The sequence below is a fragment of the Variovorax gracilis genome (assembly GCF_030317115.1).
Taxonomy (GTDB): Bacteria; Pseudomonadota; Gammaproteobacteria; order Burkholderiales; family Burkholderiaceae_C; genus Variovorax; species Variovorax gracilis.
Map to the genome: position 1 here is coordinate 1 of NZ_JASZYF010000037.1, position 50,234 is coordinate 50,234.

Below are 50,234 nucleotides of genomic sequence, written 5' to 3' on the forward strand. Positions count from 1 at the left end.
CAACGTATTGCTCGCCACCGACGGCCCGGTGATCATTGACTTGCCGCAGGCGGTCGATGCCGCGGGCAACAACCACGCGCGGCGGATGCTGCTGCGGGATGTGGCGAACCTCGCGGACTTCTTCGGGCGGGTCGCGCCCGAGTTGCTTTCCACCAGGTACGGCGAGGAAATATGGAACCTCTACGAGCGTGGCGAGCTGCACGCTGGCTCGACGCTGACCGGCAGCTTCGCGCGTCCGAGTGGGCCGGTGGACGTGCGCGGCGTGCTGCGCGAGGTTGACGACGCGCGCGCCGAAGAGGCGGCCCGGCTTGTGCGTATGGCGACGCGTTGATGCAGCTCAGCGGTGGCAGGATCGCGGCGATGCGGCCATGAAGTCCAGTCTGCGAATCGAAATCTCGCTTTGCCGCGCTCAAGCAGGGGTTTCAACGGCCGCTTCTAAAACTCGCGGAATGACGCTCAGGCCCCGAACGCCGAGCAGGCGGCCCGCTTGTCGGTGCGAACGAAAGAAGTGTCCGCGCTTTGATCACTTCTGCCTGCAATGTCTTGAAGCGCGTCGACGCAGAAGCGGCGTCCTGTTCCTGCGTGAACCTACGTGCAGGGCGCAAGCACGTCAGAAAGTTCGCAACCGCCCGAACCCGTGCGTTGACGGGATTGCTCACAGCGCCGATGAGACGCCCAGTGCCTGGTCCAATGCCTCGTCAGACACGAACGGCCCCGCCAAGGCTTGCCGCAGGCCGGTGATGGCGTCTTCAGTCAGCACGAGATTGGCGTGCTCCGACTCGAGGGCACGGCAGTAGTCCAGCCGGCGTGCACCGAACAAGGCCACGTAGCTCGCGCCGTTCCTGGTCAGCACTTTCTCTGAGCGCTGCCGACCACGTCTTCGGCCAACTCGGTGAGCCAGGCGCGCGCTTCGCTGGGCGGAACAATGTCTGAGCCCTCAACGACATGCTGCAGTATCCGTTGAGGTTTGGGTTGACATTGATCTAGCGGCCAGACCTGCACGCGGCAATCGCCGCCAAAGATGATTGGCCCTGCGAAAGCCTGGGTTGGCGGGCAGCCGCCTCACGGTGCGGCAGATTCGCTTTCCCCGCCGGGGCCGCCATCGTTTCGCCAGCACGGCGTGCCCGAACATCACAGCACCCACTGTGACCCGGAGCAGCTTCAGCACCCCTTGCCGGCTGCCTTTGCTATCAGCAGCAAAGCAAGCAACCCCCGACAAGACAGAACGTGAATAGCGGCGGCGCGCCGCGGTGCGCTGGTCTTGGACGCGGCTATACGCGGAACCAAATCTTGGACGTCACATACATTGCGTAGCCAAGGCCGAGCACCATCCATGCCAAGTAAAACACGTTGGCCCAGTACTCGCCAGCATGCGCAGCCAGGGTGTAAATCTGCATTGTGCAACCCCTGCCCAAGCAGGACACCTCACCCCGGAACAGCGCGCGCAACAAGGCAAACAGGAGGCCACACGCGACGACAGCGGTCACGAGCAATCCCACCGGACCCACAATTCCTTGGGTGAGTCGGCCGTTCTCTTCGCGATACCCCTTCCGTAGCGGGTTCTGCCCGAACTGGTACCAGGCGAATCCGAGCAAGAGCATCAGAGAGTAGTAGACGGCGGAACGCATTGGTCGAATCGATGTGCTGTGAGGAAAAAAGTGCGTCGAAAGGATGGTATTCGGCAAAGAAACGCCAGTTGGCGGGGGGAACAAAGACTTCATCGCAGGCGCAGAGGTCCGCCAAGCTGTGCCACCCGACCGGGGACAGTCGGTTTTACCCTGCACAACTGAGCAGCAGGTACAGCGGGTCAGCGCTTCGCCCCGGAGCGATTGGTCGTAGCGGCCTTTGCCACTGCCGCCTTCTTCGCGGCCGGCTTCTTCCGAGGCGCCTTCGTCGCAGCGATCTTTCTGGCAGCGGGTTTCTGTCGCGCGGCCGCACCGTCCCTGCGCACGACAGCCTCCCAGGCCAGGCGGGCCCAGCGTGCCGCTTCCTCGCGGTCTTCGTAGATTTCGGCCGGCGCTTCCACATACGAGGTCGGCGTCAGCTTGCCCGCGCGCATGTACTCGAAGGGCGCGAGCCCTCTTGCCTCGAACTTGGCTCGACTCTCCTCGTCAGTCTTGAGGTACAGGCGCTCGCCGCTCACCAGGCCGAACATGCGCCCCTCGTGGAAGATGCCGTGGCCTCCGAACATGCGACGGGCCGACACGCGGCCGAAGCGCTCGAACACTTCGGGAAGTTCGTCGGCCAGCCTCATTGTGCCCATCGCTCACTATCGAGGTCCTCCGGACCCCAAGCCTCGGCGCGTTCAGGCGTGCGATCACGGGAGGCAATCCCATGAATGGCCGTCGCGCGAACGCGGCGCAGCGCAGGTTCATCACCGGCACGGAATCGACGAATTCTCATGAAATGCCTTATGCCGACTTGAGAGGGACCGGCAGTCTGTCACATCCGCTCTGCACTGCGCAAAACCGGCCGCTCGCAACCCTGAACGGAAATTCAGGTCGCCACCTTCAAGGGCGGAATGGCTCAGCCCTTCCCGGTCGACGAATCCTCGCGCAGGGGCCATAGATTCGACACCATCCACGCGCTGCCGATCCTGACCAAGCAGCCGAACAGAAATTCGCCAACGCGCGAATGCGGCCGTGGCGCAGCAGTTGGCGTCGAAGCCCGGACCGTCCAGCGTCACTTGGCGGCTCAGGGCGAAGGCTACGCCTCCATCCTAAAGGCGGCGCGCCGAACTCGTGCCACGCTATGTGGCGAGCCTCGAGCGACCGCTGTCGGAGGTCGCGAGCCTCCTGGGGTTTGGATCGCTCAGCGCGTTCCCGCGGTGGTTCAGTGGGCGGTGCCATGCTTCCAAGTGGCCGAGGCAAGGCCATTCGCAACGGCGCTGATCCCGTGGGACATTGCCTTCAGAAGTCCCGAAGGACATTGAAGGGGCCTGCACCCCCATCGACCGCAGGAATGGAGCGGGCGCCTGGAGTCAGCCTTGCTGGCGGCAGCACTCATCAACCCAGCGCCGCGCGATCAACGAACACCAAATTCGTCTATCCTGTCCTTCCCATCGTTTCACAGGAGGGCGCGAAATGACGGATCCCACAGCGCCGGCGGGGAACGCTGCCTCCGCGCCGGCTGAAGCGCAGGTCGAAGAACAGGCGATCCGCGAGCGGGTGCGCGAACTGACCGCGCAGATGCTGGCGGGCGGTCGGCTCGACACCGAGGGCATCAAGGAAGTCGTGCGGACCATGAGCGGCGGCGTGTCGAAGCCGCCGCTTGAGGGCGCGCAGGCACGCGAAGCCTTCGCGGAGGCGATCCGCGGCCTCGATGAGGCGCTGCACGCTTCATCGCTGGCGACCCACGCGGCACTGCAGGCGCTGGCGGCGCGCGGCAAGGAGTTCTCCGACAACGATCTGAAGAATGCGTTCGCGGCCCTGCAGACACTGCAGCAGGACTACGTCGCGGTCGCCAACCGGATGGCCGATGCCACCACCGGCAACCTGCGCCGTGAATTGGTCGATCTCTCGCTGCATGCTCAGCGCGTCGGCGCGGATGCAAGCGTGCGCTTCGCACAAGTGATGAGCGAATTCGCCAACCGCATCGGCTCGTATCGCGCGGGCTCGGCGCCCGGGATCGACTCCGTGCGCCAATACGGCGCCAACATGACGATGCTCACCAGTGGGCTGCTTGCCGGATTCGCAGACGCGCTGCGCCAGCAGTCAGACATCAAGAAAGCGAAGTAGGTCGTGCGCGAGGCCAGTGCGGTGCGTGACCTGCCGCGCCTGCACGAGATCAGCCTGGTATTCATCCGCCACGGACTCGGTGATCTCGTGCGGCGGCTCGGGGTCGCCTCGCTCCTGGAGCGCGCGGGCGAAATACTCCATTGGGGCCAGGTCACGCACAGCGCGCAGCTCGAGCCGCAACAGCGACTGTGTCTTGCTCTCGAAGAGCTCGGCCCCACCTTCGTCAAGCTGGGGCAGATGCTTTCGCTGCGCGAGGATCTGCTTCCACCGAAGTGGACAACGGAACTCGCGCGCCTGCGCAGCAACGCGGCGCCGGTGCCGTTCGATCAGATCCTGCCGGTGATCGAGCGATCGCTCGGCATGCCGCACACGGAAGCCTTCGTCGATCTCGAAGTGGAACCGACGGGGGCCGCCTCCATTGCGCAAGTGCATCGCGCGCGATTGCACGATGGCCGCGCAGTCGTGTTGAAAGTCCGCCGCCCCGGCATCGAAGCCAAGGTCGAGGCTGACCTGCGGCTGCTGTCGCATCTCGCGCAGTTCGTCGAAAAGGAAGTACCCGAGGTGCGCCGCTATCAGCCGGTGCACGTCGTCGAAGAGTTTCGCCGCTCGACACTGCGCGAGCTGGATCTCGCCACCGAGGCGCACAACATCGAGCGCTTTGAGCGCAACTTCCGGGGCGAGCCGCACGTCCTGATCCCGCACGTCTTCCCGCAATGGACCAGCGAAGTGATGAACGTGCAGGAGCACATCGACGGCATCAGCGCCGAGGACCTGGCCGCGGTCGAGCGTGCCGGACTCGATCTCAAGTTGCTCGCAGAGCGCGGCGTCGACAACGTGCTCAAGATGATTCTCGAGCATGGCTTCTTCCAGGCCGATCCGCACCCCGGAAACGTGATCTACCTGCCGGGCAATCGCATCGCGATGATCGACTTCGGCATGACCGGCAGGCTGTCGCTTGGGCGCCGCCATCAGATCATGGATTTGCTTGCCGGAATCACGCGCCGCGACAGCGAGCCGATGGTCGAGGTGCTGCTCGACTGGGCGGGTCCCGAGGCGGTCGATGAAGAAGGGCTCGCCGCCGACGTCGACGAACTCGTGGCCGATTACGGCGATTTGCCAGTCAAGGACATGCGCATCGGCGAATTGATCGGTCGAATCACGGCGATGCTGCGAACGCACGGCATCGTGCTGCCCTCCGACCTCACGCTGATGTTCAAGGCGCTGATCACACTGGAAGGCTCCGGACGAAAATACGATCCGGAGTTTGTGCTCGCCGATCGGCTGAAGCCCTATGTCGAGCGCGCGCTCGCCGCGCGCTACGCGCCGGCGGAATTGGGGCGCCGTGGTGGCGCGGGCATCGGCCAGTTTCTCGATCTGATGCGAGCCATGCCGCGCGACCTTGCTCGGCTGCTCAAGGATGCGCGCCGCGGCCGCCTGCGAATGGATCTCGATCTGAAACGGCTCGACATCTTCGTGGGCAAACTCGACCGTACGATCAACCGCATCACCATCGGCATCATGACCGCCTCGGTCGTCATCGGCTCATCGATCGTGATGACGGTCACCTCCGGTCCGCAACTCTTCGGCATCCCGATCTTCACGGTGCTTGGCTCGTTCGGCTATCTGCTCGCCTTCGTGAACAGCGTGTGGGTCGTGCTGTCGATCTGGCGGACGCGGTCGCACTGAGAGCGGCCCGCTGCGCAGCGGCCACGTCTGGAGCCGATCCATCCCCAACTAGGGGGTCTCCCCCTCCATCGCCGGCGGTGCCAGCCCAAGGGATTGAAGTCGGGCCTGCAGCTCATCGGCAGAACTCCACGCCAAGATCGGCGAGTTCCGGCGTTCGTCAGGCGGATGGTCGAGAAGACCATCGGACCAACCTCCACAGCCCACCAGGGGTAGCAATGGGCGCTTGTGCAACCAGGCCAGGCACACCTCCGAGATGGTGCCTGCGCGGCCACCGATCACGATGCAGGCGTCTCCGGCCAACGCCATCAAGAGATTGCGCGCGTCTCCCATGCCGCAGGGGATGACGACCGTGGCCGGCCAGTCTGCATCGGGCATCTCCCCGCTGGGGATGATGCTGATGACCAAACCACCGGCACCCAGGGCTCGCTCGGCCGCCACCCTGGTAGCCGGACTGCCGCATCCGCTGATCAATGAAATGCCCAGTCGGGCCAGGAGTTCACCGGCCTCACCGGCCATTTCGTAGGCGCGCGAGCCGGGCTCGGCACTGCCCAGCACACACACCTGTCCGCGACGATTCAATCTGTTCATGCATTTCCACGTGTGACGCTCGCTCAGTCCTGCGCCTGCTGTGTCGTCTTGCGATCCATAGTTGCCGCCGGGCGGTCCGGCTTGGAGGGATCCAGCGCTTGCTCGAATCAATGATCGCAGCTCGACTTGATTCCAGCCGGACACCGCTAGGATATCGGTATCAATATGTTACCGAAAGCCCTTGCATGATCCACGCGCGTTGGAAGGCGATCGTCATCGCCGCGCTAGCACTGGTCCTCAGCGGTTGCGACAAACTGTCTGCAACGTTGACGCCGGCCGCGGAGAGAATCACAAAGGCCTTCCCCCTGGCCGATGACGTCGCTCTGGCGACCTCCCGATTCATCGAGTCTGCCGCCCGAGAGGGTGGCCAAGCCGCAGCGAAAGACCGCATCGAGAGGATGATGCAAGTCAGGGCACTGGCATGCACTTCCGCGATTTCCATTGGGCGCTTCGACTCGCCGGAGGACATTCGTCGCAAGCCTGTCGATGCCGATTGCCTCAGGAAACAGGATGCGGACATTGGCGAGTGGATCGGCTTCCAACGGATCGCGGCACTGCTATTGAAGCCTCCCCTCGCTCCCTTGGCTGAACTCGGCGCACTTCGGACGCTGCCGTCCTACGAAGAGACCACGATCGGCATCATCACGTCCGCGCAATCCAGCGTCGCGCTGCTGCAAGGCAGCCAAGGAGGCATCACTGCGGTCCGGCTGCCGGATGGCAAAGCGTTCCAGACCATTCGCGGGATGAGATTCAACCAGAATGCCATCGCACTCTCCCCGAATGGCCGGGTGATGATCGCGCAGGCGGACACGGGGCGCTCGATCAAGGCCTACGACATCGAATCCGGCGCTCTGGTATGGAGCTCCGACCAGTACCGTTCGCTGGTCTCTTGGCTTCCCGAATCCGGGGCGCTGGTGATGACCCGGGGAGGCACGGAATCGGGCACCGTCCTTCTGAATCTGGTGACCGGCAAATCAACGCCGTACACGGCCGCCATCAGAAGCCCGAGTTGGGCCATCGCCGTGCCGGGAGGCCCTGATCGCCGGCTCGTGGGGGGCGACTCCGGCGTGGCGTTGATGGATCACATCAAGGAGGCGGCCGATGGGGGCATCCTGGCAACGCAGGTGCAGTTCTGGCCGACAACCAGGCCGGTCAGTTCGGGGCGACCGTTCCTCATGAACAACGGCACGAAGCTCGTGTATGTGAGCTACCCGGGTCTGGGCTGGTTGGATCTGGCCACCGGCCAGAGCGGTTACGTGGACATGGGCCCGCTGCGCGCGGGCAATTACGCACAGATCAGCGACACCGCCCTCCTCTACACCACGCCCAAGCCAGGCGCTTCGTACCAGGGCGAGGGTCGGGTCCTGGATGTTGAAAGAATGACGGTGGCACCGGTCCTCAATTACGAGCACAACCTGGGCTCGATCCTGCCGCTCTCACCGAGAGTCGGCTTCATGCGAAGGGGGAACTTCGTCTCAGTGGGCAGCAAGGTCGAGGTCGGCGAGTCCACCGATCTACAGCAAGCCATAGCCGCCGCGAACCTGGAGGTGCAACTGGCGAAACTTCAGCAGGCGCAGACCCGGCAGGAAGGTCCTGGTCCGGCTGCCATGCTGACCCACGTACCGCCCAACGCCCAGGTCGATGCCATTGGGGTGTATGAATCGAAGGCTGGTGTACACGGCGCTGGCGCGGGGCGCACGGCCGGGCCGGTGCGGGTCACCGTCATGCCCTCGTCAACGCCCTTGGTGCTGGTTCTTGCAAGCTATGAGCCGGTGCGCTGGATGATCGAAAACCCGGGCAACCGCAAGATCTCGGCCGTCCTCGTTTCCGGCTATCACGACTCAACGGTGTTCGGCGCTGGCGGGGCCCAGGTGCTGAAGATTGGCGCGGGGTACGCCTACAAGATCGACAGTCCGGAGTACCGAGAACTCAAGGCGAGCGTGGCGCGGTACGTCTCCAATCCGATCCGCATATTCCAGGGCACCTACAGTGGCCAGACTTTTACCGTGACCGCTTCCTGACCCACCTCTTCGGGGCAGCGCGAAGCGTGCTGCGTGACGTGGTGATCGCGACCGCGCAACGCGGTCGGAGGGCAGTGCCTGGACAGGGTGGGCTCCGGTGCCGCGAACATCACGGCAGCCGGCCGAAACCTGGCAGCCGCAGGGCAAGATCGTCGATGTCGATGCCGAAGCCCAGGCCCAGCACGTTCAGTTCCAGGCCCTCGTCCCGTGCCACCGTCACGCCCGCCAGTCCCATCAGCGACACCTGCCAGCCGGTGCCGCTGGGTGCGCGGTCGACGAAGGTGGTCGAACCGAGATAGTCCTTGCCGATGGCAGTGGGCGGCAGGTCCAAGCGCAGGGCAGGCACCTGCCGGGCCACCCAGGCCACGAAGGTGTTGCTGTTGGGGCCGGGCCAAAGGCGGTATGACGCGCGCCACGGGTAAGCCGCCACGGCCAGTTCGATCTGGTCGATCAGGGCTTCTGCTTGCGCACCCCGGTGGTCCGCCAGCAACTGCGGATAGGCCCCGAACCAGAGCATGTCCGGCGCGTCCACGACGCTGGTGACCAAGGCATCGCCGCCGCGGCGGGCCCGCCAGCCAACGATGTGATAGGTGGTGTATCGCTCGGCGCCGGCGCGCTTGACCGCGATCCAGGGATGGATGCCGAAGGCGCCGCGCCATCGCACAATGCGCGCGCCGTAGATCTGCACCACCGCACGGCGCTCGACCACAGGGTCGGGCGCCTGCCCGGTGCTCTCACGACTCGTCATGTGCCATGGCGTGGTCAAGTCCAGATTGCCGAAGGCCAGCACACCGATGGGCCCGAGCAATAGGAGCGCAAGCAGGCACAGAAACCCGAGCAGCCAGCGCGCCCAGCGCGGCCCATGCCTCCGGACCAAAGACACAGGTGGAGCATCGCGCATGCCGCCAGTATGCCCTCGGCAGCGGCGCAACATGGCCATGTTCAGGCGGATGCCGCACGGGTGCGCCGCTGACCCAATCGGGTCGCAGTCGACGATCGAGCTTGGTCCCATCCTGCGCCACACAACCACTCGCACTCGGTTCACGCCACGTTCCCTGAAGCGCGTGCACACCTCCTGAACGGGCATCAGCAATCGAGCACTTTCTCGGTGCCGATGCAGAAGTTCTCCCCTTTGGCGACCGTCGACGGGACGTTCGAAGCGGCGGCCTCATCGTCACGTCGCAAGCTTTCGGGCGATGAGCTCCTTCATGATCTCGTTCGCGCCGCCATAGATGCGCTGCACGCGCGAATCGCCATACAGGCGTGCGATGGGGTAGTCCGTGATGTACCCGTATCCACCGAAGAGCTGCAGACACTCGTCCACCACCTTGCACTGCTGCTCGGTGCACCACCACTTGGCCATGTAGGCCGAGGTGTCGTCCAGCGTGCCGTCAAGCAGGCGCTGCACGCAGTCGTTCACGAAGCTGCGCACCACATGGGCCAGGGTGGCGCATTCGGCGATCTTGAAGCGCGTGTTCTGGAAGTCATACAGGGCCTGACCGAAGGCCTTGCGCTGCTGCGTGTACGCCAGCGTCAGCTCCACCGCGCGCTCGATCACCGCCGCGGCGGGCACGGTCAGCAAGGTGCGCTCGTAAGGCAGCTGGCTCATCAGCTGCCTGAATCCTCGCCCCTCCTCGCCACCGAGCAGACGGCCGGCCGGAACGCGAACGTTCTCGAAGCAGAGCTCGGCCGTGTCGGACGCGTGCTGGCCCAGCTTCTCCAGCCTGCGTCCCACGCGAAAGCCTTCCAGCCCTTCAGTCTCCAATACGAGCAGCGACACACCGTGGCTGCCGGCCTCGCCGGTGCGCACGGCCACCACCAGCAGGTTGGCGGTGAAGCCGTTGGTGATGAAGGTCTTGGCACCGTCGATCACGTAGCTGTCGCCATCGCGCCGCGCGCGGGTTCGCAGGGCTTGCAGGTCGGAGCCGCAGCCGGGCTCGGTCATCGCGATGGCAGCCAGCATCTCGCCGCTGGCCAGCCTGGGCAGCCAGCGCTTTCGCTGCGCGTCGGTGCCGTAGTCGAGGATGTAGTGGGCGGCAACGGTGTGCACCGCCGTGTTGGCAGGTACCTCGGCCCTGGCCAACTCGTCCTGCACGACACACTGGTAGGCCAGGCTGGCGCCGGCGCCGCCATAGGCCTCGTCGAGCTCGGGCAGCAGGAAGCCCAGCGCGCCGAAGGGCGCCCATACCTCGCGCGGGATGTAGCCCTGGCGACGCCAGCCATCGAGTCCCGGTGCCAACTCGGCGGCCACATAGCGGCGCACCTGCTCGCGAAACGCGTCGATATCCTCGTCCATCCAGCGATGGCGATACAGCGGTGGAAGCATGATCGCGCCCTTCTTCAGATGCCGGTGAGGCCGCCGGAACACATCAGCGTCTGCCCGCTCACGTAGTCCGATTCGGGCAGGCACAGCAGGAACACCGCGCCGGCGGCTTCGTCCGGCGTGCCGCCGCGGCCCAGAGGAATGCCGCGCTCCATCGCTGCGAGCAGCTCGGGGTTCACGCCGACCTTGATGTCGCGGCCGTCGATGTTGGCCGTGCCGCCTTCGGCCGCATTGCCCGTCAGGCGCGTCCTGATGAAGCCGTAGGCCACCGCATTGACGGTGACATTCAGCCGCCCCCACTCCTTGGCCAGGGTCTGCGTCATGCCCAGGATCCCGGCCTTGGCCGTCGAGTAGTTCACCTGGCCGGCGTTGCCGAACAAGCCCGCCACCGACGAGATGTTGACAACCTTGCGCACCACGCGCCTGCCCGCCGCCTGGTCGGTCCTGGACAGCTCGCGGATCGCCGGATAGGCAGCGCGCAGGATGCGGAAAGGCGCCGTCAGATGGCAGTCGATCATGGCGTACCACTGCTCGTCCGTCATTTTCTGGATCACGTTGTCCCAGGTGTAGCCGGCGTTGTTGACGACGATGTCCAGGCCCTTGTATTCGTTGACGGCGGTGCCGATGAAACGCTCGGCGAAGTCGGGCGCGGTCACGCTGCCGGCGCAGGTCACCGCCTGGCCGCCGGCAGCGCGGATCTCGGCCACCACGTCGTTGGCCGGGCCGGCATCCAGGTCGTTGACGACCACGCGCGCGCCTTCGGCAGCGAATTTCAGGGCGATAGAGCGGCCGATGCCGCGGCCAGAGCCGGTGACGAGGGCAACCTTGCCGTCGAGTCTGTGGGTCATTGGGGGTCTCCTTGGTGTAAGACGGGTGAGCTGGTCAGGGCAGCGCGACGACGGCCTCGCCGGCGATCTTGGTCTGTCCAAACTGGTTCGTGCTGCGCACCTCGACGCGCACGCGGCGTTCGCCGTCAGCCTCAAACTTCTCGAGAACGCGGCCCTCGCAGCGCAGGGCATTGCCCAGGTGCGTGATGCCCTGGAATCGCGCATCGAAGCGGCGCAGACGCGACTGCGGCGCCCAGCCGGTGATCAGGCGGGCCAGCCAGGCCATGCCCAGCATGCCCTGGGCGAACACGTCGGGCATGCCGGCGCGACGGGCGACATCGGTGTCGATGTGGAGGGGGTTGTGGTCGCCCGAGGCGCCGCCGAAGAGAGCGAGCGTGGTGCGATCCAGGGGACGAAATTGCAGCGGCGGCAGGGCGTTGCCGACCTGCACGGTCTCGAAGGTGGGTGCGCTCATGGGTCAGTTCCTGCAGACGAGCACGGTGCGCATCTCGGCCACGAGTTCGCCGCGCTGGTTGGTGGCGCGCGAGCTCTTCACCACAAACTCCAGCGCGCCGTTCTTCTTGTCGTAGACGTCGTCGATGCGCGATCGCACGGTGACGGTGTCGCCCACGCAAGCCGGGCGGTGGTAGGTGAAGCCCTGTTCGCCGTGCAGCAGTTTGGCCAGCGGGATCTGCAGGTCGGCCAGCAGCCGGTCGGTCACTCCGGCATCCAGCTCGGCCGCGAACAGGAAAGTGGGAGGCGCCGGCAGGTCCGGGTAGCCGGCGTCGCGCGCGGCGGCCTCATCCGTGTAGACCGGATCGGTCTCGCCGATCGCCTTTGCGAAGAAGCGCAGGCGACTGCGCTCGATGGGCAGTTCGCAGGGCGGCAGCTCGTGGCCGATCCATTTCTTGTCGATCATCAGGTGCTCCTTCTCAGGCGCGTTCATAGAGCGTGACCACGCAGGCACCGCCCAGGCCGAGGTTGTGCTGCAGGGCCAGGCGCGCGCCCCGGACCTGGCGCGCGTCGGCCGTGCCGCGAAGCTGCTGGACCAGTTCCGTGCATTGCGCAAGGCCCGTCGCGCCCAGGGGATGTCCCTTGGACAGCAGGCCGCCCGAAGGGTTGGTGACCACGGCCCCACCGTAGGTGTTGTCGCCATCCACCACGAACTTCTCGGCGCCGCCCTCGGGGCACAGGCCCAGCGACTCGTAGCTGATGAGTTCGTTGTGCGCGAAGCAGTCGTGCAGCTCGACCACGTCGATGTCGTGCGGGCCGACGCCCGCCGCTTCGTACACCCGGCGAGCCGCTTCCCTGGCCATGCTGAAGCCGACCACCTCGCGCATGTCTCTGGCCTCGAAGGTGGCCGGGCGGTCGGTGGTCATGGCCTGTGCCCTCACGCGCACGCTGCGGTCGAGGCCGTGCCTTTGCGCGAAGGCTTCGGAGCAGACGATGGCGGCGGCCGCGCCGCACGTGGGCGGGCAGGCCATCAGCCGGGTCATGACGCCGGGCCACATCACAGGTGCGGCCATCACGTCTTCCTCGGTGAGCACGTTGCGCAACAGCGCCAACGGGTTGTGGGCCGCATGCCGGCTGGCCTTGGCGCGGATCTTGGCGAAGGTCGACATCTGCGTGCCGTACTCGTCCATGTGCGCCTTGCCGGCGCCCCCGAAGTAACGCAGCGCCAGCGGGATCTCGCCGTGGCCCACCAGATCCGCAGTGGCCTGGTCGAAGCGGTCGAAGGGGCTGGGGCGGTCCGCAAAGACCGCGCCGAGTGCCCCCGGGTTCATGTGCTCGAAGCCCAGCGCCAGTGCGCAGTCCACGGCGCCGCTCTGCACCGCCTGGCGCGCCAGGAAAAGCGCGGTCGAACCTGTGGAGCAGTTGTTGTTGACGTTGACGATGGGGATGCCGCTCATGCCCACCTCGTACAGCGCGCGCTGCCCGGCCGTGGAGTCGCCATAGACATAGCCCACGAAGGCCTGCTGCACCAGTTCGTAGCCCATGCCGGCATCGGCCAGCGCGGCCCGGGCGGCCTGCGCGCCCATCGCGCGGTAGGGCGCATGCCTGCCGGGCTTGGCGAAGGGAATCATGCCGACGCCGGTGACATAGATGTGGTTCATAACGTGAGTCCTCGGATTTGGGGGGTCAGCTCACCTGGCGTGCGTGGCCTGCCCAGAAGGGCCTGCGCAGTTCGGTCTTGAGCACCTTGCCGGCACCCGACAGCGGCAAGGCATCGCGCAGTTCCACCGAGCGAGGGCACTTGTAGCCGGCAATGAGTGCCTTGCAGTGCGCGATCAACTCCTCGGGCGAAGCGGAGGCGCCGGGCTTGGCCACCACCACGGCATGGACTGCTTCGCCCCACTCCGCGCTCGGAATGCCGATCACCGCACTGGCGGCCACCGCGGAGTGCTGGCTCAATGCGTTCTCGACTTCCGCCGAGTAGATGTTCTCGCCGCCGCTGATGATCATGTCCTTGAGGCGATCGACGATGAAGATGAAGCCGTCCTCGTCCATGTAACCGCCGTCGCCCGTATGCATCCATCCGCCACGCACGGCCGCGGCCGTCTGCTCCGGCTTGTTCCAGTAGCCCTGCATCACGTTGGGGCCGCGCACCGCCACCTCGCCCACCGTGCCCCGGGGAACTTCGTGGCCCTCGGGGTCGACGATGCGGACCTCGCAGCACAGGCACGCCCGGCCGGCGGCACGCAGCTTGCCCCGGTGGCGGTGTTCCGGCATGTGAGCCCAGGCCGGATTGAGGGTCGCGACCGGCGAGAGCTCCGTCATGCCGTATGCCTGCACGAACCTCACGCCCGGCAGCACAGCCATGGCACGCTCCAGCATCGCTTCCGAAATGGGCGAGGCGCCATACACGATGGTCTTGAGCGAGCTCAGGTCGCGCGGCTTCTTCATGGCCGGATGGTCCACCATCATCTGGATCATCGTGGGCACCAGCAGCACCGAGGTGATGCGTTCGCGCTCGATGGTGTCCAGCACCAACTCGGGCGCGAAGGCCGGGATCACCGCGTGCGTGTTGCCCTGGATCCAGTGCGGTTGCGAGATACCGATGTCGGCCAGGTGGAACATCGGCGCGGCATGCAGGTAGCGGCCGTCGTCGTCGGCCACGCCTTCGCAATGCAGTGCCAGGCCCGAACTGCAGATATTGGTATGGCTGAGCATGACGCCCTTGGGAAAGCCGGTGGTGCCGCCGGTGTAGAAGATGCCGGCCAGTTCCTCCCCGCGCCGCGCCGCATCGGGCACCGGCTGTGTGCTGTCCACCAGCACTTCGTAGTTGAGCATGCCTGCCGGCGTCGGGCCGTCGCCGCAGTAGATCACTTCCCGCAGGGTGGCGGCGTCCTTGCGGAGGGACTCGATCATGGACCGGAAGGTGTCGTCCACCAGAAGGATCGTCGAGCCCGAGTCGTTGAGCGCGTAGAGGATCTCCGCGACGGACCAACGGATGTTGCAGGGATTGAGCACGCCGCCGCCCCAAGGCACCGCCATCTGGTATTCGAGGTACCGGTCCGAATTGAGAGCGAGCATGCCCACGCGATCGCCCTCGCTCATGCCCAGCTTCTGCAGGGCACCGGCCAGCCGCGCCACGCGCTCTGCCAGCTCGCGAAACGTGCGGCTGCGGCTACCGAAGCGCACCGCGATGCGATCGGGTTTCTGCTGAACTGCACGATGCAGCCCTTGGGTAAGGTACATGTCTGCCTCCGTTGGGACCCGCGGCCTTCGCGTGCCTGTTGCTGAACGGAGTCGATGCTAGGAATGCAGACCCAGCCCGACAATTGCACAACGCATCGATCGAATGGCAAATCACATCAATCCAGACGGCGTTCCAGCTTGACGAAGAAAGCTCTGATCACCATCCCCGTGGCCATGGTCCGCGGCATGCTCGCGGGCATCGAGGCGCGCGGCGAGAGTTGCGAGAGCTACCTTGCGGACGTCGGCATTCCGATGGAGTTGTTGTCGCACCCCCGCGGCCGCGTGACCGCCGAGCAATATGTGGCGCTGTTTCGCTTCCTGATCGAGCGGCGCGGTGACGAGTGTCTAGGCTTTCTTTCGCGGCCACTCAAGCCCGGCAGCTTCGCGCTGATGGCGCGTTCGGCACTGGGCTCGCGCGACGTGAGGCAAGCGATCCTGCGCATCGCGCGCACCTTCGCGCTGCTGCGCGACGACGCGACGCTGGAACTCTGCTGCGAAGACGACAACGCGGGCATGGTTCTGAGCTTCGATGAGACCTCGGTGGTGCACCACGTCTTCCTCCACGAACTGCTGCTGCGCGTGTTCTGGCGCCTGGTCGCGTGGCTGGCCGGCGGGCGGCTGCCTGCCAGGCGTTTCGACTTCGCCTTCGACACGCCAGCGCACGTGGGCAGCTACAGCCAGGCCTTCCCGGCGCAGTTGGAGTTCGGCCAGCCGCACACCGCCCTCTGGTTCGACGCGCACTGGCTGGAGGTCGCAGTGCACCGCGACGAAGATGCGCTGCGTGCCTTCCTCGCCGAGGCACCGGCCAACATCATCATGCCGCGCCGAAACGACGAGATGACAAGCAAGCGCGTGCGCAATCACCTGCGTCACACGCAGCCCAACTGGCCCGATCTGGCGAGCGCTGCCTCGACGCTGAACGTGTCGACCGCCACCCTGCAGCGCAGACTGGCGCTGGAAGGCACGTCGTTCCAGGCCCTGAAGGACGAACTGCGCCGTGACATCGCCATCGTGCGGCTGAGCACCAGTGCGGCGCCTCTGGCGCAGCTTGCGCACGAGCTGGGCTTCACCGACAGCGCAGCGTTCCAGCGCGCGTTCAAGGGATGGACAGGCAGCTCGCCTGGTGCGTACCGAAAGGGCGAGGCTGTGCGCTAGATCCGGTCCGGCCGTCAACCCATGGGCTCATGGCTGGTTCGAATCCGCGGCGCCTCCCGCGCGCTGTAGCGCGAGGGCCGATCAGCTCGTTGGGCATCTTTTTGTGTGCAACACGCTGCTGCATGCAGGGAGGCTTCAATCCAGCCCGGCTGGCAGACTTCGGCACGTTCGGAAGGCGATAGCTTCCGACTCGCAATGGCGTGGGTGGGTGGCTACCGACGGAGGCGCAACGTCGAGACCGCGTGGGTCGAATGGCCGAGGGGCGGCCTCACCATCCGGCGAGCGACTTCAAGGACCAGATGAACGCGATCATGAGGAGCACGATGAGCAGTGCAGTACCCCAACTGAAGCGGCCCTCTGGTCGGGAAGCATTGCCAAACGGGGCCTGAAAGGTGGTGGGGCGCTCTCCGCGTTCGGGCTTGTCGGCCCACCATCCAAAGTTGGTGTCCGTGTCGTTTTCGCTCTGGCGTTTCATGTCCTCATTCTAGAAATGGTAGTACTTTGGTTTACAGTCATTTCTTTTTACTAGGGGCCAGAACGTGAACTTTTGCCCACTATTGCCGCATTCGCCGATGGCGAAACGGCCAGGCCTCTACGACATCATTGCCACCGCTGCCGACCAGGTCTGGCGCACTTACTCTGAGCGAGCCCATCACAAAGATTGCGGCGCAAACCCAGCACCCATAGACGGACCCCAGCGGATGTTTGGGAAGCCCCTCGCCGCGCCGTTCAGGCGTTGGTCTCATCCGCCTTCTTGCCGTGTGTGCCGGTGGGTCAGGGTCGCCGCCATCGGCGCACACAAGGTGGTCGTTCATGAGCTTGAGCGGTCGCTGCTCCCGGTGCCAGTGCGTGGGTGAGATCAAAGGTTGCGCCGAGCGCGACCACCCAGCCTCGTAGACCTCATTCATCCATTCGCCGCTTTGTCCCGACGAAATGGGGGGTAGCAGCTGCAGCGCCAGTGGCACAGCGGCATGGCACGAAACGCAGCCCCTGCAGGGAAAAGTTGGTTTGCCGTATTCCGACGTGACGAGACGGAGGTCCAACACGTCCGCGTCAATGTCGGCGGCCACAAGCAACTCACGCGCGAGAGACAGCAAGACGCCAGGATTCGAGATTTCGCCAGGACGCTTGGCATTCCGTCGCTGCGCGCGCGGGAGATCGGAGCACGGGACCGATCGTGTGTCCGCCGCCTCCTGCACTATGTCGATGACTCAGCGGATTGACCTCGCCTCTTGGCGCGGACACCGTCGGGCCTTTGCCTCTCGACCCGAGGTTTCGCCGCTTCCGTGTGCTGTAGGGGAAAGCTGTGGCGATCGACTCTTGCAGGCCATCGCTAGCGTCAGATGGCCTGCTTTCGGATGCGAGGGCACGAGGAGCTTGTGTGCTTCACGATGCTGGGACATCATTTGCACCTTGTGCCGGCAAACAGGCGGCCTCGCCCCGCTACGGTTTCGCTCCGTGCGTACGAGTCCACATGGTCACCGGACTTGGGCACCCAAATGCTCAAACACTGTTGGCTCGGATGTGGCATCCGATTCCGATTCTCTTCATCGATGCGGTCGACGCCACACCTCCGCACGACATGTCAAAGGAGAACGCAATGAAACGTCGCAAGCTGCTCGTCGGTGCCTCGCTGGCATCGTTGCTGGCTCGCGGTGCCTATGCTCAGGACAAGTCTGCCAAACAGGCCGAGGTCAGGGCAAAGGCCAGGCAAGCGCTCGAGGATTTCTACAAGGTCGATCCCGACATCAAGAACGCGGTCAGCAAGGCGCCCGGTTACGCCGTGTTCACGACCTACGGCCTGAGCTTCGGCCTTGGCGCAGCGGGCGGGAAGGGCATAGCCCACGACAGCAAGTCCAAAAAGGACACGTACATGGAAATCGCTCAGGCCAGTGCAGGCCTGCAGATCGGGGCCTCCGACACGCGCTATCTCTTCGTGTTCAAGGATGCGAAGTCGCTGGCCGACTTCATCGACAACGGCTGGGATGCCTCAGCCGGCGCTGCCGCGGGCGCTGGCACCGGCAAGAGCGACGCCAATATCAAGGCGGGTGCTGTCGCCTTTTCGGGCGGCACCGCTTACGTTCTGACCAAGGCTGGCCTACAGGCCGGGGTGTCCCTCGGAGGCTCGAAGGTCTGGAAGGACAAGGACCTGAACTAGGCTTCGGACGTGTATCGCGCCGGGACCGGGTGACGTTGACACTCGAATCGCCTTTCAAGTCGACGCCACGAACATCGGCAAGGGGCTGCGCATTCAACCGGTCGATGAACGATTGGACACCTCAGCCGGTGTATGGAGGTCGAGGGTTTGGTCGCTCGTTCAATTGGCTTTCAACGGCATTCAGCTTTGCCGTGAATGGCTCGAGAGATCGATCCATTGTTGGGAGGCAATGCCCCGAGCAGGCCGTTCCGGTTCTCGTTGGTTGCGGGCTTCCAGGTCACCAGCCTCACGTAGCGTCTTTGCCGCTCGACCAGGGTGGCAATCCGACTGCTCATGCTCCGGTCGGCAGGTCGCCTTCCCAAAGACCAGGCGCTGCCCGATCCTCCACCGTGGCCGGACGCTCGCTGAGTCTTCGGCTTGCGATTCGGCTGAACGGCGCCCACGCAGATGTTTTTTGCGAAGGGTTTAGGTATGTGCGCAATGGCGTCAGTCCAAGAAGCGCTCAGCGAAGTTCTGAGGCGGCACAGAACATGTCTCGCTGCGCCCGAACATCCAGTATCGGTTTCGTGCGACCCAGCGGTAGAGCCCATCGCGCAAGGGCGCGGGCACCAGCCAAGCTCCCCACGCGAGCCGCCATGGCCATCCGAGCACGTGAAGGACCTGCAAGATGGCTGCCGTGTGTTGCCATGTGCGCGTCCCATCGACCACGAGCAGAGTTTGCAGCCCGTCGACATTCAGACTCGCCCGAGCAAGCAAGCCCTTTCCGGTCGAACCTTGAATGGAGGCGAATCGAACGATTCCCCGCCGATCGCGCCGCAGCAGAAACTGCACCCAGCCGTTGCAAAGCAGACATTGGCCATCGAAGACAACGATCACAACGATTCCCTCTCGCCGATGGTCAAGTGCCCGCGGTAGCTTGTCACGGTACCGATGAAGGGCAGCGATGCTTGGACTCGAAAATGAAGCCGATCTCTCTGACCAGTCTCTTCCGCAATGACGTGCGGAAGCAGCCAGTTCGGGCATGGCACTCCCAGAAAATGCAGGGCCTTCAACCGCATCTCGAGCCTGCCGTCAGCCTCGCAGAGGTCAAAGTTCAGGCGAGCAGCACCCAGTTGCTCGACGAGCTGACCCGCATCGAGGCTCATGCGCGAGGTCATCCTCTGGGCTGGGAAATGCCGAGTCCATGTTTCTGCTTCTGGCCCGGCGTGGAGCTCGAATCGAATCGGACCGCTGGTCGCCCGAAGGGGCGTGCCGAGGCAACGAGCGAGGATTCTGGCCGGCAGGGTTGACGGTGCATCGGTGTCGACCCAACCGTGAAGTTCCTGCGAGCCCGCCAACCTGTGAAAGCGCCGCACCGCGACCTGAAGACGGTCGAAACTCTCACCCATGGCCTGCTCGTACATCGACGTGGACGCTGTTTTCATGCGATACCCTTTGCCATGTGGATGTTCAAGTCCCGCGATTCTTCTTCGAAGTTCTCAAGCGACAGGATTCCCACACAGGGCGTCGCGCCCGCACTCAAGGCGCCTTCCTTGAGCTTGCGGACCAAGGCGGCGGCCGCCAGCGTCGGAACGTAGGGCCCATCACGATGCGTTGCTACCAGGCTCCAAGTGCGCGACACCTCGACCCCGTCGCGGCGAAGACCAGTCACCGAAACGTGCATGGCTCCGGCATCGGACCCCCGGCTCTTGAACATGTCTGCGGCTCGCTTGAGCCAGGGCGCATGCGCTGACCAATCCCGAACGAGGCCGCGGCCCGCGGCCCATGCCATGGCATTCATCCCTCGGTGCAAGAAGCCAAGTTCGAGGCCGGCACCAAACTGCACGCTTGGTACACCGGCGTACCGACCGGGAAGCAAGGTGAGGTCTGGAACATCGCATGGCGAAAGCCATCGCTCTCCGACCGGTGCTGGGAAGCGATGGCGGCGAGCCCCGGCCCATCCAATCACCCGCGACGGGCCATCGACGGGTATCGGCTTTCCACAGTAGCTGAGGATGGCCTTCACGGTTGCCAAGCCTCGCTCGGTTCTGTTGCCAGGACTGATGCCAATGTCGATGGTGTCAAGGGTCGCCATGTCCCGCGCGAGGTGGTCGACGGCCGCGCCGGATAGCGCCGGCACCGAACTTGCCCCGCTGCTCACGAAAACGCCCGCTGCCTTGGCGTTCGATTCGAGTCCGCGGATTCCGCACACGAATGCGCGCGCATCGGCCAGGTCGATGTAGTTCGCGCCGGAGGAAATGCATGCGCGCGCGACCCCGTAGTCCTGCCCCTGGAACGGACCGGAGGCCAAGACGACGGTGCTCGGGACAAGGCTTTCAAGCTCCCGAGGCAAGTCCGCAGACATTGCGTCCAGCACGGCAGCATCAAGGCGTGCCCTCGACTGGGGGCGCAGTTGACAAACCAGAGCTTGCGCTTCCGCGGGACAGCGACCGGCAACGATGACGTGAATGTCAGGTTGCCACGCGAGGCGCTCGACCAATCGACGGCCGAAGAAACCATAGCCGCCGATGACAACGACTCGGCGTCCGGTCAACGCACGGCCCGTCGTTTCATGCGAGAGGGGCCGGCCGGCTCGGGTCTGCAACTCGTTGCGCCACCAGCCCGGCAGGATTGGAGCTCGCAGGCGCGGCCAGGCTGCGCCTCATCAGCCACGGTACGCCGGGGATGCGCAGTCCGGTTGCGAACGCCACGTCTCGCCACATTCCTGCGCCCTGCGCTTGGAAGCACGGGGTGAGCAACCGACTCAAGGTCTGAAACGCTTGGGACCGCCGCAGCCGTTGCGATGAAAACGCTTGCGTCGCTCCCGTCGCGCCGTGTTGCTCTACCGCATGGGCGAGAGCGAGGGCATCTTCCACGGCCAGCGTCGTTCCCAGGCCGAGCTGAGGGCTCATTGCATGCGCCGCGTCGCCGACCGCGCACAGGGGGCCGGAGCCCATCGAGCGCGGCCAGGTGTGGCGATACGTCGCGAACGCCAAGTCGCCGTGATGGCGAATCTGGCTGACCACGGGGTCGGACTCGGGCCAGAGCGAAAGAACTTGCGCCCGCCACGCAGCGAGGTCGCCCGACAGCCAGCCTGCATAGCGGTCGCCGCGAAGGCTCCAGAAGAAGGAAAGTCGGACGGCGCCGTCCGAGATTTCGGTCGGTAGAAGCCCCATCATTTCCGAGGTTCCCCGGAACCGCTGCAGCAGCACGTCGGAATCCTTCCAAGAAGGCACCCAGAACTGGCCCCAAAGGGCGCCCCATCGGTACGTAATGGAAGGACCGGCAAGCCCGGCACTTTCCCTCAAGCGCGAAGCGGCCCCGTCAGCAATGGCAAACAGGTCGAAATCCGACGAGCCAGTCTTCGTCATGGCCCTCGCACGCCCATCCACCACACTCAGAGATTCGATCTGGCGCGCCAAGGAGAAATGGACGCCGGCGGATCGGGCTGCCTCGAAGAGGACGCGAGCGAGCATGGCCCGACTGACAGCGCGAGCAGGTGCGTCCTCGTAGTTGATGTCGACCACGCGCCAACCACGGTGGCTGGTTCCGAGCAGTCGTCCGATGGGGACGCTGACCTCATCGAACGCGCGCCGCACGCCAAGTTCCTCGAGCGCGCGAAGTCCCTGCGGCTGGATGTGTAGCCCCGCGCCCAGTGGTTCCAGCGTCGGGTGCTTCTCGAAAACCTCGACCCGATGGCCGAGCCTCGCCAGCGCAATGGAAGTTGCCAGACCTGCGGGTCCGGCACCGGCTATTCCGAGGTTCAGTTTTCTTGGTGGCTGCTGCATGCGGCGGAGACCAGATGCACGAGCATATATCAGCCCGCGCCGGGTCGATGACGCGTAGAAGGATGAGCCTGCCTCCGGCTGCGACCAACAGGACTAGCGCATCGGGCTGGGAACCTTGGTCACCGCTTGCCGTCTTGGCTTTCAAGGGCCAGACACTGCGGTACGTCTGCGGCAGGAAGTTCAGGCCGTTGCGCGCATTCAAAGGGCGCGACCGCAACCGCCGTCCCGAACCGCACGCCTACCGCTCTGCAGCCGCAACCATCGCTTCGGTCGTCGCCCGCACAAGCATCGGAATGGCCGAGTCGGGGAACGGCGATACGCTGCTCACGTTGATCTCGCACAGCACATGGCCCTCTGACTCGCCCGATGGCTCGCCAAGCAGGAAGTCGGCATCCCATAGCAGTGGCAATGCATCCCGCTCAAGTTGGAGTTGCTCGCACAGAAGGCCCACCCACTTGTCCTCCAATTGTTCGCGCAGGCCCTGGAAGCGCGGATCATCGGAGCCGCTGTAGAGACGGGTGCTCGTAGGCACGTCCTTGCCGGAGTCGTCCGCCGGATGGAGTGCCACGACGGCTTGATGGCCGAAGCCTGCGACGCGATCGCGCACAAGATAGGCGCGCGTCATCCCTTCGACCATGCGTGGCTGCCAAGCCTGATCGATCATGTAGCCACCGTCGTCGAAATAGGGCGCGAGCCGGGCACCGACGCCCGCCAGGTCCACGAGTTCTTCCTTGCAGCCTCGTTGCGCATGACGAAGCGCGTAGCCGCCTGGCTGGCGCTGTTCAATGCGCCAAACGCCGACGCCACTCTGGCCGCGGCGCTGCTTCAATACACGCGCACCCCCAGCCAATCGACGCGGAAGTTGCGAAGCCAACTGAGTCAGGCTGTCCACGCGGTGCACGTCCGATCCGAACGGCAGATTTCGCACGGAGAGCAAAACATCCTTCGTGCCCATCCGAAGAATGGTTTCTGGGTGCGCACTGACGACGACACCTTGCGCCGCAGCATCACGAAGCACGGCGTCCAGGACGCGCCGGTCCCGCCCGCCCTCAACAGGGTTGTGCCAGACCAGCACGCCATGCATGCGAAGGAGTTGCTCTCGAACCTCTTCCCGAAAGTCATCGTTGTAGATCGCCGGCTCGACTGCGACGCCGGCACGGTCGAACGCCTCGAAGAGCGGCCCAAACCGACTCTGTGCGGGGTCGGATCGGTCTCGCGCAGCTCGATCGCCGGGGTACACGATCGCCAGTCGCGGACGTTCGCAGGTCGTCATTTCAGAACTCCTCAATTGTGAAACCCCTGCACAGGGTTCACGCACTGAATAGTGTCTCTAAGTCTACATCGATGTAAACTTCAAGACATGACTTTTTCGGCGGCGCCCTGGTTGCTTCTGGTGGTATCCCTTCCGACGTCCAGCGCGACCGCTCGCATGCGCATCTGGCGAAATCTCAAGGCGATCGGCTGTATGGCGCTGCGAGATGGTGCCTATCTGCTGCCGTCTCAGGGCGAGCATGGGCAGCGGCTGCAGGAACTGGCGCAGGAGTGCACCAGCGAAGGCGGCAGCGCATGGCTGATGGACGTGCAGCCGCGCTCGGCGGATGAAGCGACCGCCTACCGCGAACTGTTCGACCGCAGCGCCGAATACGACGAGCTTCGCAAGGCTTGGAAGGACGCCAATCGCAGCTTGGCTGCTTTGGGCGCACCGGAGTTGGCTCGGCTTCAACGCAAGCTGCAGCGGGAGTTCGACGCTGTGCGCGCGATCGACTTCTTTCCAGGCGAGTCCAGGCTCGAGGCGGACGCCGCTTGGTCGGAACTCAACAAGCGCATCGAGGCCGTGCTATCGCCGGACGAGCCACACGAAGCCGAAGGTCACATCCCTCGGTTGGACGCCAGCCAATACCAGGGGCGCCTCTGGGCCACGCGGCGACGCTTGTGGGTCGATCGGGTTGCGAGCGCCTGGCTGATTAGCCGGTTCATCGATCACGACGCCCGATTTCGCTGGCTCGCCAGACCGGCCGATTGCCCCAAGACCGCGCTTGGCTTTGATTTCGACGGTGCCGCATTCACACACGTCGGCGATCGCGTCACGTTTGAAACCCTCATGGCCAGTTTCGGACTCGAGGAGGATCCGGCGCTGAACCGGCTCGGTGCGATGGTGCACTCACTCGACGTCGGCGGCGAGCCGGTGTCGGAAGCAAGCGGCTTCGCGGCCATGCTCGCCGGCGCGCGCGAGCGACTCCCGGACGACGATGCGCTGCTGATCGAGATCGGAGGACTGCTTGATTCGCTTTACCTGCATTTCCTGCGCGGCAAGGCCGCCGAAGACTCGATCTGACTGAAGACAACGCCCTCGTTTCCCCTCCCATGGTCGCGTCAAACTGCACTCAGGCGGTTGGCGAACAGAAACAAGCTTTCCTGGGCACAAGACATGGAACTGATGCTACTTGCGCTCGGTAGCAACGGCGGCCAAGGAGAAAACTCATGAACTCGCAGTACGTCCACCGACTGGAGGACGCTCTCGGGGATCTCACAACAGACCCGGCAACTGCCGCGGACCCGATCAAGCGCAAGTGCCTGTTTGACGGGCAGGACCTCTCGTGCAACGTCAACATCCTCCGAGACAATGCAGATGTCATTCACATCCAGCCGGATCACGACGAGGTGGTACTTGTCTTGCAAGGGGAGTGCGGGTTACAAGTCGGTGAGGAGACCAGGCGCGTGAAGGCCGGCGACTTGGTGTTCATCCCTCGCGATACGTGCACGGGCCGATCGTGGACAGCGGGCGTGTGGCTCTGCTTTCGGTATTTGCACCGTTCTTTGATCGCGCGAAGACGAACATTCGGTGGTCGCGGGATGCGTTCCATGAGGAACCGGACATGGTTTCGCCTGGCAGCGTTCCTCCGGGCACTCGACTCACGCAGGGGCAACGGTGCTTGCGCTTGCAACCAGTCCTTGGATCAGTCGCAGTCTCGCCGACGACCTCAGCCACAAGGTCCCGAACCGACGAGCCTCCGGACGGATCGGCATCGCAATCTGCGCGATGCGCTGGCCGTCCAGCAGCGGCGACGCGAGGTCCGGCACGATCGATACGCCGAGGCCACGGTCCACCATCATGGCGATAGCCAATAGAGAGCTCAGCTCGAAGCGCTCCTGCGGCACGATGCCGGCAGCGCGCAAGTACCGATCCGCCTGCTTGCCACCGCCCAGATTCCGGTCGTAGCGGATCAGGGGCGAGGTGCGCAAGAGCGCGTGCGGATCGCGCCGCGCCAGCCGGCTCGGCGCCAACAGCACCAGCGGCGCTTCGCGCAACAGCGACCAGTGGAAGGTCTTCGCCAGCACGAAGTTGGGATGCAGGCCAACCGCCGCGTCCAGGTCGCCCTGCTGGACGGCCTTGTGGAGCGTCGCGGTGTTGCCTGATTGCAGAAACACCTTGACACCCGGATGCGTCTTCGCGAAATGCGCAAGGATGTCGGGCAGCACCCTGTGCCGCGTTGCAACGGCGACCGTCCCAAGGTTTCGATGTCGGCGCCATTCGCGGGCCTGTTTCATCGCGGCATCCGGTGCTGGACGTTGGAGTCATCCGCCCAGGTCCATCAACCTTTCCAGCCCGCTTTGCGCAGGCCCTCGAGCCAGTGCTGGAACACCGCTTCGTCGCGAAAGGACAGCACGGAACGCGCCGCCTGCTCGGAGGTGAAGCCCGGCATGCGCGCGAGGAACTGCTCGAGCGCCTCGCGCGCCTCGTCCAACCTTCCGAGTTGACCGAGCGCATTGGCAAGCGAGCGCCATCCCACCGAGTAGCTCGGGCCGCGCTGTACGGCAAGACTCGCGACCTCTGCTGCCTTCTCGTAGTTGCGCGCCATGTAGTGACCTGTCGATAGGAGGGAGAGCCAGACGTGCAGCACCACATCGTTCGGGCTGATGCGTATGGCGGTCTCGATGGCCTTGATGGCTGCCTGCGGTTCCCCAAGGCACAAGCGCGTGAAGCAAAGAGCGTGGTATCCGAACGCAAGGCTCGGATTGAGTTCGATGCCCTTGCTGCACATCGCGAGTGCTTCGTCCGGCTTTCCGGTGACGGCAAGCACGAATCCCAGGGCCGCGTAGGCCATCGACTCGAGGGGATCCGCGGCGAGAGCGGCACGAGCGCTCGTCAGGGCCTCGGCAAGGGCGTCCTGCGGCTTCTCCGCCCAGAGGAAAGCCACCTCGCACAGGCGCACCATTGCGATGCCGGCATGTGGCCCCGCCTGGGTCGCATCAAGCTCCAGGGACTGGTGGAACAGCGGCATTGCCGCGGCGAAGTCCTCGCGGGTGAATTGCTTGAAGTGCCACCAGCCACGGACGCCGGCGTCCCACGCGTCCAGGTTGCTCGGCGGCTTGCGGCGGGCGCGTTCGCCCTCCACTCGCATGGCTGCGGCCTCGAGCGCCCCGACGATGCCGTCGGTCAACTCGTCCTGGATGGCGAACAAGTCTTCCAGCACCCGGTCGTAGCGCTCGGCCCAGACGTGATGCCCGGTTGTCGCGTCGATCAACTGACCGGTTACGCGCACCCGGTTGCCGGACTTTCGAACACTGCCCTCGAGCACGTAGCGCGCGCCGAGCATGCGGCCGACCGTCTTCACGTCGACGGTGCGCCCCCTGTAGGCGAAACTCGAGTTGCGTGCGATCACCGGCAGCCACCGCTGCATCGCCAGCCGGGTCAGGATGTCCTCGGCCAGGCCGTCGGCGAAGTACTCTTGGTCGGGGTCGCCCGTCAGATTGGCGAACGGCAGTACCGCGATCGCTGGCCGGCTGCCGAAGCCGGCCACCGGCTGGGAAACATCCACCCCGGTAGCAGCCAACAGCGTATCGATCCCTGCCTTGACCGCATACGCGCGCACCGGATCCGCGATGTTCTTGACCTGCCGATCGCCCTGGTCCATGAAATCGGCATTGACCTTGCCCTTGACCGCGGTGCGAATCGATTCGGACACGGTCACGCCACCCGGTTCGGCCAGGCCCTCCAGCCGCGCCGCGATGTTGACGCCGTCGCCATACACCGTGCCGTCGGCCTTCTCGATGACATCGCCCAGATGAATGCCGATGCGAAAGCGCATGCGGCTGGCTTCGGGCAAGTCGGCGCCAAGCGTCCCGAGTTCCGCTTGAACAGCGAGCGCCGCCGATACCGCTCCAGCGGCCGAGTCGAACACCGCCAGCACCGAGTCGCCCGCCATGTCGATCACACGGCCATGATTCGACTCGATGTGCACGCGGAACACCTGGCGCGCGGTGTCCAGCGCAGCGACCGTCGCACGATCATCCAGCGACATCAGCCGCGAGTAGCCCGCCACGTCTGCAGCGAGAATCGCTGCAAGTCGTTGTTTGAGTTCGGTATCGCTCACGGCACTCGGCCATTTCTCGACGGCGGTTGATGAGGCATCGTACAGCGACAGCAAGGTGCAGGCCATGGCGTCGGCCGGGCGAGCACTTGGCAGGATCTGGAATCTGCACGATTGAGCAAGTCGTTGCTTCATCCGTAGCGTGCGTGTCTGCTGCGGAGAACGCAACTCGGGGCCCCTCACTGGCCGTCGCCACCACCCGACGACCGGCAGATGAAGCGAAGGTACCCTTCTGGCCTCGTCCGCGAACTGGGACTGCCTGCCAAGACCAGCCCTTCGCGGTACCCCTCCGTTTGCGAGCCACAAGCTATGGCATCGCAGGTAGCGCGCCAACGGAACGCAGGACGCTGCGCGTGATGCTCTGCCGCTTTGCAAGGTCGCCCAGCCTGTTCGGCGTATCGATGTTCAGGGCAAAGAAGACGGGACCGTCGGGCCACTCCACCCAACCGACCCACCAGCAGATTGTTCCTGTCCATCCCGTTTTCGCGCGCAGTATCCAGTCGGGGCCTGCCTCATTGATCATCACATCCTTCACGAGCCTCTGGTGTTCGACTTGGAAGGGTAGTTGATTGCGGTAGAGCCGCTGCAAGAATGCAATCTGTTCAAAGGATGAGATGGCGAGGTCGCCTTCAACCCAGAACGGCCTGTCGCCGGTGGCGACGGCATTGCCATACCCGATCCTTCGCATGAAGTCGCTCTCGCGTGCGTCACCAAGTTCCATGGCGAAGCGCTCGTACACCCAGACGGTGGAGTTCCTCATCGCGGAGCGAAGATTCTGGTCCGCGTTCCATGCCGGCTGGGACCGCTTCACGCCGTCCCACGAGATGACCTGGAATTCGTCGCGCAGAAGTCCGGCATCGAGCGCAAACAAGCTGTGTGGAATCTTGAAGGTGGACGCCGGCGAGTAGCGCCGCTCGGCACGCGCAGCGTTGTAGACGAGGATGCTTTCAGACCCGCCCCGCGCGTCACGTACGACAATGGTGCCCTGTGCATCTGCTTCTGTGAAGTAGCGAAACCACTCGGTCTTCTCCTGGAACTGCGGGACGGCCAGCGTGACAGGAGCAAGCGCTGCGGCCAGGGCGGAGAAAACCAGATTTCGTCGTTGCATGCGTGCATTTTCCAGTGGGACTCGGTCGTGGTCGGCCCAGTTGTCGACGGCAATGAGGCTTCAGAGCGTGCCCGCCGAATGGAAGGTCGCTGAAGCGCGCGGGCTCCTGCGGAATGCGCCCAGACCGGTCATTCGATACCGAGTTGCATCCACGCCCGATAGCTGACAGCTTCGCGAAGACGGTTCAATCGCGCACTCCGTGAGGATCAGGTAGGGGAGTTCGCCACGTTCTCAGCGAGGGTTTTTGCGAGGTGGGGCAAGATGGACCGCCATGGGAGCAAGCGATGCAGTACCTCTTCAATGTGTTCGGTCGAATCGTCGCCATTGAGCGGGCCAACGATCGCTGGTCCTGCTATTTGATGGGTGCGGACGGCAAACGCCAGCCGCTGGAGCTTGCGGTTCCCGACGAGGTCACTCGTGAGGAACTCGCGCAGTATCTTTATGACGTCTATCACGAGAGCGCGGCGCCGACCAACGGTGAAGTCACGGAGATAGGCCAAGGATGATTTGTTTCATGGGCTGGTTTCGACGCTTGCCTTGTTCGACCTGGTCACGCGCGGCGGGTTGGTCAAGGGGAATCTTCTTGCTTCGCGAAATGCGCACGCAACGATTGCACCCATCGTTCATAGGCCTGACGAGACATGCTCACAGGATCGCTGGTCGACACTCGCGCCGATATTGTTTCGGTTGAAGTGCTGGCTGCAGAGCCCTGTGCATTCGGCTCGGAGGTGGCTGCGCACGCGAGCCGTGCCTCCTCGTAGAGCTGGCGCATGATCTTGCTCATCTTTCACTCCATCCGGGATTGCGGCAGTGAAGTTTCCGGCTGGTGAGCGTTCGGCGCACTCCGAAACTTGCTATTGAATTCCCGAAATCGCCGCAAGCTGCGACCTCATCGGCGTTGTCGAGCTTGCGGTGACTTTAGGCGGCCTTCATGAGCCCGAGTTGGGTCAGCGCCTTCACGCCGTCATCCAGACCGATCTCTTCGACGATCTTCCCGTCCTTCAGGCGCAGTACCGTCGTTCCCATGAAGTGCATCTTCCGACCCGTGGCCGCGGGCAGTCCGCCAACCAGGAAGTCGCCAAACGCGGAACGGTGTGCGTTCCGCCTCCTTCCCAGCGCCCGACAACGTAGTCACCTTCCGCGATGAGGTCCGCGGCACCCCAGAAGTTGAGGTCGGGGAATGCCTTGCGAAATTCCGTCATGAAGGCCTTGATGTCCTCGCGGCCGCGACGCGGCTCATGCAGCGAGTAGTGCAAGAGCATGTCAGGGGCGGCGATCTCGTCGACGATGTCGAGATCACAGGTCTTGCCCCAGAAGTTGGTGAACCAGCGGCCAACGATGGCCTTGTTGTCTTGCTCAACGGACATGGAGAAGCTCCTTGTTGAAAGCGGGTGAGCCGGACGTTAGGCGGTGGGCATCAGAAGCGCACTCCGCTTCTTGCATTCGAATCCTCTCGGCAGGGAGATCAGCGAAATCTGAATTCGATCGAAAGGACCGCGGATCGCCTCGCGCTCCCAGACTGCGATCACTACGAAGCAACTTCACCTCCGCAAGCATTGCGGCGCCAGCGTCTGCGCTGTACGCTTTGACAGCTCGATGCCACTCGGAGACTCACATGATCGACGCAGGGACCGATTCAGATCACGACCCGGCTTCTCTCGCAGGTGACGTTACTTTGCGCGACGGGCGCGTCGTGCACTTGCGTGCATCCTGCCTTGCCGATGAAGGCGAACTCCTGCAAGCGTTCGAGCGCATGAGCCAGGAGGCTCGCTACATGCGCTTCATGCATGTCGTTCGCGAGCCCAACCGGGATCGCTTGCGTAGCGTGCTCGCTTCATTTCCAGAGTGCGGGATCGGAATCGTCGCGACAGTCCCGGCGGACGACGGCATTGACATCGTCGGAAGCACAATTGCCGTCTTCGGAAGCGACCGCACCCGTTGCGAGTTCGCCATCTCCGTTGCCTCCAGATTCAACCGTGCAGGGCTGGCCACCGTGCTCATGACCGCGCTGATCGACGAGGCGCATCGTCGTGGAATCAAGGAGATGGAAGGCTTCGTACTGTCAGAGAACGAGCCGATGCTTCGTCTTGCCAAGCGCCTCGGCTTCAAGGTCAAGCTCGATCCGGACGACGCGTCCGTTCGCATCTGCAGGTTGACACTCGGCGACCGATAGCGTCGGGCGCGGCGACCGGACGCCGTGCACTCGCAGCAGCTCCTGGCGCATGCGCAGAGACCTTCTTCGCACCACGCCTGGACGCGGTCCGTCGTTCGCTGCGCGCGTCACTCTTCCCGCATCACCGGTTCTGCCGGGTCGCCAGCGCCCGGCGGCGGCTCGGGACGTGACCACAGCCAGGCAGCCACAAGTGCCATGCACAGCGGCACGGCGATCCGCACGACATGGGGCACGGGGAGGAAAAGCAGTAGGACCGCACTGCCCATCATCCCGATGCTGGCCGCCCACTTTGCCTTGCGCGGCACGAAGCCGCCCTCGCGCCATTGCCGGACATGCACACCAAAGCGCGGATGCCCGAGCAGCCACGACTCCAACGCCGGCCAGCCGCGTGCCGCGGCCCAGGCGGCGACCAGCACGAAGGGCACGGTCGGCATGACTGGCAGGAAAATGCCCACCAGCCCGAGCAGCAGGCACAGCACGGCCAGTGCACGCCACAGCAATCGCGCGACGGCGGTCCGCAGGTGAATCAAGTTGGCAATCCTTTCGGGTGTGCCGTCCAAAATGGCTTGCAGTGCATGGACGCATGGTAGGTCCAAGGGCCGCGCACGTCGCCGGCAAATTCTCCCTTCGCAGAAACCATCCGAGGATCCCCGCAAGGTTCATGGAGTCGACCAGCGTCCAGTCCCTCTCGACGCAAGGCATCCCCTACATGCGCGTTCAGCCTTACATTCACGCCGACAATGAGCAAAATCCAGAAACGAATCGCTGACAGCTTCAACGCGCAGGGCTTGATGACGACCCTCGGCGCACGCCTTGTCCTGGTGGAAGACGGCGAGGTCCATATCGAGCTGCCCTTCTCAGCCGGTCTGTCCCAGCAGCATGGGTATCTTCATGCCGGCGCGACCACCAGCATTGTCGACAGCGCATGTGGCTACGCGGCATTGACGAAGGCGCCGCCTGGTTTCGAGGTGGTCACCGCGGAGTTCAAAATCAACCTAATGCGACCTGCTCTCGGCGAGCGCTTCCTGGCCATCGGACGAGTGCTGAACTCTGGCAAGCTCCTGACCGTCTGCCGCGGCGAGGTCCGAGCGTTTCCTGGTTCCGGGGACGCACACAAGGTGGTCGCCCTCATGCAGGCCACGATCGTGAATGTCGCACGCTGAAGCGCAAGGCTTGACCAAGGTGAGTCAAGGTCAGAGTTCGGCGGGCATCAGCAGACGTTCGACTGGAACGCATCCCGGTCGGCGATTCGTTGGCTTGGCTGCACAGAAGCCAGTCGTGGCGCGCAGGAAGGGGCAATTCCAACTGTCGTTGTCGGCTGTCGGTTCAACCGATCGATCCCACTCGCCGCGATCTGGCTGTTTGGAGTTTCGAACAGCAAGTCACCTTCCCAGTGACCAGGGCGTGCTTGGTCTTCAACGTTCAACTTGATTGAGGAATCGCTGATCGAGGACGAACGGCGACTCGGGCCGGACATCGCCAGGCCGGCCGAGCGCAGCGACTTCCAGGGAATGCTGAACGAAGTGCGCAAACACGGCGTGTCTCGCTCCATCAACAACCCCACAGCCGGCGTCAGCTCGTTTGCTGCACCCGTCTTCCACTGCTCGGGAACCATCGCTTTGGGAGCCACGCCGATGGGCCGCTCGCGTTCGATACGGACTGGGCAGGTTCACAGGCAAAAGGCAGCCAAAGCGTGTGGCGTGGAGGTCTCCAAAGCGCTTCGGTCATCAAACGCTGCGCGCGGGCTGAGCTCACTGGCAGCGCGGCGCCAGGCCACCGCGCAAACTCCGATCCGAGCCAACGGGGGTCGTCAACCCGCCTCTGTTCCTTCCGGCGATGCGCTCACCGTCAGGCGCAGGGCCGACCCGTTTGCGAGTTGCGCCAACCTCCCGTCGACGAGGCTGGCGACCCGGGGCGTCGTGGGCAGGGAGGTTGTCGAGGGCAAAGGTAGCCGATTAAAAGCTGGACAGTTGACCGTCTTGCCAGCGCGCGTGTCGGCGCCATCCGCACCGGGCTATGACGCGGCTGTGCGAAGGGTGTGAAAGCGCTGGACCATCCGGCGTGCGCCGCGCACGAGTGGCCGGTCGACGAGACGGTAGATCAGCGAGCCCGCCGCGAGGCAGCACGCGAGCGAGAACAGCGAGGTCGCGTAGTTTTCCTGGATGCCCAGGCGCACGTACACCACACGCTCGAGAAAGCCGATCACGAACATGTGGGACAGGTAGGTGGCGTAGCTCGAGTCCCCAACATGAACGATGAAACGCAGGATCACCGAACCGGCCCTGCGGATCGGGCCTTCGAGCTGCAAGGCGAACAGAAGCATGAAGAAGCTTGGCACGCCGGCGACCCAGAAGCGATCGGCCTGATTCTCGTACCCCACCATCCCGAAATAGCAGGCGAGGACCAGCACGAGCGCCAATGGCTTCGGGGTCCGCTGCAGCAGCGGGTGCCGGTAGACATGAAAGCAGAGCATTCCGAGGACGAAACTGAACCACAGCGTGTTGTGCAGGAACTCGTGGCCGACGGTCCCTTCGTCGAACAGGGCGCCAATCGCGTAAAGCGAAACGAGCGCCACGGCCATCAGGCTCGCAAGATGCACCTTGCCGAAGGCAAGGACGAGCGCGATCAGCCCGTAGAAGAGCATCTCGAAGTTCAGCGACCAGCCGACCATCAGAACCGGGAAAAGCTGGCCGTCGTCGCGGAAGTGCGGGATGAAAAGCATCGACTGCACGTAGTTGCCGAGATCCGCGACGGTCGTTCCCATCACGCTCGGCAGCCGCCACGCGACCAGCAACACCATCGTCGTCACTGCCCAGTACAACGGCACGATGCGCGTGAGCCTGTCCACCAGGAACGCCGTCGGGCCGCCGCGCCCCTGCTCGACCACCATGCACATCACGAAGCCGCTGATGACGAAGAAGAGATCGACGCCAAACAGGCCGAACAGGGGCAAGGTCCACGTGTGCAGCCAGGCGACGGTGCTGGCCGCCACCGCGCGCAGGATCTGGATCGAATAGTTCTGCTCGGGAGCGTGCGCCATGGTCACCACCTCGCGTGCGGACGTTATGAAGGCATCGCGAAGCAGGCGCCTCGAGAGGCCAGGAATCGTCGCGGACTCCGGTCAGTCGCGGGGCGTTCGCCTGGCGCTAACGGTTGGTGGCGTGAGATTTGCAGAGTCGATCAGACAATTCAGTATGCGCCTTCGCGTCGCACAAGGCGTCTTGGCCGACCAGCGGAGGAGGTCAATACATTTGCGCCGTTTGTGCAGTTTTGCGCATACGCGGGCGGCTCGTTTCCGATCGGACTCGGGGGTCGTTCGGGGACCCGCGCCCTATCGCGCGACCGACACACTCGCACGGGTGTAGGGTGCTCCGCTGGCCTTCGCCGGACCGACGCCCTCCCCCGCACCGCTTGCCTTTGCGGATAGGCCCTACCTGCTCCGCTGTCGGGTGCTCGGCCACGAACTCGGCCGGGCGGCGCCGGCGACGAGGTGCGCGATAAAGCCGGGATCATCCGTCCGGTTCCGGTACAGTGCTCGCGCTTGCCGCCCGGCCAGGAGGTCGATTAAAACCTGGACAGTTGACTGTCTTGCCAGCGCTCCTGTGGGCGCAAGCCTGATCAAGCTGCGGACCTACAAAGTCGTGGACCGCTGCGCCGCCTTTCATTGAAGGGCGACACCCCTCAAGTCGGCCCTTGCGCGACCCTGGCTCACCATCGCGTGAGATGGGGGGCGGAAGTCGAATGTGCCATCGCGCGCGCCCCAAGCTTGAACGCCGAGACAGCAAACCCGGCATTCATGGTTGGTGCTCACTTCCAATGGCGCCGTCAGGGCGAGGCCGCGCGACACGTCCAGGAGCGGTCCGAGACCGGCCCCGGAAACGATGACTCCCTGACGCCGGAAACGGGAGGAAATGGCGCCGCACGACGAAAAGGTCTCCGTTCCCGCCCCTCCGCCTATCAGAAAGTAAATGTTTCACGGGTTTTCGGCGGATCAGATTTTTTCTTTATCTGACAAGGAGTTAGCTTCCTTTTCTCCCGTCGAGACGAAAATGTTTCACGAAATCGGTGCTTGTGAAGGTGATTTCGAGAAAGATTCGCTAAATCGCTGGACAATTCAGTTACTCGGTAACTAAACTCCCTGCCATGGCCCACCTACCTCTGCACACCCTCCCTTTGCTTCAGGTTGGCGAAGGCGGGGCGGGCGGGCCCGCCGCGGGTACTGCCGGCGGCTGGCCGCCCTATTGCTCCCTCGCGGAGTTGGCCAGGATGCTGACGATGATGCACGGTCATCAGGCACCGACGGAATCCTCCTTGAAGAAATGGAGTGCCAGCGGTGAGTTCACCGCTTGCGTGGCGCCGGAATCGGAAGTTGGTGAGTTGGCGCCCACCCCTTCGTCCTTCGCCGGTGAAGCGATGCTGCGGCCTCGTCGCGGGGGCCGGCCAGGATTGAAGCTGGACACCCGACGGGCGATCAACCGGGTCTACGAGTTGTGGCCGCACCTGGCGGACACGAGCGCGCAGGCTGTGCTCGACCTGGCGGTAGCCCGGGCCGCAGACAGTCTCGAGTCGCGCCTCGCGCGCCTGTTTGCCTCTGCGCCGTCGTCGGCGTCGCCCACCGCGGCGGAGCCGCCTGCCGGGGCTGAGCCACCGACCGCGATCCTGGAAGAACTGCTCCGGCAGGTGACCTCGCTGCGGCAGGAGATGACCGAGGTGAAGCGGGAAGTCGCTCAGTTCTCGGCCATGCGAAACAATCTGATCACGAAACTCGACGACGCGGTGGCCCGCGCGCAGGAAGCCATCGCGACAGGCACGGGGCGTGCCGGAAGCGGATCGGACCCGCTGGTGGAGGCGCGGCGCGATCGGGACATGGGGGTTGTGAAGTCCATGCTCAGTGAGATTCTCGAGTCGGTGCAAAAGGTGCCTTAGGCCCCCTCCCCTGCCTCACGGCGATCCCAACGGATTCGCACGATGCGGCTCACGCGGTGCGGCGTCCGAGTTTGGGGGCACGGGCCATGGCGGCCCGGATGTCGAGTCCGACGCAACCGCGAACTTTCGGGGCAGCGAGTCTGACGGCGTCAGCTTTCGTTCGTGCTGACCGTTCGTGGGTGGTGTACGGTACACCACTGTCACCGGCGGGGCCTGATTCAGCGAGGTGGTGTACCGTACACCACTCGACTTTCGCGTGTGACGCACCATCGGGTCGCCGCTTTTGAGGTGACGCGACGCCGTGTGTTTCCGTCGCGGCTGTGTTGGTTGAGCGTGGTGTACCGTACCCCACTTGGCGGCCCGAGCCGCCCTCGCCCTCGCCGTGGCCGCGACGAGACGAGACCAGCCAACCCGCCCGGTTCTCTATGTGGTGTACGGTACCCCACGGATGACGCGCAAAAAAAAGGGCATCCACTCGGATGCCCTTCTCTACATGCGCAATTGCGTCATTCGTCCCGCACGAAGGTCTCCAGGAGCCGGGCGAGTTCCTTCCTGCGAAGTTCGCTGAGTGCGACGTGAATCCGGATGGACGGACGACCTGCCCCATCCACCTTCATCGTGGCGACAGTCGTGCCGTCACGATCGAAGTTTTGGACCGAAGGCTCGGGTGCAGCGCGAACCGACTCTGCCTGCGGCGCCGTGAGCGCGCCGAAGATCCCCTTCGGGGTCATGGCGCCGCGGTCGGCAGCGATCTTTGCAGCACGCGCTTCAAGGCCTGCCGCATCCCTCGACTGGATGTCAGTGAACGCCGTCGCCCACCGAAACTGCAGATCCAGCGGCGAAGCAAATGCGTTCAGGACACTCTGCGGCAGGCGCGCGAGCACCAGCGCCTTGGACACGTTCGCATGGTCCACCCCGATGGCGGCCGCCATTTGCCGAAGGGACGGATAGAGTCCGCGATCCAGCGCACGCGCGTACATCACGCCCTGCTCCCAGGCCGAGAGATCGGCTCGCTGCCGGTTCTCGCGCTCCATTTCCTCGAACAGCGCGCGATCATCCAGGTTGTCGACGAAGACCAGAACCTGCAGGCCGAGTTGCAGACATGCCTCATGCCTGCGATGGCCGAAGACGATTTCATATTCCGGCCCGTCGCCCGGTGATGCAATCGCCCTCACCTTGATGGGCTGGATATTGCCGCCCGCCTCCTTGATCTCCCGCTTCAGGTCTTCGAACTCGGCGTTCTGAAAACTCGATTCATGGCGGTTCGCATAGTCGCTGCGCCGGATCAGGAGCGGGTCCAACAGCCGCGTCGCCTTGACCCCATCCCAGGTCCGCAGTTCTGCCACGGCGTCGCTCAACCGGCCTTCGAGCTCGGCGGCCTTGGCCGCCCGCTCGCGCAGCTGATCGTTCTCGCGCAGCAGTTCAGACCGCTGGTCGTTGGCCATTGCCATCATTGCGCCGGGCGCGGTCTTGGGCTTTGCCACTTCCGGGTTCGGTGCCGAAGCCGGCATCAGCGATGCAAAGTCGATCTTGGAAGCCTTGTCCTTCAGACCCATTTCAAACCCCCAATTCCAGAGTGTGGCGCTCTTCGACCTGGCGGGCCCAAACCGCCTCGATCTGCTGCTCGATCAGCTCGCACATGCGGTCGTAGGCCACGCGGGCTCGCGAGAATGTCTTGGAGTTCACGGACCCGCGCGGCAGGTCGTACACCGTTCCGAACTCGGCGCTCGCAGTCGCCGCGACGGCGGTCTTCGGGATCTCGATCGGAAGCACCTTGTCCCCGTAGCCTTCGAGGACCCATTGCCTGACCACGGAACTCGCCGTATCGGACGCCTCGACACGGGACAGGAGCACGTCGATGAACTCGAAGCTCTTGTCCTTGCCGCGGCTGCGAACGAGTTGATTGCAGAGGTCGGAGAACAAATCCCAGAACTGGGCGGAACTTGCAAAGTCGAGCGCTGAAGGCGGCAGCGGCATGATGACGCCGTCGGCGGCCATCAGCGCATTGATCGTCACGTAGCTCAGGGAGGGAGGGGTGTCGATGACGATGACGTCGTACTGCTCGCGCGTGAGGTCGAGGCCGCGATCCAGGACACGCCAGAACTCGAAGCCCGGATCCTTGGCCTGCCGCGCCGGAAGGTGAAATTCGGCGCCGTAGAGGAGGGGGGCCGCGCAGACCAGGTCGATCCCGGGCCAGTAGGTCGGGCGAATCGCATACTGAAGGTTGTCCTCGTCGCCGTTGAACAGCAGCAGTGCGGTGTGTTCGGTCTCGACCTCGGCATCGGGAAGGACGCCGAACAGGGTGGTGGCCGAGCCCTGCGCATCCAGGTCCAGCAACAGCACCTTGTGGCCCCGCATGGCCAGACCCTGGGCCAGAGTGACCGCAGAGGTCGTCTTGGCGACGCCGCCCTTGAAATTCGCGACAGTGATCGTGATCGCCGCGGCACCTTCCGGCCGCAGGTGATCGGAGCGCAGTTCGCGCGCCCACACCTGGGCGTCGGCCATCGACCATTCGCGGCTGTTGCCATGGATCTCTCCGCTCGGAAGGTCACCGCGGGTGAGACGATAGGAGATCTTCGACTTGTCGACGCCGCAGAGTTCTGCCAGTTGCACGGCTTTGAGCGTTGGCGCAGACTTCGCGGCGGTGGGCGCCAGCATGGCCGCACGGATCCGGTCCATCATCCCGGCCACCTTGTGTGCTTGGTGCTCGATGTCCTCGAGGTTCTGACGACGGATAGTTTGCTTGATGTCCACGGAAGCTGCCTTGTAAATTTGAATGTCATGCGATTATGCCCATCACATGCGAAAAAACGAAGAATCTACGCGGCACTGCACAAACGTCCTGCTGCCAAGCTTGCATTTCGGGGTTTGGAAGCTGTTTGAACGTCTCGAGATTAAAGAATATTGAATACCTTAAAGAGATTAAGGGCCCTGGAGTTTTCGATTTTCTTGTTTAAAATCAACAGGTTAGAGAGATTTCTTCGCGTTTGATGTCCAGCTTTTGATCGCTTGTGTCCGGGTTTTCATCGGATCTGTCCAGGGATCCATCGGCACTGTCCAGACTCTGATCGTCCTCGCCAGCAGGTTGTCCACAGCCCTGAAGTCGTCCCAGAATGGTGCGATTCGACGGGAAATGGGGCAATGTCCGGGATCTAATCGGTAGCGAAATCGCTGAAATGGCACCTGATGGGCCGAAGTGTCCGGGTTTGAATCGTTCGCTCGCGCGTTGTCGCTCAGCCGCTCCCGGCAAACTGTCCAGCTTTTGATCGCCTTGCACGTGCGGCTCGAAGGAATCGGCAACGATCCGTTCCGCGATGTGGCGGCGCGCGCGGTTGGTCTTGTGTCCAACTCAAGTTGGACATACGATCGCTACCCATGACCAGCCCGCAGAATCCCGCCGGCTCTGGCGCCGACGATGCGCTGGAGCTGCGCAAACCCCACGAGATGATCGTCATGATGCCGCGCTCGGCGCGCGTGACGCTCACAGGTCGTCGTATCTACACGGCGCTGTTGCAGATCTCGCAAACGCGCCTTGTCGGGATGCCGGCGATGCCGGCGGCCGACTTCATGTTCGAAGCGCCGCTGGCGGCCGTTCTGCGCACGACCGGCTCCAGCGGCAGCGAGCGCACCGCGGCGAAGCGCTACCTGCTTGAAATGCGCAGCCTGGAGGTCGACTGGGAGTCCACGGCGCCTGGCGACGGGGTGAAGTGGCGCGGATTCTCGATGCTTTCGGAAGTGGCCCTGGAAGTCAGGCGCGGGGAGAACTGGGTCAGCTGGTCCTATCCGCCGACCATCATGTCTGCGCTGCGCGAGCCTCAACGCTGGGCGACCATCGATCTCGAAGTGCTCGGGAAGCTGGGCTCCTACACGGCTGTCGCACTCTACGAGATCTGCATTCGCTATCGGGACAATCCGAGCGGTGTCACCAGCCGCAAGCCGGTCGCCTGGTGGGTGGATGCGTTGAGCAACGGCCCCGGGCCCGAGCGGCGCGAGTGGCGCAAGTTCAAGAACGAGCGCGTGAAGGAAGCGGTTGCCGAGATCAACGCCGACACGGATCTCGAGATCGAACTGATCGAACACAAGCAGGGCAGGCTGATCCACGAAGTGCAGTTCGCGGTCCGCAAGAAGCGCCAGGCCGCCGCACCACGGCTGACGGCTTCGCAGTTGCCCGTGGATGCCCATCTGGTGCTGCGCGCCGAAACGCTGGGGATCCGGGAAATCAAGCTGGAGGGCCTCATCAAGGAGTTTGGGGACGACAGGGTGCGTGAACAGATCGCCAATCTCGAGAGGAGGGCGGCCAGCAAGTCCCTGCGTGCAGTCGAGAACCCGTTCTCCTACCTGCGCTCGCTGCTTCGCAACGAGGCGGAGCCGGGAACGCCAAAGGAGGAGGGGGCCGCGAGCAGCCCGATCCTGCCGGATCCCAGGCCGCCGGCCGCGCCCGCGCCCACGACCCCGAAGTCGTCCACCGCTCAGGGGTCAGGCTGGCTGGGCGAGCAGATCGAAGCGATGAAGAAAGAGGTCGCGGCGCTCGCGCCGGCAACACTCGATCACTGGGTCAACCGGGCGCTCCAGGACCTGGCACGCAAGGGCCTTCTGAATGCGGTCATCAGCCGGAGGGCGGCCCAGGGCGACGTTCTTCACGGCCTCCTCGGTTCGGCGGTCATCTATGCCTATGCCGATGCCACCTACGGTCCTGACTGGAAGGTTGACAGGCAGTTGTTCGACGCGACGGAGTCGTCGGGCAAGTGATAGAGACGCGAGCGTCTGCAGCGCGCACGCGAACCTGAACGGCGACAGCCGCGCTCGCGGGCCGCGTCGAAGCGGCGCGAAAGGAAGGGCAGGGCCCATCTCACACCTTCGGCAGCCCCTTGCCCGGTCTGGAAAAGGCGGCCTTGAAGAAGGCCGGATAGCGCAGCACCAGGCCCGCCCACATCACGAGCCCTACGTAGACCCCGAACAGCACGTGGGTGGCCAGGGGAGAGCCGACACGGTAATGGGTCGCCACCGCCCCGCCCAGGAATCCGGTCAGATAGATCGCGCCGAGCACAGTAGTCCGGGGCACGGCGTACAGCACGGCGCCCACCATCAGCACTGCCCCCAGCGGCACCACGGCGCTGGTCGGCCAGCCGAGATCCTGCGTGCTTCGCAACACCGGCTCCATCTGGAGCAGCTTGCCCGTGGCGTCCAGGACGAAGAACAGCGTGGCGAGGCCCGAGAGGCCGATGCCGACGCGTCGCGCCCAGTTCATGGCCTGCCTCGCTTGGCGGCCACCGCCGGTGCACTTGGCAATGGAACCCATCCATTGCGCTTGAAAGCCTCCCAGACCGCCATGGCATGCCCATGGCCGAGCCCCGAGTTGCTCTTGAGCCAGGCGACGAACTCCATCGTCCGGGTGTCCGGGCGCAGGATCCCCGCTTGAACGGCCTGGTCGAAGAAGTCCTTCGGCTCCTTGCCGGTCTTGCCCCGGATGTGGTTCATGTAGGCTTCGAACGTCATGCGCGAGTCCCATCCGTCATCTGTATTGGATGTAGCACACTATAGTGAATATGAAAGCTCCCGACAAGCGACGCTACCGCTCGGACACTCGCTCGGAGGCGGCGGAGCGCACCCGCGCCAGGATCCTGCACGCGGGCAAGGTTCTGTTCTCTCGCAAGGGGATCGACGCGACCACCGTCGCCCAGATCGCTGAGCGAGCGGGCGTGTCGGAGCCGACGGTGTATGCGGTGGTGAAGTCCAAGGCCGGCCTGCTGCACGCTCTGATGCATGACGCGATCTTTGGGCCGCGGTTCAAGGAGGCCCACCAGAAGCTGGAAGGGCTGAGCGACCCGGTCCAGCGCGTCGCGATGAGCGCTCACGTCGCGCGAGCGATCTATGAGGGCGAAAGCGCCGAGCTCAGCCTGCTGATGAAGTCGGCGGCGTTCTCGCCAGAGCTTCGCAAGGCGAACCAGTCCTTCGAAGCCCTCCGACGGGAGATGCAGCGCGAGCGGATCGACGCGCTGTTCGCGGCGAAGCGCGCCCGCAAAGGCCTCACGAAGGAAGCGGCAGCGACGCTGCTGTGGATGTTCACCAGCCGAGAGGTCTATCACAAGCTCGTGCACGAATCAGGATGGGCACCCGACGAGTTTCAAGCTTGGCTGGAGCGAACGCTGATCGATGCGCTGACGGACGGGTTCGGCGCTGATCGCGTTGCCGCCGATCGATGACTTCGTCGACGAGATGCTGCGTCTGACCGGACAGTCGGCCGACTTCGAGGAGTGAGCGCGGGACCCTGCGACACGGGCTGTCCGATGTGCCGAGCACAAGCTTGACGCGCAGGCCGCTCTCGAAATCCGCATATCGATCTCTGAAATGCTTCTAGCCCTGACCTGCTCAAAGGCCGTCGACAGCCTCACAGTCTCGGCTTGAAACTTCGAGCCGCGCGAGGCGATGTCGTGAAGAGTTTCTGGTTCCTTCCCACCCATGGCGACGGCCGCTACCTGGGCAGACCGTGGCGCCAGTCCGCGAAGCGACCTGAAAACAACCTTCGTTCCCGACCGCGTCGCTCCGGCGTCCGCTGGTGACCCGATCCCTCATTCAACGCCCCGACATGATCCAGAAGCTCAAAGTCGTCGCCGTCTCCGGCGGCCTTCAACGCCCGTCCCGCACGCTGGCACTCGTCGAACAGATCGTCGAGGGCCTGGCCGATGCCTTGCCCGTGAATACCCGACTCGTCGAACTCGGCGAGATCGTGCCCAAGTTCGGCAGCGTCCTGCATCGGGCAAGGCTTCCGCAGGACGTCGAGGGCATCCTGCGCGACATCGAGACCGCAGACCTGCTGTTGGTGGCCAGTCCGATCTACCGGGGTTCGTACACCGGGCTCTTCAAGCATCTGTTCGACTTCGTGCACCACGAGGCGCTGATCGACGTGCCGGTGCTGCTCGCCGCGACGGGCGGCAGCGACCGGCACGCACTGGCGATCGATCATCAACTGAGGCCACTGTTCAGCTTCTTCCAGGCGCACACCCTGCCCATCGGTGTCTATGCAACCGACAAGGAGTTCGACAACTACCGCGTGAGCAGCGATGCCCTGCGCGCTCGCATCGCGCTGGCCGTCGAGCGTGCGGTGCCGGTGCTGCGCCGGCGCCGTGAGGAGGCCCTCATCGTGCCGACGCTCGCATTGGCTTGAGCGGACCATGACGCTGCGCACCCTGAGCGGAACCCCCGCATCGGAACCTTTGCTGACGATGTGTGGCCTGGGCGTGGAATTCCTCCGCCAGCGCCGCCCCAGGTCGGGTTGGAGGCCTGCTTCGTCAAAGGCCTGGTCGATGCGCGTACGGCCGGTGAGGCCGCTGTCGCAGGTGACGAGGGGATACGCGGCCAGTCGTTGGATGGTCAGTGGTCCGTCGACCAAGGGATGGCCTGGCGGCGCGATCACCGAATGGGTCCGGCGCAAGGACGGCAACGCCACGAGTTGCACTTCGCAACGAGGTTCGACTGTCGATACTCGGTAAACGTCGTTGGCAGGCGCGCTCCCCACGGCTACCGTCTGCCTGGAAGGTAGGGTTGTCTCCTCGTCGTTTTCGAGCGACGTTCACGGGTCCATGGGGCCCGTTTTTTTTGGGCGGGGACCCGCCTGTGCATTCAACGGAAAACGAATCTGCAAACTCGTATGCATCACTGCGCGCAACCGATCCTTCGGCGCAACGGTGTCGAAACCACCGTGCGGCCGTCGCTGGCGTTCTACAACACCTTCGACGAGATCGATCGGACGGTGGCGGTGGTGCGGAAGCTGGCGGGACAGCGTCGCGCCGCCTGACAAGCGGGTACACCGGACGTTGCGCGGTGGGTCCTCCCCTCGGGGGATGTGCAAGTCCCATGGCATCGCTAGAGTCAACTCGTGGGCGCGAAGCGCGGAAGTGACAGTGGGAGGCAAAGATGACATCGAATCCACGACCTCTTGGGCGCGATGCTTACCCGTGGCGCGCGGGCTGCGCGATCTTCGCGCTTGCGTTCACCACGCTGGCAGGCAGCGCCGAGCCCGGCCCTGAGCAGCAGGCCGCCATACCGGTGGAAGACCTCCAGAGCGTCTACCTCGCCTGCGACCGCGAAGCCACGCGCAGGGTGCTGGACGTGGCCGCGGCGGCTTTCTGCTCGCGCTACGCCGAGGAACTGTTGCGGCGGGGTTTTGCGAGTGATTTCGACCTGTTGCTCAAGTGGTGGCGCGAGGCCAAGGAGGCGGCCGAGGGCCACCTCGGCGTCGGGGCTGCGGACGATCCTGCCGGGCCGGATCTCGCGGCACGGACAAGCCGACGCTAGCCTTCGCGCGCGTTGAGCGCGAACGGCGCGCGCGGCATGGCGGTTGGCGGCTTCAGTGAGCCTTCACTTCGAAACGGCGCACGGCGTCCTCGTTCCACGCGATGCCCGTGCCCGGTCGCTGTGGCGCGATCGCCGTGCCGTTCTCGAAGCTCAAGGATTCTTCCAGCACCGGGCCCGCGAGGTCCATGCGTTCGAGCAGGTGGCAGGTCGGCGTGACGGCCAGCAGGTGCACGCTGACTTCCTGGAAGATGTGGCTCGACATCGGCAGGCCCCGCGCCTGGGCCAGCGCCGCGGCACGCAGCCATCCGGTCACACCGCCGATCTTCATCGCGTCGGGCATGACCAGGTCGCAGGCTCCGGCCTCGAGCGCCTTGGTCATCTCGCCCGGCCCGCACCAGTTCTCGCCCATCTGGATCGGCAGGCGCACCTGCTCGCGGATGCGCGCGTGGCCCGCGTAGTCATCCTGCAGGGTGGGCTCCTCGACCCAGGAGATACCTTCGCCTTCGAGTGCATGGATGCGGCGGATCGCTTCCGGCACGCTCAGGCCCTGGTTGTAGTCGACCAGCAACTGGGCGTCGGGGCCCATCGCCTGACGCAGCGCCCGCACCACTCGCAGGTCCTCGGCCAGCGTCGCGTAGCCGACCTTGGTCTTGATGGCACCGAAGCCTTGCGCCATTGCACGCCCGGCGCGCTCGACACCGAGTTCGACGCCGTCCATGCCATGGCTGTCGTAGGCGGCGATCGGCCGCCGCCTGCCGCCCAGCAGTTCCACCAGGGGCAGGTTGCGCGCCACAGCGAGCGCATCCCAGGCCGCCATGTCGATGCCGGCGCAAGCCATCTGCGCGATGCCGGTGCGCCCGAGCAGCCGCAGGCGCTGGGACAGCAATCGATCGATCTCGAAGGGCGCCAGTGGCTGACCGTTGAGGCCTTCGCCGAGCGACACCACCATCTGTCGCGTGGCCTCCAGGGCCGCCGGCGTGTAGGTAAAGAGAGTGGCGTGCCCGACGCTGCCGTCGCTCGCTTGCAGATCGATCAGGACAAGGGGCGAAGTCGAGATCACGCCGACACTGGTACGCAGCGGGGGGTCGAGTGGCACATTGACCGCGCGTGCCTGCACCGCGCTGATCAGGATGTCCGGGTTGACTTGATCTTTCATGCGGTCTCTCCAGAAGGTCGATGGACCCGGCGTGATGCGCGCGTCGCGCAGCAATGGGCCGATGCTCCAGCGACGACGACCCGACGTGCTCAGGAGCGTACATCCGACTTCAAGGCGCCGTGGAGCAGGAATCCAACTGCCAGCCGGGTCTCGATCCCACAGCCATTGTGGTCTTTTGAGCTCGCATCTTGTCACTGCCAAGATGAAGGCGTAATATTGGCACTGTCAAGTTAGCGGTGGATGCTACTTGCGAGCCCACATCACCTCCAGGAGATTCCCATGAACACCGATGTCACTCCGACCCCGTCCGAGAGATCCCCAGCAGAGTCGACTTTCTCGACCCATGCCACCGAGCTCGCGTACCTCAGCGGCAACTTCGCGCCGATGACGCGTGAGACCACCGCCTTCGATCTCCAGGTCCGCGGTCACATTCCGGAGGACCTGGATGGGCGCTTCCTGCGCATCGGCCCGAGTCCGGTCGGCCCGCTCGATCCGGCCAGCTACCACTGGTTCACGGGGACAGGCCTCGTGCACGGCCTGCGCTTGCGCGGCGGGCGTGCGGAGTGGTATCGCAGCCGCTTCACGTTGAGTGCCGACGCGGCCACGGCCTTGGGCAAGGCGCCGATCTCGGGTCCGGGCGACGGGCAACTTCCCGTGAACACCAACGTGACGCTCATCGGTGGCCGTGTCCACGCCATCGTGGAGGCCGGTGCGTTGCCCATCGAACTGGACGCCAACCTGGAAAGCGTCGCGCGTTCGGACTTCGGTGGCACGCTGGAGGGCGGCTTCACCGCCCATCCAAAGCGTGATCCGATCACCGGAGAGCTCGTCGCAATCACCTATGAGCCGGGTCGTGCGTCACTGCGCTATGTGGTGGTGGACGCGGAAGGACGCGCCCAGACGCGTGCCGAGATCGCGACGCCGCACGAACCGATGGTGCATGACGTGGGATTCACGCGCAACTTCATCGTCGTTCTCGACTTGCCGGTCACCTTCCAGCCGCAATTGGCGCCGGCACATGTCTTCCCCTATTTCTGGAACGAACGACAGGCGCCGCGCGTGGGCCTGCTTCCGCGCAACGGCGACATCGACCGCCTGATCTGGTTCGACGCGCCATCCTGCTATGTCTTCCATATCGTGAACGCCTACGAGGCCCAATCCGGCGAAGTGATCGTGGACGTCGTGCGCCATCCGCGCATGTTCGAGCGTGACAGGCAGGGGCCGAACGAAGGCACGCCGGTCCTGGCGCGGTGGACGCTGGATCGCGCCAGCGGCCGGCTGTCGGAGCGCGTTCTCGACGATCATGGAGGCGAATTTCCGCGCATCGACGACCGACTCGGTGGACAGGACTATCAATTTGCCTACACGGCCCACTGGTGGGGCGACCGGGTGAGTTCCGGGCCCGTGTACAAGCACGATGTGCGCAGCGGACGCACCGAGGTGCACGATTTCGGCGCCGGGCACGCGTCGCTGGAGCCGGTGTTCGTACCGCGCAGCGGGGCAACCGACGAAGACGATGGTTACGTCTTGGCCTATGTCTTCAACGCCGAGCGCAATGCCAGCGACGTTGTGGTCCTGTCGGCTCAGGACTTCGCTGGTCCGCCCTTGGCTGTCGTGGAACTCCCTGTGCGGGTGCCCTTCGGTTTCCACGGCGAGTGGGTTCCGGACCAGCCGTAAGCGCACAGGCGACGCGCCGGCCGCACATCGTCACGATGCGGGCCGTCGCGTTCGAATGCCATCCAGAAAGAGTTGCATCACACCGTCGACGAGCTCGTGATCCGGGATGGCAGTGTCGACCTTCGAGTCGATGATCAGGTTGGCCAGGCCGTGGACCGTCGACCAGCAAGAGAGCGTGGCAATTCCAAGTGCGACCGCATCGTCCGGCTTCGCCGTGAATACGCCGGATTGCGCGCCGCGAAGGACAAGGTCTTCGAGGACAGCCTTGGTTTCTGCACCGATCCCGGAGGCGGCTGGGCGGGTTGCTTCGCCTTCCGCGAGCGCGGGGCCGAACATCAGTCGATACAACGCGGGATTTTCCGTGGCGAACGCAATGTAGGCCTGCGCAGCGGCAATCAGTGCCTTGTCCGCTTTTCTGAGGCTCGAGACGGCTTCTCGCATGCGATCACGCAGCCTCGCGAATCCGACACCCGCGACAGCGATCAGCAGATCCCGCTTCTCCGCGAAATGGCTGTGCGGCGCGGCGTGCGAGACGCCGGCGCGGCGCGCGAGCTCCCGGAGCGAAAAGCTCCAGTCCTGCTCCTCCGTGACGATCGACAGCGCCGAGTCGATCAGCACGCGGCGCAAGTCGCCGTGGTGATAGGCACGGGCGTCGGCAGAGTCCTTCTTCATGGGGCCGATGGTAGCTCGGATACGCCACAGATATTGGCAGCGACAAGATTCGGCGGGATGGCGCGGCCCGGCAATTGCGCAGTTCACGTACGTGGACCACCGTGGGCGCTCGGATTGCCTCGCGGGGTGTCAAAGCCTAGTCTGCGGTGGCACTGCGCGCCTGGGCGCCGGCGAAGGCGTCGGCGAAGATGCAGCGTGCGCGGCGAAGTTTCTGTCGTTGTTGAGGCCACGAGGTAAACCATGACAACACGGCGCAAGGCCATCGAGATCGTCAGCGCGGCAGCTGCCAGCGTTGCGTTTCCCGAGATCACTCGGGCTCAAGGGTCCGGGAGCGACAAACGCAAGGCGCTCGACCACGTGGTCGTGCTCATGTTCGAGAACCGCTCATTCGACAATCTGCTCGGGCGCCTTTACGCACCGGGCGAGGTCAAGTCGTTCGATGGCGTGATCGGCAAGGACCTCGGCAACCCCATCCCGGAATGGGCCGAACAGGGCGCCGAGCGCAAGGTCGTGCCCTATGGCGTGTCGCCCACGATGAATACGCCGCAGCCGGATCCCGGCGAAGAGTACCCGCACATCAACACGGACTTGTTCGGGATCCTCGACCCGAAGAACCGTTTCATGCCGCTGGCGCGAATGGTGGCTCCGTACAACGCGCCGGGCGATCCGCGTCAGCGGCCGACGATGGACGGCTTCGTGATGGACTACATCAGCGCCTTCACAGCCGAGATGAGGCGGCAGCCCACGTACGACGAGTATGCGCAGATCATGACCGGATACACGCCGCAGCAGATGCCGGTGCTCTCGGCGTTGGCTCGTGGTTTCGCCGTGTTTGACCATTGGTTCTGCGAGGTGCCGTCGCAGACCTTCACCAACCGCTCGTTCTTCCACGCGGGCACGGCTTCGGGATATGTCGTCAACATGTCTCCTCCCGATTCCTTTCCCGCTCACAACAAGGCAGAGACGCTGTTCGAACGCCTGGAGGCCAAGGGACTGACATGGCGCGTCTACTGCGACTCGCCAAGTCCGGCCTCGTTCACGGGGCTCATTCATGCCTCACGATTGCGCAACCGCTTCGCAACCCACTTCTCGACCGTTGCCGATTTCCTCGAGGACGCCAGAAGAGGCCGCCTGCCCACCTACTCGTTCATCGAACCGAACCTGTGGCACGGCCACAATGACATGCACCCGCCGATCTCGGCACTGATTCACGGCCTGCCGTACGATCCGCCGTCCTCGCTCCTGGGGGGCGACGCGCTGCTCGCGGCGGTCTACGACGCGGTCCGCTCTTCGTCGTCGCCCCGCGGATCGAACTATCTCAACACCTTCCTGATGATCGCCTTCGACGAATCGGGGGGGACCTATGACCATGTCCCGCCTCCGCCCGCCGTGCCACCGATCCGTACGGCACCGGCCGGCCAGATGGGGTTCACATTCCAGCGGTCGGGTGCGCGGGTGCCCGCGATTGCGATCTCGGCGTGGGTCCCCGAACGCACCGTGGTCAACGATGAATATCGCCACACCTCCCTGATCCAGACCCTGCGCAAGCGATGGTCGCTCGGGCCTCCTCTCACCGCACGTGACGCTTCGGCCCGGGACATCGCCCCCGTTCTTTCGCTCGGCAAGCCGAGAGCACCCGATGAATGGCCCGAGGTCGTGCCCCGGCCGGTTCCGACATTCGACGTCGCCTTGCTTCCTCCGGATCTACCGCTGTCGCCGCTCGGCAAGGCGCTGGTGCATAGCATGCTGGCGTTGGAGAAATCCCTGGGCGCCGCGGTGCCGACCGTCTCGCCGGACACCACGCTCACCGGCGCAGAGGCCATTGCGATGATTCGCGACGATGCCTTCAAGCTCTTTCCGGGATTGCGGACCACCTCCTGATCAATCCCACGCCTTGAGTTTCCTGGCCGCGGTACCGAACTGGCCCAGCTGATAGACGGCAGCGCCCTTGAACGAAAAGCGGAACGGCTCGAACGGTTCGGCGAGCATCGCGTCGAGGTACGTACGCAGCGCAACGCCGGTGCTGACGTGCGGATTGAAATGTTCACCGGAAGCCTTCGGCACAAACGCGGAAACGTACTGAATGAGCTGCGGGTCGATGACAGGGTCATCGGGTGTCGTAACGAACGCGCCCGAGTCGCCGGTCTCGGCCGTGAAGGGGGTTGCCGCCTCGATCAGCGCCTCCTGCAGTTCGAGGAGTTGAGGCGTGGATTTCACGACGATGCCTGCCAGCCCGATCTCCTGGCTCGGGATGTAGTAGTACCTGATGGCCTCCAACTCCAGGTCGCCCAGTCGAGTTCCAGCGAGGACCTTTTCGACGGCGGCATAGACCTTGTCCAGGTCTGCCGTGCGGACGAACCGCTGCACCAGCGTGACGTGCGGCCGGTGGGCCGCATCCAGGGCAAATCCCTTGGGGAAAGCCTGAAGCAGACGAGCGTTGTTGGCTTCAGCGTGCTCGAGCATCCTGGCGTCTGGTTCAAGCAGGATGTCGATGGCTGTGGCCGGACTCTTCGGGAAGCTCATGTCTTCAACTCCGAGTGTCGTCTGCGACCCAATGCAGCGCAGACCGCCCCGTCACGCCGCAGAGAAATCAGGATAGACATCCTCCCAAGACAGGCAAGGACGGCGCTGGTCAACACTGCGCCGGACACCACCTCATCGCGGGCTGCACGACGCGCCGCTCGACGTGCGGGCGGGGATCACTCCAACCCCGGTTCGTTGTCAGTGATCCCCTGCAAGCCACGCAAGCCCGCGAGCTCTAGCCGCCCTGCTCGCCGGCGGCCCGGATTTCCACGCGACGGTTCGGCTCGAAGCAGGCGATGAGCGCCGTGCGGTTCCTGGCCTTGCCCTGGGCCCTGCAATCGGCTTCAGTGACCTTCAGCTCCGAGAAACTG

At 64.5% G+C, this 50,234-nt stretch carries 47 protein-coding genes and 6 pseudogenes; 19 read left to right on the forward strand and 34 right to left on the reverse strand.

The genetic code is table 11. From position 1 onward, the window contains the following. Nucleotides 1–331 (forward strand): RIO1 family regulatory kinase/ATPase domain-containing protein (locus QTH97_RS32540; protein ID WP_286572724.1); only part of this gene is annotated, 331 nt, incomplete at its 5' end. 324 nt (nucleotides 332–655) lie between these two features. On the opposite strand, the gene QTH97_RS32545 is transcribed toward QTH97_RS32540, so the two are convergent. From QTH97_RS32545 to QTH97_RS32555, 3 genes are all read right to left on the reverse strand, one after another. Beyond that, the gene (locus QTH97_RS32545) at nucleotides 656–853 is read right to left on the reverse strand and encodes a hypothetical protein (RefSeq protein WP_286572725.1); all 198 of its coding nucleotides are present in this window, start codon (nucleotides 851–853) and stop codon (nucleotides 656–658) included. A 418-nt stretch (nucleotides 854–1,271) separates the two neighbouring features. Further along, on the reverse strand, nucleotides 1,272–1,628 hold the full coding sequence (locus tag QTH97_RS32550; RefSeq protein WP_286572726.1) for a hypothetical protein: 357 nt from the start codon (nucleotides 1,626–1,628) through the stop codon (nucleotides 1,272–1,274). Nucleotides 1,629–1,807: 179 nt separating this feature from the next. Then, nucleotides 1,808–2,263, reverse strand: a complete 456-nt coding sequence (locus QTH97_RS32555) for a TfoX/Sxy family protein (RefSeq protein WP_286572727.1) — start codon at nucleotides 2,261–2,263, stop codon at nucleotides 1,808–1,810. A gap of 820 nt (nucleotides 2,264–3,083) precedes the next feature. On the opposite strand from QTH97_RS32555, the gene QTH97_RS32560 reads away from it, so the two are divergent. Further along, nucleotides 3,084–3,737, forward strand: a complete 654-nt coding sequence (locus tag QTH97_RS32560; protein WP_286572728.1) for a DUF6781 family protein — start codon at nucleotides 3,084–3,086, stop codon at nucleotides 3,735–3,737. 237 nt (nucleotides 3,738–3,974) lie between these two features. Then, nucleotides 3,975–5,423 carry an ABC1 kinase family protein gene (locus QTH97_RS32565; RefSeq protein WP_286572770.1) on the forward strand — a complete coding sequence of 483 codons (1,449 nt, stop codon included), beginning with the start codon at nucleotides 3,975–3,977 and terminating at the stop codon, nucleotides 5,421–5,423. A 48-nt stretch (nucleotides 5,424–5,471) separates the two neighbouring features. On the opposite strand, the gene QTH97_RS32570 is transcribed toward QTH97_RS32565, so the two are convergent. Continuing rightward, the gene (locus tag QTH97_RS32570; protein ID WP_286572729.1) at nucleotides 5,472–6,011 is read right to left on the reverse strand and encodes an SLOG cluster 4 domain-containing protein; all 540 of its coding nucleotides are present in this window, start codon (nucleotides 6,009–6,011) and stop codon (nucleotides 5,472–5,474) included. 185 nt (nucleotides 6,012–6,196) lie between these two features. Here QTH97_RS32570 and QTH97_RS32575 point away from each other — a divergent pair, with 185 nt between their 5' ends. Then, a complete protein-coding gene (locus tag QTH97_RS32575) occupies nucleotides 6,197–8,032 on the forward strand; it encodes a WD40 repeat domain-containing protein (protein ID WP_286572730.1) in 1,836 nt (611 codons plus the stop codon). Nucleotides 8,033–8,141: 109 nt separating this feature from the next. Here the strand turns inward: QTH97_RS32575 and QTH97_RS32580 are convergent, their stop codons facing one another. The 7 genes from QTH97_RS32580 to QTH97_RS32610 all read right to left on the reverse strand — a co-directional run bounded on the left by QTH97_RS32580 (nucleotide 8,142) and on the right by QTH97_RS32610 (nucleotide 14,881). Next, the gene (locus tag QTH97_RS32580; RefSeq protein WP_286572731.1) at nucleotides 8,142–8,780 is read right to left on the reverse strand and encodes a DUF3750 domain-containing protein; all 639 of its coding nucleotides are present in this window, start codon (nucleotides 8,778–8,780) and stop codon (nucleotides 8,142–8,144) included. A gap of 426 nt (nucleotides 8,781–9,206) precedes the next feature. Further along, nucleotides 9,207–10,358, reverse strand: coding sequence for an acyl-CoA dehydrogenase family protein (locus QTH97_RS32585; RefSeq protein ID WP_286572732.1), 1,152 nt, complete (start codon nucleotides 10,356–10,358; stop codon nucleotides 9,207–9,209). Between the two features lie 14 nt (nucleotides 10,359–10,372). Beyond that, nucleotides 10,373–11,203, reverse strand: a complete 831-nt coding sequence (locus QTH97_RS32590; RefSeq protein WP_286572733.1) for an SDR family NAD(P)-dependent oxidoreductase — start codon at nucleotides 11,201–11,203, stop codon at nucleotides 10,373–10,375. Nucleotides 11,204–11,237: 34 nt separating this feature from the next. Then, nucleotides 11,238–11,657: a MaoC/PaaZ C-terminal domain-containing protein gene (locus QTH97_RS32595; RefSeq protein WP_286572734.1), complete on the reverse strand. Its 420-nt coding sequence runs from the start codon at nucleotides 11,655–11,657 to the stop codon at nucleotides 11,238–11,240. Nucleotides 11,658–11,660: 3 nt separating this feature from the next. Further along, nucleotides 11,661–12,101 carry a MaoC family dehydratase N-terminal domain-containing protein gene (locus QTH97_RS32600; RefSeq protein WP_286572735.1) on the reverse strand — a complete coding sequence of 147 codons (441 nt, stop codon included), beginning with the start codon at nucleotides 12,099–12,101 and terminating at the stop codon, nucleotides 11,661–11,663. Nucleotides 12,102–12,114: 13 nt separating this feature from the next. Beyond that, nucleotides 12,115–13,296, reverse strand: a complete 1,182-nt coding sequence (locus QTH97_RS32605; RefSeq protein WP_286572736.1) for a lipid-transfer protein — start codon at nucleotides 13,294–13,296, stop codon at nucleotides 12,115–12,117. 25 nt (nucleotides 13,297–13,321) lie between these two features. Next, nucleotides 13,322–14,881 (reverse strand): long-chain-fatty-acid--CoA ligase, encoded by a 1,560-nt coding sequence (locus QTH97_RS32610; protein ID WP_286572737.1) that lies wholly within the window; start codon nucleotides 14,879–14,881, stop codon nucleotides 13,322–13,324. 138 nt (nucleotides 14,882–15,019) lie between these two features. Here QTH97_RS32610 and QTH97_RS32615 point away from each other — a divergent pair, with 138 nt between their 5' ends. Beyond that, nucleotides 15,020–16,036 (forward strand): AraC family transcriptional regulator, encoded by a 1,017-nt coding sequence (locus QTH97_RS32615; RefSeq protein ID WP_286572738.1) that lies wholly within the window; start codon nucleotides 15,020–15,022, stop codon nucleotides 16,034–16,036. A 268-nt stretch (nucleotides 16,037–16,304) separates the two neighbouring features. Here the strand turns inward: QTH97_RS32615 and QTH97_RS32620 are convergent, their stop codons facing one another. Then, a complete protein-coding gene (locus QTH97_RS32620) occupies nucleotides 16,305–16,511 on the reverse strand; it encodes a hypothetical protein (RefSeq protein ID WP_286572739.1) in 207 nt (68 codons plus the stop codon). A gap of 999 nt (nucleotides 16,512–17,510) precedes the next feature. Between QTH97_RS32620 and QTH97_RS32625 the strand changes: the two genes are divergently transcribed. Further along, nucleotides 17,511–18,194, forward strand: a complete 684-nt coding sequence (locus QTH97_RS32625; protein WP_286572740.1) for a lipid-binding SYLF domain-containing protein — start codon at nucleotides 17,511–17,513, stop codon at nucleotides 18,192–18,194. Between the two features lie 148 nt (nucleotides 18,195–18,342). Here QTH97_RS32625 and QTH97_RS37180 read toward each other — a convergent pair. The 6 genes and pseudogenes from QTH97_RS37180 to QTH97_RS32655 all read right to left on the reverse strand — a co-directional run. Beyond that, nucleotides 18,343–18,603: pseudogene (locus QTH97_RS37180) on the reverse strand (IS30 family transposase); the annotation flags it as partial. 77 nt (nucleotides 18,604–18,680) lie between these two features. Beyond that, nucleotides 18,681–19,070, reverse strand: a complete 390-nt coding sequence (locus QTH97_RS32635) for a thiol-disulfide oxidoreductase DCC family protein (protein WP_286572741.1) — start codon at nucleotides 19,068–19,070, stop codon at nucleotides 18,681–18,683. After that, on the reverse strand, nucleotides 19,067–19,618 hold the full coding sequence (locus tag QTH97_RS32640) for a DUF4166 domain-containing protein (protein ID WP_286572742.1): 552 nt from the start codon (nucleotides 19,616–19,618) through the stop codon (nucleotides 19,067–19,069). Before QTH97_RS32640 ends, QTH97_RS32635 begins: the two co-directional genes overlap by 4 nt. Next, nucleotides 19,615–20,727: a saccharopine dehydrogenase family protein gene (locus QTH97_RS32645; RefSeq protein ID WP_286572743.1), complete on the reverse strand. Its 1,113-nt coding sequence runs from the start codon at nucleotides 20,725–20,727 to the stop codon at nucleotides 19,615–19,617. Before QTH97_RS32645 ends, QTH97_RS32640 begins: the two co-directional genes overlap by 4 nt. A 16-nt stretch (nucleotides 20,728–20,743) precedes the next feature. After that, entirely contained in the window at nucleotides 20,744–21,961 is a 1,218-nt protein-coding gene (locus QTH97_RS32650) for an FAD-dependent oxidoreductase (RefSeq protein ID WP_286572744.1), read from the reverse strand. A 238-nt stretch (nucleotides 21,962–22,199) separates the two neighbouring features. Next, on the reverse strand, nucleotides 22,200–23,234 hold the full coding sequence (locus QTH97_RS32655) for a Cj0069 family protein (protein WP_286572745.1): 1,035 nt from the start codon (nucleotides 23,232–23,234) through the stop codon (nucleotides 22,200–22,202). Between the two features lie 87 nt (nucleotides 23,235–23,321). On the opposite strand from QTH97_RS32655, the gene QTH97_RS32660 reads away from it, so the two are divergent. Next, complete coding sequence (locus tag QTH97_RS32660) at nucleotides 23,322–24,296, forward strand: chromate resistance protein ChrB domain-containing protein (RefSeq protein ID WP_286572746.1); 975 nt, start codon at nucleotides 23,322–23,324, stop codon at nucleotides 24,294–24,296. 146 nt (nucleotides 24,297–24,442) lie between these two features. Beyond that, nucleotides 24,443–24,706: pseudogene (locus tag QTH97_RS37100) on the forward strand (cupin domain-containing protein); the annotation flags it as partial. Nucleotides 24,707–24,874: 168 nt separating this feature from the next. Here QTH97_RS37100 and QTH97_RS32665 read toward each other — a convergent pair. From QTH97_RS32665 to QTH97_RS32675, 3 genes and pseudogenes are all read right to left on the reverse strand, one after another. Beyond that, nucleotides 24,875–25,447, reverse strand: a pseudogene (locus QTH97_RS32665) (LysR substrate-binding domain-containing protein); the annotation flags it as partial. 107 nt (nucleotides 25,448–25,554) lie between these two features. Then, on the reverse strand, nucleotides 25,555–27,468 hold the full coding sequence (locus QTH97_RS32670; RefSeq protein ID WP_286572747.1) for an adenylate/guanylate cyclase domain-containing protein: 1,914 nt from the start codon (nucleotides 27,466–27,468) through the stop codon (nucleotides 25,555–25,557). A 172-nt stretch (nucleotides 27,469–27,640) separates the two neighbouring features. Beyond that, nucleotides 27,641–28,441 (reverse strand): penicillin-binding transpeptidase domain-containing protein, encoded by an 801-nt coding sequence (locus QTH97_RS32675; RefSeq protein WP_286572748.1) that lies wholly within the window; start codon nucleotides 28,439–28,441, stop codon nucleotides 27,641–27,643. Nucleotides 28,442–28,725: 284 nt separating this feature from the next. On the opposite strand from QTH97_RS32675, the gene QTH97_RS32680 reads away from it, so the two are divergent. Further along, complete coding sequence (locus QTH97_RS32680) at nucleotides 28,726–28,947, forward strand: DUF7661 family protein (RefSeq protein WP_286572749.1); 222 nt, start codon at nucleotides 28,726–28,728, stop codon at nucleotides 28,945–28,947. A 62-nt stretch (nucleotides 28,948–29,009) separates the two neighbouring features. On the opposite strand, the gene QTH97_RS32685 is transcribed toward QTH97_RS32680, so the two are convergent. Together QTH97_RS32685 and QTH97_RS32695 are read right to left on the reverse strand one after the other, a co-directional pair. Further along, entirely contained in the window at nucleotides 29,010–29,225 is a 216-nt protein-coding gene (locus tag QTH97_RS32685; RefSeq protein WP_286572750.1) for a hypothetical protein, read from the reverse strand. Between the two features lie 134 nt (nucleotides 29,226–29,359). Then, nucleotides 29,360–29,808: pseudogene (locus QTH97_RS32695) on the reverse strand (ester cyclase). 248 nt (nucleotides 29,809–30,056) lie between these two features. Between QTH97_RS32695 and QTH97_RS32700 the strand changes: the two are divergent. Next, on the forward strand, nucleotides 30,057–30,614 hold the full coding sequence (locus QTH97_RS32700) for a GNAT family N-acetyltransferase (protein WP_286572753.1): 558 nt from the start codon (nucleotides 30,057–30,059) through the stop codon (nucleotides 30,612–30,614). Between the two features lie 107 nt (nucleotides 30,615–30,721). Here the strand turns inward: QTH97_RS32700 and QTH97_RS32705 are convergent, their stop codons facing one another. Further along, the gene (locus QTH97_RS32705) at nucleotides 30,722–31,144 is read right to left on the reverse strand and encodes a YbaN family protein (RefSeq protein ID WP_353655690.1); all 423 of its coding nucleotides are present in this window, start codon (nucleotides 31,142–31,144) and stop codon (nucleotides 30,722–30,724) included. A gap of 210 nt (nucleotides 31,145–31,354) precedes the next feature. Here QTH97_RS32705 and QTH97_RS32710 point away from each other — a divergent pair, with 210 nt between their 5' ends. After that, the gene (locus QTH97_RS32710; RefSeq protein WP_286572754.1) at nucleotides 31,355–31,777 is read left to right on the forward strand and encodes a PaaI family thioesterase; all 423 of its coding nucleotides are present in this window, start codon (nucleotides 31,355–31,357) and stop codon (nucleotides 31,775–31,777) included. A 47-nt stretch (nucleotides 31,778–31,824) separates the two neighbouring features. On the opposite strand, the gene QTH97_RS32715 is transcribed toward QTH97_RS32710, so the two are convergent. After that, nucleotides 31,825–32,244 (reverse strand): hypothetical protein, encoded by a 420-nt coding sequence (locus QTH97_RS32715; RefSeq protein ID WP_286572755.1) that lies wholly within the window; start codon nucleotides 32,242–32,244, stop codon nucleotides 31,825–31,827. A gap of 384 nt (nucleotides 32,245–32,628) precedes the next feature. Continuing rightward, nucleotides 32,629–33,654, reverse strand: coding sequence for an acyltransferase family protein (locus QTH97_RS32720; RefSeq protein ID WP_286572756.1), 1,026 nt, complete (start codon nucleotides 33,652–33,654; stop codon nucleotides 32,629–32,631). 1,226 nt (nucleotides 33,655–34,880) lie between these two features. Between QTH97_RS32720 and QTH97_RS32725 the strand changes: the two genes are divergently transcribed. Next, nucleotides 34,881–35,540 carry a hypothetical protein gene (locus QTH97_RS32725; RefSeq protein ID WP_286572757.1) on the forward strand — a complete coding sequence of 220 codons (660 nt, stop codon included), beginning with the start codon at nucleotides 34,881–34,883 and terminating at the stop codon, nucleotides 35,538–35,540. 506 nt (nucleotides 35,541–36,046) lie between these two features. Here the strand turns inward: QTH97_RS32725 and QTH97_RS32730 are convergent. After that, nucleotides 36,047–37,096 (reverse strand): ParB/RepB/Spo0J family partition protein, encoded by a 1,050-nt coding sequence (locus QTH97_RS32730; RefSeq protein ID WP_286572758.1) that lies wholly within the window; start codon nucleotides 37,094–37,096, stop codon nucleotides 36,047–36,049. Nucleotide 37,097: 1 nt separating this feature from the next. Further along, a complete protein-coding gene (locus QTH97_RS32735; RefSeq protein ID WP_286572759.1) occupies nucleotides 37,098–38,294 on the reverse strand; it encodes a ParA family protein in 1,197 nt (398 codons plus the stop codon). Between the two features lie 621 nt (nucleotides 38,295–38,915). On the opposite strand from QTH97_RS32735, the gene QTH97_RS32740 reads away from it, so the two are divergent. Further along, a complete protein-coding gene (locus tag QTH97_RS32740) occupies nucleotides 38,916–40,289 on the forward strand; it encodes a replication initiation protein (protein WP_286572760.1) in 1,374 nt (457 codons plus the stop codon). 100 nt (nucleotides 40,290–40,389) lie between these two features. Here QTH97_RS32740 and QTH97_RS32745 read toward each other — a convergent pair whose 3' ends face one another. Both QTH97_RS32745 and QTH97_RS32750 read right to left on the reverse strand, forming a co-directional pair. Next, nucleotides 40,390–40,788: a DoxX family protein gene (locus QTH97_RS32745; protein WP_286572761.1), complete on the reverse strand. Its 399-nt coding sequence runs from the start codon at nucleotides 40,786–40,788 to the stop codon at nucleotides 40,390–40,392. Continuing rightward, entirely contained in the window at nucleotides 40,785–41,036 is a 252-nt protein-coding gene (locus QTH97_RS32750; protein ID WP_286572762.1) for a DUF4287 domain-containing protein, read from the reverse strand. The genes QTH97_RS32745 and QTH97_RS32750 overlap by 4 nt, the downstream gene beginning before the upstream one ends. 50 nt (nucleotides 41,037–41,086) lie before the next feature. On the opposite strand from QTH97_RS32750, the gene QTH97_RS32755 reads away from it, so the two are divergent. Then, nucleotides 41,087–41,743: a TetR/AcrR family transcriptional regulator gene (locus QTH97_RS32755; protein ID WP_286572763.1), complete on the forward strand. Its 657-nt coding sequence runs from the start codon at nucleotides 41,087–41,089 to the stop codon at nucleotides 41,741–41,743. Nucleotides 41,744–42,126: 383 nt separating this feature from the next. Continuing rightward, complete coding sequence (gene msuE, locus QTH97_RS32760; protein ID WP_286572772.1) at nucleotides 42,127–42,705, forward strand: FMN reductase; 579 nt, start codon at nucleotides 42,127–42,129, stop codon at nucleotides 42,703–42,705. A 111-nt stretch (nucleotides 42,706–42,816) separates the two neighbouring features. Here the strand turns inward: msuE and QTH97_RS32765 are convergent. Further along, nucleotides 42,817–43,056 (reverse strand): annotated as a pseudogene (locus tag QTH97_RS32765) (LysR substrate-binding domain-containing protein); the annotation flags it as partial. A gap of 135 nt (nucleotides 43,057–43,191) precedes the next feature. Between QTH97_RS32765 and QTH97_RS32770 the strand changes: the two are divergent. Beyond that, nucleotides 43,192–43,335, forward strand: a pseudogene (locus QTH97_RS32770) (aminotransferase class V-fold PLP-dependent enzyme); the annotation flags it as partial. Between the two features lie 119 nt (nucleotides 43,336–43,454). Then, nucleotides 43,455–43,835, forward strand: coding sequence for a hypothetical protein (locus QTH97_RS32775; protein WP_286572764.1), 381 nt, complete (start codon nucleotides 43,455–43,457; stop codon nucleotides 43,833–43,835). Between the two features lie 52 nt (nucleotides 43,836–43,887). Here the strand turns inward: QTH97_RS32775 and QTH97_RS32780 are convergent, their stop codons facing one another. Next, nucleotides 43,888–44,991 (reverse strand): enolase C-terminal domain-like protein, encoded by a 1,104-nt coding sequence (locus QTH97_RS32780; RefSeq protein WP_286572765.1) that lies wholly within the window; start codon nucleotides 44,989–44,991, stop codon nucleotides 43,888–43,890. 279 nt (nucleotides 44,992–45,270) lie between these two features. Between QTH97_RS32780 and QTH97_RS32785 the strand changes: the two genes are divergently transcribed. Further along, a complete protein-coding gene (locus QTH97_RS32785; protein ID WP_286572766.1) occupies nucleotides 45,271–46,668 on the forward strand; it encodes a carotenoid oxygenase family protein in 1,398 nt (465 codons plus the stop codon). Nucleotides 46,669–46,698: 30 nt separating this feature from the next. Here QTH97_RS32785 and QTH97_RS32790 read toward each other — a convergent pair whose 3' ends face one another. Next, on the reverse strand, nucleotides 46,699–47,427 hold the full coding sequence (locus tag QTH97_RS32790; protein WP_286572767.1) for a TetR/AcrR family transcriptional regulator: 729 nt from the start codon (nucleotides 47,425–47,427) through the stop codon (nucleotides 46,699–46,701). 153 nt (nucleotides 47,428–47,580) lie between these two features. Here QTH97_RS32790 and QTH97_RS32795 point away from each other — a divergent pair, with 153 nt between their 5' ends. Further along, the gene (locus QTH97_RS32795) at nucleotides 47,581–49,221 is read left to right on the forward strand and encodes an alkaline phosphatase family protein (RefSeq protein WP_286572768.1); all 1,641 of its coding nucleotides are present in this window, start codon (nucleotides 47,581–47,583) and stop codon (nucleotides 49,219–49,221) included. On the opposite strand, the gene QTH97_RS32800 is transcribed toward QTH97_RS32795, so the two are convergent. Beyond that, nucleotides 49,222–49,863, reverse strand: coding sequence for a 2'-5' RNA ligase family protein (locus QTH97_RS32800; protein ID WP_286572769.1), 642 nt, complete (start codon nucleotides 49,861–49,863; stop codon nucleotides 49,222–49,224). Nucleotides 49,864–50,234 lie beyond the last annotated feature (371 nt).

Coding starts and splice junctions, on each gene's coding strand:
- QTH97_RS32800 (WP_286572769.1), bottom strand. CDS start 49,863: ATGAGCTTCCCGAAGAGTCCGGCCACAGCCATCGACATCCTGCTTGAA.
- QTH97_RS32600 (WP_286572735.1), bottom strand. CDS start 12,101: ATGATCGACAAGAAATGGATCGGCCACGAGCTGCCGCCCTGCGAACTG.
- QTH97_RS32670 (WP_286572747.1), bottom strand. CDS start 27,468: ATGAAGCAACGACTTGCTCAATCGTGCAGATTCCAGATCCTGCCAAGT.
- QTH97_RS32570 (WP_286572729.1), bottom strand. CDS start 6,011: ATGAACAGATTGAATCGTCGCGGACAGGTGTGTGTGCTGGGCAGTGCC.
- QTH97_RS32755 (WP_286572763.1), top strand. CDS start 41,087: ATGAAAGCTCCCGACAAGCGACGCTACCGCTCGGACACTCGCTCGGAG.
- QTH97_RS32560 (WP_286572728.1), top strand. CDS start 3,084: ATGACGGATCCCACAGCGCCGGCGGGGAACGCTGCCTCCGCGCCGGCT.
- QTH97_RS32640 (WP_286572742.1), bottom strand. CDS start 19,618: ATGAAAACAGCGTCCACGTCGATGTACGAGCAGGCCATGGGTGAGAGT.
- QTH97_RS32595 (WP_286572734.1), bottom strand. CDS start 11,657: ATGAGCGCACCCACCTTCGAGACCGTGCAGGTCGGCAACGCCCTGCCG.
- QTH97_RS32605 (WP_286572736.1), bottom strand. CDS start 13,296: ATGAACCACATCTATGTCACCGGCGTCGGCATGATTCCCTTCGCCAAG.
- QTH97_RS32590 (WP_286572733.1), bottom strand. CDS start 11,203: ATGACCCACAGACTCGACGGCAAGGTTGCCCTCGTCACCGGCTCTGGC.
- QTH97_RS32750 (WP_286572762.1), bottom strand. CDS start 41,036: ATGACGTTCGAAGCCTACATGAACCACATCCGGGGCAAGACCGGCAAG.
- QTH97_RS32780 (WP_286572765.1), bottom strand. CDS start 44,991: ATGAAAGATCAAGTCAACCCGGACATCCTGATCAGCGCGGTGCAGGCA.
- QTH97_RS32775 (WP_286572764.1), top strand. CDS start 43,455: ATGACATCGAATCCACGACCTCTTGGGCGCGATGCTTACCCGTGGCGC.
- QTH97_RS32730 (WP_286572758.1), bottom strand. CDS start 37,096: ATGGGTCTGAAGGACAAGGCTTCCAAGATCGACTTTGCATCGCTGATG.
- QTH97_RS32655 (WP_286572745.1), bottom strand. CDS start 23,234: ATGACGACCTGCGAACGTCCGCGACTGGCGATCGTGTACCCCGGCGAT.
- QTH97_RS32680 (WP_286572749.1), top strand. CDS start 28,726: ATGCAGTACCTCTTCAATGTGTTCGGTCGAATCGTCGCCATTGAGCGG.
- QTH97_RS32720 (WP_286572756.1), bottom strand. CDS start 33,654: ATGGCGCACGCTCCCGAGCAGAACTATTCGATCCAGATCCTGCGCGCG.
- QTH97_RS32555 (WP_286572727.1), bottom strand. CDS start 2,263: ATGGGCACAATGAGGCTGGCCGACGAACTTCCCGAAGTGTTCGAGCGC.
- QTH97_RS32625 (WP_286572740.1), top strand. CDS start 17,511: ATGGTCACCGGACTTGGGCACCCAAATGCTCAAACACTGTTGGCTCGG.
- QTH97_RS32660 (WP_286572746.1), top strand. CDS start 23,322: ATGACTTTTTCGGCGGCGCCCTGGTTGCTTCTGGTGGTATCCCTTCCG.
- QTH97_RS32685 (WP_286572750.1), bottom strand. CDS start 29,225: ATGAGCAAGATCATGCGCCAGCTCTACGAGGAGGCACGGCTCGCGTGC.
- msuE (WP_286572772.1), top strand. CDS start 42,127: ATGATCCAGAAGCTCAAAGTCGTCGCCGTCTCCGGCGGCCTTCAACGC.
- QTH97_RS32795 (WP_286572768.1), top strand. CDS start 47,581: ATGACAACACGGCGCAAGGCCATCGAGATCGTCAGCGCGGCAGCTGCC.
- QTH97_RS32575 (WP_286572730.1), top strand. CDS start 6,197: ATGATCCACGCGCGTTGGAAGGCGATCGTCATCGCCGCGCTAGCACTG.
- QTH97_RS32585 (WP_286572732.1), bottom strand. CDS start 10,358: ATGCTTCCACCGCTGTATCGCCATCGCTGGATGGACGAGGATATCGAC.
- QTH97_RS32740 (WP_286572760.1), top strand. CDS start 38,916: ATGACCAGCCCGCAGAATCCCGCCGGCTCTGGCGCCGACGATGCGCTG.
- QTH97_RS32550 (WP_286572726.1), bottom strand. CDS start 1,628: ATGCGTTCCGCCGTCTACTACTCTCTGATGCTCTTGCTCGGATTCGCC.
- QTH97_RS32675 (WP_286572748.1), bottom strand. CDS start 28,441: ATGCAACGACGAAATCTGGTTTTCTCCGCCCTGGCCGCAGCGCTTGCT.
- QTH97_RS32650 (WP_286572744.1), bottom strand. CDS start 21,961: ATGCAGCAGCCACCAAGAAAACTGAACCTCGGAATAGCCGGTGCCGGA.
- QTH97_RS32700 (WP_286572753.1), top strand. CDS start 30,057: ATGATCGACGCAGGGACCGATTCAGATCACGACCCGGCTTCTCTCGCA.
- QTH97_RS32745 (WP_286572761.1), bottom strand. CDS start 40,788: ATGAACTGGGCGCGACGCGTCGGCATCGGCCTCTCGGGCCTCGCCACG.
- QTH97_RS32725 (WP_286572757.1), top strand. CDS start 34,881: ATGCTGACGATGATGCACGGTCATCAGGCACCGACGGAATCCTCCTTG.
- QTH97_RS32620 (WP_286572739.1), bottom strand. CDS start 16,511: ATGAAACGCCAGAGCGAAAACGACACGGACACCAACTTTGGATGGTGG.
- QTH97_RS32710 (WP_286572754.1), top strand. CDS start 31,355: ATGAGCAAAATCCAGAAACGAATCGCTGACAGCTTCAACGCGCAGGGC.
- QTH97_RS32785 (WP_286572766.1), top strand. CDS start 45,271: ATGAACACCGATGTCACTCCGACCCCGTCCGAGAGATCCCCAGCAGAG.
- QTH97_RS32610 (WP_286572737.1), bottom strand. CDS start 14,881: ATGTACCTTACCCAAGGGCTGCATCGTGCAGTTCAGCAGAAACCCGAT.
- QTH97_RS32565 (WP_286572770.1), top strand. CDS start 3,975: ATGCTTTCGCTGCGCGAGGATCTGCTTCCACCGAAGTGGACAACGGAA.
- QTH97_RS32580 (WP_286572731.1), bottom strand. CDS start 8,780: ATGACGAGTCGTGAGAGCACCGGGCAGGCGCCCGACCCTGTGGTCGAG.